The following is a 41,158-nucleotide window of genomic DNA, read 5'->3' as shown; positions in this document are numbered from 1 at the left end:
AGGGGTTTTTGATTCTATATTAAATCTAAGCCCTCAATTTTCAACCAATTACTAGCAGCTTCCTGAAAAACTTGATTGTTGTAAAAGAAGCGACATATAATCTTTACCTTTTTTGTACTTACAACTATGTTTTTAGGAACGCCAGGGTCAATGAAGGTTTTCGACAAAACCTTCATTTGGTTAAGATCTATTTTCTCAAGCAGATATTGCCCTGGATGCCTTTTGTTAATAAGACAGTCCCACAAGGGGCGAGGTAATCCTACAACTTTTATTTCTTTCTTATCATTAATATAGACCATGTAAGGCTTGATCTCCCGCGACCCTACATTGCCACTTTTGCTTACAAAAGGAAATTCTAACACTCGTCTTTGTTTGATTGCATCCCATGACCTTTCGATAAGATCTTTTATTATCTGAGTCACTTTTATTTTTTCCTCCATCCTTATATATTTTATGCAAAGGGGTAAGTGAAGTAGTAGAGAATAAATTTTCTCAAAATGTCTTCTAATTATTAAGAAAAACTATAAAACAAAAAAGTCCGGCAACAGCCAGACTTTACAGTTCTTTGAGTAACAGGATTAATAACGATTGTATCCGCCACCGCTACCGCCAGTGCTTCCACCGCTACCGCCACCGCGATTGCGATTAAAACCACCACCACCGCCGCTTCCACCACGGTTAAATCCACCGCCACCGCCGCTTTCGCCGCCGAAGCTTCTCTTTTTAAATCCACCACCACCAGAACCGTCTTTTGGACGTGGTTGTGATTCGTTAACAACGATTTTACGACCCATGATGTCGCTTTCGTTTAATTGGCTGATTGCAGTACGACCTGCTTCATCATCAGACATTTCTACGAAACCAAAACCTTTGCTACGGTTACCGTTAAACTTGTCAGTAACAATTTTTGAAGATACTACTTCACCGAATGGAGTGAATAAATCGGCTAAATCCTGCTCAGTCATTGTCCAACTGAGGTTTCCAACGTAAATGTTCATTTGTAAAAAATTAAGAAAATAAATAAAAAATCCATAATGAACACAGTGAACAATATACCAGAGAAACATTTACTTAAAACGTCCAGAGAAAAATTGTGAAACTGTAAAGATCATTAAGGCCGAAACGAAGATAGCTATTTTATTTATAAATCAAATAATTCTTGAAGATTAATATTAATGTGTGGATTTTTTGTAAAACTCTTCACTTTTCAAGGATTACTGGTGAGATCTATGAACAAGTTTCTCTCTTCCCAATTTCCTAACGGTAGATATTAGAGAGGCGGGTTATAAGCGAAATCTCAAGGTGTGCAATACAAAATCCAATACTAGAAGCAGATGTAAACTCTACAATAAAAACATTTCGATTTTTACCAGAAAAAGCAATAAAAAAGTCCGCCTGTAAGAGACGGACTTTAAGTACTTTATAGCTTTTATAACCCTTATTCAGCTACAACTTCAAATTCAACATCTGTAGAGTTACCGTTGCCGAAATCAATGTTCGCTTTGTAAGATCCCAGCTCTTTTACCTCGTCGGTAATTGAAATGCGTTTACGATCTATTTCATAACCTTTTTGGTCACGAATAGCACGGCTGATTTGGAGCGATGTAACACTTCCGAAAATCTTACCACTTGTGCCGGTTTTTGCACCAATTTTAAGAGGAGATTCTTTTAAAACAGCAATTACGCTGTTAATCTCAGAAAGCAATTTGGCTTCTTTCTTCGCCAACTGCTTTTGCTTTTCCTGCATTTGCTTTAGGTTAGAAGAATTTGCTTCAACAGCTTTTTTCTGAGGAATTAGAAAGTTACGTGCATAACCGTTTCTGACGTTGACTAACTCGTTAGTTCCGCCTAGGTTATCTACATCTTGTATTAATATTACTTGCATAGTTGCCTCCTACTTTAAAAGATCAGTTACGTAAGGTAATAAAGCCATTTGACGGGCTTTTTTGATTGCTACAGAAACCTTGCGCTGGTACTTTAACGAGTTACCGGTAAGGCGACGAGGTAACAACTTACCTTGTTCGTTTAAAAATTTCTTCAGGAACTCAGCGTCTTTGTAGTCGATGTACTTAATGCCATACTTTTCAAAACGGCTAAATTTCTTAGCGCGCTTCTCTTGTTTGATCGCCGTTAGGTACTTAATTTCATTTGCTTTTGCCATGATTTACGCCTCCACTGCTTTTTCGTTTCCTGTTGGTAAGCCACTTCTCTTTTTGTAGTTGTACTCGATGGCATATTTGTCGAGTCTTGTAACCATGTGACGAAGCACCTGTTCGTCTCTCAGGAGCTGAATTTTCAGCTTCTCATTGAAGTCGGATTGCCCTTTAAATTCCGCTACCCAGTAGATGGCCGTTGTCTTCTTCTGGATGGGATAGGCAAGTGATTTTAATCCCCATGGATTGGTGCTGACGACTTCACCACCATTGCTGGTGATCATGTCTAAAAATTTTGTCTGAGCGGCTTTGAAATCCTCTTCAGACAGCACCGGGGTAAAAATCACCATCAATTCATAATTGTTCATTAATCCCTGATTTGATTGTTAAAAAATAATTTGGGCTGCAAAGGTAAGGGTTAGAGGGTAGAAAAGGTCACTGATTTTAGAAAAGGATACAAACAAAGGTTACAGCTTGGTTAAAAAGTACTGTTTCTTAAACAGTAAAATCGCAACAGCCACATGATTGTTTAACAGCATGCTGTTAAGCTTTACCATTTGCTAGGATCTGTTCTCTGACAATTTCCGAATTAGTAGTGATTTAAATCTATTAAACAAAAAAGAGCTCCAATATTGGAGCTCTTGAAAGACGCTAAAGTGAAAGAATTATTGAACTATTAGTTTTTGAGTAATTACGGTTTGCTTGTTTATAACCTTCAAAAGATACAATCCTTTCGATAAGCCTTTTAATTCAAAAGAGACTTTAGTTTCGCTATTATTAACTGACTGCCGTTTTACAACTTTTCCGTTGACGTCAACAAGTTGTATTGAAACTACTTCTCCCACGTTTCTTAAAGCTATATTAACCACATCCTTTGCAGGGTTCGGGCTTAAGCTTACTGTAACTCCTACTTCAAAAGTTACGTACACGACTCTAGTCAACTCTTGCTTGTTATCCTTATCTACCTGCTTAAGACGATAATAATTGTAACCTGCAAGTGGTTTACTGTCTGTAAATAAATATTCTGCTTCGCTTGAAGAATTTCCTTTGGCTGCCACAGATCCTATTGCCTTAAACGTGATACCGTCTGCACTTCGCTCTACCACAAATTCTTTGCTATTTATTTCATGTGCAGTTTTCCACGATAGATCTACAGCCGTCGCTTTTTTTGCAGCATTAAATTCTACCAATTTGAGAGGAAGAATAGTCCCGTCAAAAGCATAACGAGTGAAGACAGGATAGTGGTCGGTCGTTGTAGAACCATAGCTTGCAATAAGGCTTGTAACATCGGTAAGTACGGTGGCAGAACCGTTCATATAGTAAGGTCTCATTTCATTTGACACGACTACTTGATCGATCATATCATTGAAGCTTACAGTAGACTTTTTACCGGCACGACTAAGCGGTAATGTAAGCGCAGGAAAGTTGATAGAGTCGTTTACAAAAGAGGAATAAGATGTTATACGAGGAGTTATTCCCGAGGTAATAGTTGAGTCGAGATCATCATTAAAGTCGCCAAGAATAACAATGTTGTCGGTAGGATAATTAGTAGTCAAAAGCTTGTATAAAGAGTCAGCCCCATCTCTTCTACGGTTATAGGAAGTAGTAGTTGGCGACGTGTTCGCCTTTGCATGTATTACGATGAATTTTACATTTTTAGTAATACCATTTAAAGTAACATCTGCATTCATCATAAATGGATAACGTCCACTTGACCAATTGTCGTAATTCTTACTTGCTGCATCAGCTGCTGTATTTGTTGCAAGATTGAGTAGTGGTGTAGTGGAAATGTTACTAAAGATAGAAGTCTTGTATACAAAACCTAATTTTTGAGCCTCAGATAAAGGACCATCTCCTGCAACGGTAGGATTGGTATGAGAACCATAGTTTGAAACAACATAACTATATCCTGGCATTGATCTTACTACACGTCCTAATCTTGACGTGTCCACGATTTCAACCAAAGCATATAAGTCTGCTCCAACGCTTTGAAATACTTTCTTCACATTTTGTTCCTGCAAACTATCGTTTGCGGGGCCGTTAACTGAACTTCCAAACCACTCAATATTCCAGTTAACTACTTCAAGCGTTTTGGCCAGGTCGATACTGGTTCCGGTAAGATTTACAGTTACAGTTAACCCTGAAGAAGTTACAGTTACTGTACCGTTATAGTTTTTGTCGTTTTCAGTAGGATTAAATTTTACATACACGGTGTCAGCTTTATTATTAGCTGCGGCTTGTGTAAAACTAATTGACGAACTAAAATCAGTACCATTTGCAGAAAGTAGAAAATTAGCACTAGAAGTAAGCGATATATCAGATGTTATATCATTTCCAGTAACGACTAAAGTCTTTGTAGCGCTACTTCCTGAGGCGGCATAACCAAATTGAATATCGGAGGTATTTGCTGTAAGATTAGCTGAAGGCGGAGTTGGAGAGTTGTCAACGCTTATATCGTCTAAGGTCCAACGAGCGCCTTCTTCATTAGTGGAATTATAGACAAAAGCAAAATACACGTTAGATTCCTTAAAAGCAGAAAGATTTATCTGCGACGAAATAGTCCAGGTATCAGAAGCCTGGGTAGGAAAGCGGCCGTTAATATCCGTCCAGCTAGCAAGCCTTGGATCACCTGAACCGGTATAGTTTGTAGATACTTTTAATTGAAGAGGCGAACCATTAAAAGCTGTTCTGCTATAAAAAGTTAGCAAAGGATAGGTGGTAGCGGTTAAGTTTAGTGCTGGTGAAATAAGCCAATCTTCGTTGGGCACATTTGTACCGCCACTAAAGCCGTTAATCTGAACCCCATTGGGAGCGCTTCCGGAAGGAGAGTTGTTGGCATCACGACCGAATGTAGTACAAACCCAGGTTTCGGCACCAGTAACGCTGTATTGAGTAAAACCATCGGTAAGAGATGAAGTACATGTACTAAACGAGGCGGAAAACAACAATGATCCCGTCGTAAATTTCCAACCTGTGGTGCCTGTTATCCCTGCGTAATTATTTCCTGCAATATCCTTGAAAGCCCCGTTAGTTATCTCGATGAAATAAGCTGTATTAGGTGATAACGATATAGGGAAAGAGACAGTATTACCCGATACAGTTACGCTAGGGGAAGTAACATCAGTCGATTGAACAATGCTCATATCTGCAGCTTTTTTCAACACAATAGTTCCGGTACCTTTTTGAATTGTCTCATCAAAAGTTAAGCTGGCCGAAGAAAGGGTGCTTACCACGTTGTTGGCGTTATTAGCGGGTGAAAAGCTTATGACGGATGGCGCTGTTACATCGCTTCCGCCCTGAGAATAATTAAGCTGAAAATCATCGATACCTGTAGTGGGTCTATTGCCCGCTCCTGTTGAAGGTGCGAGCGTAACTATCCGTATCCAAACATTGTCTGATTTATTGTCAAGAGCTGATCCAAAATTGACAGTAACTGTGTTGTTTGAAAAGGTACTATTGCCCGTCGTTAACACTGTGGGCTGAGTCGCAACCGCTGTAAAACTAGCAGGAGCAGCACCGACACCGTAATCTACTACCCAATTGACAGATCTGGCAGACGTGGCATCAAGGGATTGCAGTTTGAAGGTTAGGCTCAGACCTGTAATACCGTTTGTATTTGCCAGCTGTAATACGAAGGCTGCTCCGGGATCACCAAAAGCACCAGTCTGCCGAACTCCTAAAGCGCGATCTGTACTAGCGTTCTGATCTGCAGCTGTGCTGGCTGTAGTTAGGCCATCGGCAGAGGCGAAGTTTTTAAAAGCTCCGGTAGTGTTTGACCATACTGTTTTAGCCGTAGTAAGAGCCACTGCAGTACCCAGAGCAGAAGAAGTAGCGCCCGTTCTAACAGACCAACCGGTAGGTAAGGCTGTACCAATATTGTCAAAAGTTTCGACATAGCTGGTACCTGATAAATTTACCTGGCTGTTGGCTGTGAAGCTAATAATAAGTAGAAATGATAATAATTGAAAGTAGATTTTACGCATAGTGAAAGTGTTAAGACTGTCGAGGTGCTTTAGATTAGGAAAGTTTAAATAGGGAAAAGTAAAATTACAAAAAGCACTTTAGAAATGATTTTTGGTGGATACAGGAATTGTAGGTAATTAGGCTGCTTTGACAGAGTGTCAGAATTAGCAGGATGGCATCTGCTTTGTTAAAAAGTCGCTCAATAGAATTAACAATTGTTGCAGTGTGCGACGCAACGGCTGTTGAGTAATTTTCAAATGTTGACATCATAAAAATAAAAACACTATGGCTAAAGGAAGTATCAGAGTACAGACGGAAAACATTTTTCCGATTATTAAAAAGTTCTTGTACAGCGACCACGAAATTTTTGTTCGCGAATTAGTAAGTAATGCGGTTGATGCCTCACAAAAGTTAAAGACCCTCTCCTCTATTGGTGAAGCCAAGGGAGATATTGGAGATTTACGAATTGAGGTAGAATTAGATCCAAAGGAGAAAACGCTGAGTATTATAGATCGCGGCGTAGGTATGACGCAAGAAGAAGTAGATAAGTACCTGAACCAGGTTGCGTTTAGTGGTGCGGAAGAGTTTCTAAAGAAGTACAAAGGCCAGAATGAAGAGAATATTATAGGAAAATTTGGTCTGGGTTTCTATAGTGCCTTTATGGTGAGTGAGAGAGTGGAAGTGTATACAAAAAGTTTTAGAGATGAGCCTGCTACTTATTGGAGTTGCGATGGTAGCCCTGAATTTGAGTTGTACTCTATAGAAAAACCTGACAGAGGAACTAAAATTGTATTACATATAAACGAGGAAAGCAAAGAGTTTTTAGATGCAGACAGAGTCAAAGCGATTTTAACAAAGTTCTGTCGCTTCCTTCCTGTTCCTATTTATTTTATCGATAAAAGTGCTAAAGCTGAGGATAAGGATAAAGAGGAAAAAGAAGAGAAACCGATTAACAATACTACTCCTGCCTGGACGAAAAAACCGTCGGACTTAAGTAAAGAAGACTACGAAAATTTTTACAGAGAGTTATATCCTTTTGGAGAAACTCCTCTGTTTTGGATACATCTGAACGTCGATTATCCTTTTAATCTTACCGGTATTTTATACTTCCCTAAAATTAAACAGAGCTACGAAATTCAGAAGGATAAGATACAGTTGTACAGCAACCAGGTATTTGTGACTGATGAGGTTAAAGACATCGTTCCCGAATTCTTAATGCTGTTGCACGGTGTTATCGATAGCCCTGATATTCCATTGAACGTTAGCCGTAGTTATTTACAGGGTGATCCAAATGTGAAGAAGATAAATGCTCACATTACTAAGAAGGTTGCAGACAAACTTGAAGAAATATTCAAAAACGAAAGGCCGTCCTTCGAAGAAAAATGGGAGAGTCTTGGGTTATTCGTTAAATACGGAATGATGACGGATGATAAGTTTTTGGATAAGGCTAACAAGTTTTTAATAATGGAGGATGCCGCTGAGCAGGAAGGGAAGAAGAAGTTCTATACCCTGGATGAGTATAAGATGGAGGCTGAGACTTTGCAAAAGAATAAAGATGGTAAAGTTGTCATTTTATACACCACTGATCCAATTCAGCAAGATGCCTACATCCAGGCAGCGCAACGTAAGGGTTACAAGGTTATAAAAATGGAAACGCTGGTCGACGCGGCTTTTATCAACCAGATGGAAACAAAGTGGGAGAATGTACAGTTTACTCGTGTAGATGCTGACATTACCGAGAATCTCATTGATAAAAATGAAGAACAATCAAGTGTTCTAAGTAAAGAGGAAGAAGAGAAACTGAAAGGTTTATTTGGAATACAAATTCCGGAGTTACACGTGACAGTTGAAGTGAAGGGATTAAGCACTGATGCACCTCCTGTTGTAGCTACACGACCTGAATTTATGCGTCGTATGAAAGACATGGGCGCAATGGGTGGCGGAATGGCAAGCTGGTATGCGAACATGCCTGATGAAGTAACGCTTACAGTGAACGGCAATCATAAGATTTACCAGGGATTGCTGAAAGAGGACGATACTCAACTGCAGGAAAAACAGGTTAAAAACCTTGCAGATCTTGCTTTGCTTAGCCAAGGTCTTTTGAAAGGCAATGCATTGACTTCTTTTATAAATCGTAGTGTAGAGCTAATGCAGGGTGAAAAGGATCTGGTTGTGGAAGCGCAATAAGTTAAATAACATAATTTCCAGAAGGAGCCGTTCAATGTTTTGAACGGCTTTTTTATTTTTTGGCAAAAACTTCTTTGCTCCCGTTTTTGCTAGCAGCAGGCTTTAGGAAGTAGAATAGATAACTTTAAAAATTTAGGTTTAAATGAAAAAATGCACAAAAAGGTGTAAAGCTAAGAAACACAAAAAGCGAAAATGTCGCGATATATAGCTCAAAGGCAATTAACTTTCAGTAAGTCTGAAATCAATCACTTTTAGTTGCAAGGACTTTTGGCCGTTCCAATCATTTTCTTCAAGCGTGAATACAACATCTAAGGGAAGTTTATTTTCAATCAACGAAAACTTTTCTGCCATATTAAAGCCTATGCCTTTGAAGCTGCAATTATTTTGTTTTAGACAAAACCTGATATGCTGGTCTTTAACAAGCTTGGTATTACCAGAATCCATGACATTTTTCACAACAAAGACTGGCCGCAAGTTTTCTGGACCGTAGGGTTCCATTTGGTGGATAATATTATAGAAAGAAAGGGTTAGTTCGTTGAAAGTTACTTCAGCATCAATGACTATTTCAGGTATCAGTGAGTCCTGGTGAATAGTTTCGCTTACGACCTGTTCAAACTTGTTTGTAAAAGCTTCAATGTTTTCGGGCAAAAGAGTCATTCCTGCCGCAGCAAAATGGCCTCCGTAACCCAACAAGTGTTCCTTGCAAGCATGGATCGCCTCGTACAAATTAAACCCGGGAACACTTCTGGCGCTTCCTGCGGCTACTTCACCACTTCTGGTAAGCACAATGGTTGGTCTATAATACGTTTCTATCAATCGCGATGCAACTATACCAACTACGCCCTTGTGCCAATGCTCCTGGTATACAACAGTCGACTTGCGATTAGCCATCTCTGCGTTCTCTTCAATAAGAGCCAGTGCCTCCTCAGTAATTGTAGTGTCGGCAGTGCGCCTTTCTGTGTTGTCAATGTGAAGCATTTCAGCAAATTCTAATGCTTTGACACAATCCTTTTCTATAAAAAGTTGAACTGCTTTTCGGGCATCGTCCATTCTTCCTGCGGCATTAACCCTTGGTGCAATAATAAATACCAGGTTGGTAATGAACATTTCCTTCTGAACTCCCGCTAATTGCATTAAAGCTTTTATGCCATTACACGGGTTTTTATTTACCCTCTGCAATCCGAAGTAAGCCATCACCCTGTTCTCTCCTGTCATAGGAACAATATCTGCGGCAATGGCTGTGGCAAGAAGATCTAGATAGCATAAATAACTTTCTTCAGGTAAACCTAATGTCTCTGCGATTGCTGTCATAAGTTTGAATCCCACCCCGCAGCCGCACAGTTCTTTGTAAGGATATTCGCAGTCTTTCTGTTTAGGATTAAGTATAGCAATTGCAGGAGGTAATTCATTATCTGGAAGGTGATGATCGCAGACAATAAAATCAATTCCAAGTAATTGAGCGTATGAGATTAGGCCGGAAGATTTGATACCACAATCAAGTGAAATAATCAAGCTAAAGTTATTTTCTTTAGCATAATCGATTCCTGTTTTAGAAATGCCATAACCTTCTCGGTAGCGATGCGGTATATAGAAATCCACATTTTTATATAAACCTTTTAAAAACTGGTACATGCTCGCGACGGACGTCGTTCCATCCACATCGTAATCGCCGTACACCAGTATTTTTTCGCCTTTGCTTTTTGCTAATAAGATTCTATTCACTGCTTTATCCATGTCCTTCATAAGCCATGGATCCAGAAGTTGAGAAAGCTGCGGTCTGAAATAATTTTTGGCTTTTTCAAACGAGTCAAACCCTCTTTGAACAAGTATTTTGCAGATTGTTTGATTTACTTTTAGGGCATCCTGTAATGCAATTACTTTCTCCTGATCTGCCTTCAATATTTTCCACCTTTTTTGCATTCTTAATAGTTTCGATCAGTGGTATATCTAACCAGTTCTTCTAATCCTTTTCTTACTTCAGTGTCAGGGAAAGTGTATAACACTGCCAATGCCTCATCCCTGTAATGAAACATCTTTTGTTTCGCATATTCAATTCCGCCTGTTTTCTGAACTTCGTTGATTACAAACTTGACTTTCTCTTTGTTAGTATTCTCGTTTTTAACAATGTAAATCAGCTTCCTTCTTGTTAAAGAACTTGTGTTATTTAAAGTGTAGATTAAGGGAAGCGTGAGTTTTTTTTCTTTTATATCGTTACCGGTTGGTTTTCCAACGTCTTCATTGCCGTAATCAAATAGATCATCTTTTATTTGAAAGGCTATTCCGACCTTTTCCCCAAAAGTTCTCATTTTTTCTACCTCGGCTTCATCAGTAAAGGTGGTGGAAGCTCCTGCAGCACATGAAGAAGCTAACAGAGATGCAGTTTTGTTTTTGATTATCTCAAAGTAGACGTCTTCTTTTAAATTCAGGTTACGCGCTTTTTCGAGCTGCAATAGTTCCCCCTCGCTCATTAGCTTTATAGCATTAGAAAGTATTTGTAGCATCTGGAAGTCGCCATTGTCTAAGGATAGTAAGAGGCCTTTAGATAAAAGATAATCTCCAACCAGCACTGCTATTTTATTCTTCCATAAAGTATTGATAGAAAAAAAACCACGCCTTTCTAAGGACTCATCTACAACATCGTCATGCACTAAAGTCGCAGTATGAAGCAGTTCTACTAACGATGCTGCTCTATAAGATTTCTCATTTATTTGTCCTCCTAATTTTGCACTCAAGAGCACAAACATTGGCCTTAATTGTTTGCCCTTTCTTTTTACAATAAACTGCATGATTTTATCAAGTAGCGAAACATTGCTTTTTACAGCTTGTTTAAAGTGGCGCTCAAACTCTTTCAATTCCTCAAATATTATTTTTGCCGCTAGTTCCATTCTAATAGTTGCTCGCAAGTTAATTGTATTCCTATTAACAGTAAACCTCAATCAATTTGTTTAATCTATGGGAAAAATCTTCTACAGGAGAATTACAAAAATCTGTTATAAGAGTTGTATAATTAATTCATTTTAAGACTGGTATAGTTTTTTTATGAATTAAAAAGAAATTGTAATTATTTGTTTATTCATTCTCATCGCGTATTTTTGCCTGAGAATCTTAACAATATATTCTATTACAAAAAATATAAAACACTTCTATGGCAAGTAACAAGTACATTTTAATGCTAGGCTTAATCAGCCTATGTTCCTCTGCAGCCTTTGCACAGCAAAGCGATGCAGGGTATGATTGGAGAGATTCCTCTAAAATCGCTACGAAAAATCTCCCTCAGCAGAGTGAGTTTTTAAATAACCAATATCCTTATCCTGCTAAACCAAGAAGCATGTGGGAATTGGGCTTTGCGGCGGGTAATAACATGGTAGTAGGCGACATAAGGCCTAAAATGGATGTCGGAGGAGCTATAACTTTAAGAAAAGCAGTATCTCATACGTTTTCGTTTAGATTTGGCTATTTTGGTGGATATGCTCAAGGTTATCCAAATATCCCTCAAACTCAAACACAGCCTGCTGTTCGTGCCTTCCAGAACTGGAAGCATTCTGTAGCTGCAGATGTAATAGCATCATTAAATCCTAATAGCCACTACCGGGGGAATCCAAAGACTAACGTATACGTGTTAGGTGGACTTGACCTAATAGCAACGAAGGTTTTTGTGAGAGGTCTTGCTAATACGCAAATTGATGGCGCATACGGGACTTTTTACGGTGCAGGTTTCCGCAGCAATCAAACGGGTCTTTTGAGAACATTTGGAGGAAGAGAAGTAGGCGGAAGAAAAGGCTGGGCTCTAGCTCCAGGTGCAAGTGCGGGTCTTGGAATAGCGTTTAAGTTGAGCCCCAAGGTAAATATAGGGCTTGAGCAAAGGTTCACTTTTGTAAATTATGATTTCTTAGATGGCTATGAAGCACCCAATAGTAGAAATTTTGACATGTACAGCTTTACTAGTGCTAGATTAAATCTAAACCTTGGTAGTTCTGCTAAAAGAGTACAGCCTTTATGGTGGTCAAATGCTAATAATTTTGTGTATAATGAAATTAATCGCCCTCAACACATGAAATTACCAACTCCGGTACTTCCTGATGCAGACGGTGATGGTATAACTGATCAATTCGATATGGAGCCAAATACTCCAGCAGGGGCTCCTGTTGACGCCCGCGGAGTAGCGAAAGATACAGATGCAGATGGAGTTCCTGACTACAAAGACAAAGAACTTCTAACTCCTCAAAAATGTTTCCCTGTTGATGCTGACGGTGTTGGTAATTGCCCAGAACCTGCATGTTGCACAGAGTTAAGAGCTAGAATTGATAGTGGATTAGTAGGCGCTGCATGTAACATTGGAAACTTGCCAAGTATTCAATTTACCTCAAGTAGAGCAACACTTAGTAAAGATGCGATGACTTTGTTAGCAAGTGCTGCTACACAAATCAAAGCAACTCCTGATTGTAGAGTTAGAGTTATTGGACACGGTGCAAGCGATAAGCGTGCTCAACAGTTAAGTTGGGATCGAGTGAATAGTGTTATCAGATATTTAGTAGAAAAACAAGGTATAAGTGAGGATAGATTTATCTTCTCCTACGGTGAAGAAGGGGATCCAAACACAGTAGACCTAACAGGTACTAAAGAAACTGGACCAAATACAGTTCCTGCTCCTCATCCAAATTTGAAGCGTAGATAGTTTAATCCTATCACAATAATTTTGAAATACCCTTCGTTTACGAAGGGTATTTTTTTGTTGAAATCAAAATGATTTTAACATTAATGCAACTTTTTCAGTTTCTTTGTTCTTTTATACACAACACTTTACGAGCGAAAAAAAACTAAAAATTACCAACCTTTTTAAGTTTATGAGAAAAGTATTTACATTACTAACTGCTTTATTTTTTTTAACCTTCCACTCGTTTTCTCAATTGGGAGGAACCCACAATTATCTTGATACCTCCTATATTGCTCCCAGAAATCTTGCACAGCAATCTGATTTTTTAAATAATAACAGCAGTTTTCCTGCTAAGCCGAGAGACATGTGGCAGTTAGGGGTGTTTGTGGGGCTGCCCTATGTGGATGGCGACTGCCCAATGGCTTTTAAAGGTGCAGGCTCCGAATTAAGCAGCTATGCATGGGGTGGAGGTATTTCTATCAGAAAGGCTATGGGTTATGTTGTATCAATAAAAGCATCTCTTGCTTATTACAACATGCAGGGATTGGATTATCAAAGGAATAGAAATTTCAACAACCACCCATTTGTGCAGCAAAATTACCTTACACAAACAGGAGGCTATATTCACAATTTCCATACAACGGCAATTGTTCCTTCGTTAGAAGCATTAGTATCTCTAAACAATATTATGTTCCATAACAGGCAAGGCAGATGGAATACTTATCTACTAGCTGGTTACACTGCTTTCGCCTATGAAACCAAAATGGACGTCGTTGATGCAAATGGAGCTCCATATCCTTTTCAAACAATTAATTCCTCAGCACCAAGAACTGAAATCAGAGATCAGCTAAGAGCTATGCTTGATGGTAGTTATGAAACTGTGGCATTAACAAATGATAGAAGACCTTCTTTAGGTAACTACAATCTACGGCATTCATTCAGTGCAGGATTTGGTGCTGAATATAGAATTGCGAAGAAAACTTCTTTGGGACTGGAGTATAAACGCATCATGACTCGGGACGACTATGTTGACGGATGGTTTCGTCAAAGTGGAGATTTAGTTAATCCTGTTTTCACATCAGAGTGGGATAATATAGGCTTCCTTTCATTAAGTGTTAATCAAAATCTGGGTAACTCTAAAAGACGTATTCCACCATTGTGGTGGATGAACCCTCTAGAGTTTGCATATAGCGAGTTGAATAACCCGAAGCACATGAAGCTTCCTAAAGTAAAATTGGATGACGCTGATGGTGACGGGGTAACGGATCAGTTTGACCTTGAACCCAATACTCCTCCTGGTGCGCCTGTTGATACGCACGGTGTTTCTAAAGATACTGACGGTGACGGAGTGCCGGACTACAGGGATAAAGAACTGCTTACTCTTCAAAACTGTTTTCCCGTTGATGAGGATGGTGTAGGTAATTGTCCTGAGCCAGAATGCTGTAAAGAACTTAGGGAAATCATTAAAACAGGCGGTGGTCCAAGCGATTGTAAAATTACGGATCTTCCTAGCGTGCAGTTTAATGGAAGTAGCGTTAAACTAACAAGAGAAGCGCAATCAATCCTAAATGGTGTAGCTAGTCAATTGAAAGCTAACCCTACTTGTAAGGTTAAAGTTTCGGGTCATGGTGCTTCAAACAAAGCTGCACAGCAGTTAAGTTGGGATAGAGTAAGTGCAATCATTCGTTACCTCGTTGAAAGACAGGGAATATCAAACACTCGGATTATTTTTGAATACGGAACAGAGGGCGATCCCAACACAGTAGATCTAATGGGAACTACTGAGGAAGGTCCTAATACAGTTCCTGCACCGCATCCAAACCTTCAGAAGCTTAAATAGAACACTATTCCTTTTCATAATAGAAAGCACCTCAAATAAGGGGTGCTTTTTATTATAGAATTATTAACTAGACCTTTTATTGCTTTAAATCTCCGCTTAGCTAATTTGCTTGTTTTCGTTGTAATATTGTATAATTCTTATGGTTAAATTTAGTTACTTATTACTTTTTACGATCGTTTTTGCCTCATGTTCTAATAAGTTATCAAAGACGCTGAAGAGCACGGACAATGAATATAAATTGAAGATGGCTGAAAATTACTATGCTCAAAAGAAGTATAGTAATGCCCAAATTTTATTTGAAGACCTTTTCCCAGTTTTCAAGGGAACTGCACGTTTTGAGGATCTTTATTATAAGTACGCTTACTCAGCCTACTATTTAAAAGATTACACTACATCTGAAAATTTGTTTAAAACTTTTGTTGAGACTTTTCCCAATAGCCCTAAAGCTGAAGAGGCCGATTTCATGCGCGCTTATTGTTACTACAAGCAATCTCCCAAGCCTGAGTTAGATCAAACTAATACTACAAAAGCGATGGGACAAATGCAGGCTTTTATCAACACACATCCTCTTTCTGCCCGCATTCCTGAAGCAACTTCTATAATAGACGAAGCAAGAGCTAAACTTGAGGTAAAGGACTTTAAAAGTGCAGAGCTATATTACAATCTTGGTTTTTACAAAGCCGCGGCGATAGCCTTTAGCGCTTTAATTGACAATTATCCCGACACCGGAAAGGGTGATGAATATAAACTAATGGTAATAAAATCTTATTATCTTTATGCTAACAACAGTGTTGAAGAAAGGCAAGCTGAGAGGTACGATAAAGTAGTAGCTGAATGTACGGATTTCGTTGATAGATTTCCTGAAAGTAAGCTTGCAAAAACTGTGGACTATTACAAAACACAATCTTTAAATAATATAAATTCAAAAAATGAGCAAACTAAGAAGGCAGCTTAGTACAAATACAGCAAGTGTTGTTGAGACAAAAAGCCTGGTAGATATTAAAGGAAGGACAGGTAATTTATATGAGTCTATCGCCATAATATCAAAAAGAGCTAACCAGATAAACATAGCCTTAAAGGAAGAATTGCACAATAAACTTGAAGAATTTGCAACGCATACGGATAGTTTGGAGGAAATTCACGAGAATAAAGAACAAATCGAAATTTCGAGAGCGTACGAAAAAATGCCAAATCCTGCTATTCTTGCAACACACGAATTCATGGATAACAAGATTTATTATCGTAAGAGCGACACTGATCTATTTAGTTAATATAGTTAATGATTTTAGTGAAAAACGGCAGTTATTGAACTGTCGTTTTTTATTACAGCAAGTATGCTACAGGGAAAAAAAATACTTCTGGGAATAACAGGCAGTATTGCTGCATATAAATCTGTGTTGATTGTTCGGCTGTTGGTTATTGCGGGTGCTGAGGTAAAAGTTATTATAACACCTGCCGCAAAAGACTTTGTTTCATCTTTAACCCTGGCTACCCTAAGCAGGAATAAAGTTCTACATGAGATGGCGGATGAGGATACATGGTCAAATCATGTTATGCTGGGACGTTGGGCAGATGTTATGCTAATAGCACCTGTTAGTTGTAACACTTTATCAAAGATGGCAAATGGGATTTGTGATAACTTATTACTCGCTGCATATCTTTCTGCTACATGCCCCGTAATTGTCGCTCCTGCTATGGATGAAGATATGTGGCACCATCCCGCTACAAAGAGTAATATTAAAACTTTGGAAGGTTTTGGAAACGCTGTTATCTCTGTCGGAAAAGGTGAACTGGCAAGCGGGTTATATGGCGAGGGAAGAATGGCCGAACCAGAGGATATTGTAAAGTATTTATACGAGAAATTTTTTAGGGGTGACATTTTAAAAGGTAAAAAAGTTGTTGTTACTGCCGGACCAACATACGAAGCTATTGACCCGGTTAGATTTGTTGGAAATCATTCCAGTGGTAAAATGGGAATAGCCCTTGCAGAAGCGTTTTATGAAAGGGGTGCAGACGTTCAGTTGGTTTGTGGACCTGTAAATGTTGAGGTTGCTTATAACGGTATAGAACTTAAAAGGGTTACCTCTGCACTAGAGATGTATACGCAAGTTGAAGCGCTCTTCCCAACATCCCATGTAGCAGTGATGGCGGCGGCTGTGGCAGATTATGCACCAACAACTGTGGCGGGGGAGAAGATTAAAAAAAGCCACGAACTGTTAACTCTCAAGTTGACTAAGACGAAAGACATTCTCAAATCGATGGGTGCTCTTAAAAGCAACAAGCAGTTTCTTGTAGGCTTTGCGCTGGAGACAGAGAACGAGCAGGAGAATGCTTTGAAAAAACTATCGTCTAAAAACGCAGATTTAATTGTATTAAATAGCTTAAAAGACACCTCTGCCGGTTTCGGAAAAGATACTAACAAAGTAACTATTTTTGATAGGGAAGGACAGGCATTTGATTTCGAACCCAAAAGCAAAAAATTGGTGGCCAACGATATTGTAGACTTAATTATAAAAAAGCTAAATGAAAAAGCATAGTTTTTTGATGTTGCTGTTTATAGCTGTCTTGCATGTTACAAACTATGGACAGGAACTACAGGCAAAAGTAACCGTTATAGCTAGCCGTGTACCGAATACAGTAGACAAAAAAATATTTCAAACGCTTCAGTCTCAACTGACAAATTTCATAAACAATCGTAAATGGACTTCGGAAGTTGTTCAACCGCAAGAGCGAATCGAGTGCAGCTTTTTATTAAATATTGAAAGTGTCGTTGAGACAAACGTTTATAAAGCGAGTCTTACCATACAGGCTGCTCGACCTGTTTATAATTCTTCCTACTCCACTGCTCTTATCAATTTTCAAGATGCGGATGTGACTTTTAGATATGTCGAATATCAGCCGGTGGAGTTTAACGAAAATCGTGTGCAGGGTTCAGATGCTTTGGCAAGCAACCTCACAGCCACCTTTGCTTATTATGTCAATATTATTCTGGGGCTCGATTACGATTCATTTGGACCGAAAGGAGGGGATTTATATTTTCAAAAAGCGCAGAATATAGTTAACAACGCACCCGAAAACAGAAACATCAGCGGCTGGAAGGCTTTTGATGGTTCAAGAAACAGGTACTGGCTTGCAGAGAATTTATTAAACACAAGATTTAACCTTGTTCACGACGTCATTTATAGTTACTACCGCCAGGGGCTGGATTTTATGTACGATAACCAGGTGGAAGGCAGAACTAAAATACTTAACTCATTAGCCCAACTGCAAACCCTTAACCAGGAAAATCCAAACTCGATGATTGTACAGTTTTTTATGATTGGAAAATCGCAGGAGCTTATTCAGATTTTTAAGAAAGCAACCTCACAAGATAAGGTAAGGGCGATAGAAGCTTTACAAAAACTGGATGTAGCAAATGCTTCAAAGTATCAACAGGAACTAAAATGAGAAATCTGGTAATAGTTTCTCTTTTGATCATTTCTATCGGTTGCGCTTCAAGCCCTGTCCCTAAGAATATACTTCCTCCCGAAAGAATGCAGAAAGTAGTCTATGATCTTATTCGCATAGATGAGTTTGTAAATAATTTTGTAATTAAAGACTCGACGGTTGACATAAAAAAGAAGCGGAGTATTTTATATGAGCAGGTTTTCAAGGTAAACCAAACATCGAGGAAAGAGTTCTATCAGAGCTATAAATACTATCAGCAGCATCCTGATGTTCAGAAAGGTTTATATGATTCTTTATATGAAAAGATGAATCGGCAAAAGATAGAAGAAGCCAAACCTAAACCGGAAAAGACTGCCAAATAGAAAACGACAGCATTTTCAAACTACTAGCCGACGGTAAGCTTTCAACCTTTTAGGGCACGGCTTCAATAAAGAGAAAATGTACAAGTGTGCGACGCAACAGGAGTTGGGAGGAGAGTTACTGCTGGGAACAAAAATGTTCCCTTTTTAGTTTTTCAGTATAAATTGTATGTATGAATAAAGTAGTTAAAAATGCTGAAGCGGCAATTGATGACGTGCTTGATGGGAATACAATAATGTTAGGAGGATTTGGCTTATGTGGAATACCGGAAAATTGTATAACAGCACTCGTAAATAAGAATGTAAAAGAGTTGACATGCATTTCGAATAACGCCGGCATTGATAATTTTGGTCTTGGCAGGCTTCTGCAAACAAGGCAGATTAAGAAAATGATGAGTAGTTATGTTGGAGAAAATGCAGAATTCGAAAGACAACTTTTAAGCGGAGAGCTCGAGGTAGAATTGATTCCACAGGGAACCTTGGCTACACGCATTCAAATGGCGGCAATGGGAATACCAGCTTTCTTTACGCCTGCAGGGTATGGAACCGAAATAGCTGAAGGTAAAGAGTGTAGGGAGTTTAATGGAAAAATGCATTTAATGGAGCATGCTTTGCCTGCTGACTTTGCAATGGTAAAAGCCTGGAAGGGGGATACATTAGGCAACCTTGTGTTTAGAAAAACTACCCGCAATTTTTCTACATCAATGGCAAAAGCGGGAAACATTACAATAGCGGAGGTAGAGCATTTGGTTACACCTGGAGAATTGGATCCCGATGAAATACATGTTGCGGGAATTTATGTGCACCGTATTTTCGAGGGAGTAGATTATGAAAAACGGATAGAGCGGAGGACGGTTCGATTAACTAATCAACAGTAAGATCAAATGTTTATATCTACAAAGTACCTGGTATCAAAGTACGGGATTGACGAGACAATAGCGCGGTTTTTTGTTGATAGAGAACCTCCTGTCGACAACTTGTATTGGCATGAGAAACTCCTTTATCTACGACCAGCCCCGGGTTATTTGTTTATTCCACTTATTGTTGATTTATTGTTCAAACTAGGGATTGACAAGGAGAAGTTGTTTTCAGAAAAGTTCATTGGTACAATGGAAAGAATAGGCCATATTAGTGCACTTGAGGAGATTAAAAAGATATCAGCTCAAGAAGCAATTGAACAATGCAACGATCTCGTAGAAAAAGTCTCAGTAAATACTGCATGGCTTACTGATGTGAAAGAATATTTGAATGGTAGGCAAGGCAGCTTGTTGGGTAAACTAGTTACTCCATTTAAATCTTTGCACAGAGGCGATGTCTTTTTATTGTCTTTGTCCATGCTTGAGTTTTCCTCTTCATTATTTGAAGCTATCGGGCAGCAATGGTTTGCACTTATCAGTGCATTGCTTTTGCTGGACGATGCAGAAGATATTGAAAGTGACCGGGAAACCGGCGATGAAAATGCTTACCTCGAAAGCGGCCTAAACGCTAAGGGTCTCCATCGCATAGCTGAACTGGTGCAACATGATGTGGAAACAATAGCTTCAGTTAACCCAGTTATGGCAGTTGAACTAGAAAGGCAGCACACAGCTTTAGTGGAAAAGCACACCTTCTTACACTATTAAATCAGCAAACGTGAGTTTAGATAAATTTGGCATTGCCCGGCGAATAGCACAAGAGTTGCGGGACGGGATGTACGTAAATCTCGGCATAGGCATTCCTACACTTGTGAGCAATTATATACCGGCAGGGATGACTGTAATATTTCAAAGTGAGAATGGAATTTTAGGAATGGGGCCGTACCCGGTTGAAGAAGAAATCGATGCTGATCTTATTAACGCAGGAAAGGAAACGGTAACAGTTATACCGGGCGGAGCTTTTTTTGACAGCGCAGAGAGCTTTGGAATGATCAGGGCAGGAAAAGTTGACTTAACTGTATTGGGTGCTATGGAAGTAAGTGAAACAGGTGACATCGCCAATTGGAAAATTCCTGGTAAGATGGTAAAAGGAATGGGTGGGGCAATGGACCTGGTCGCCAGTGCAAAGAATATCATTGTTGCTATGCAGCATACCAATCCTAAAGGTGAAAGTAAGTTGTTACCCAAGTGCACACTTCCTCTCACAGGGGTTAATTGTGTAAAAAAGATTGTAACTGAGCTGGCTGTGATGAATGTGACCGCAGAAGGATTTGTATTACTTGAAAGAGCGCCAGGGGTATCTGTTGATGAGATAGTTGTTAAAACAAAAGGAACGTTGATCGTTCCTGATCACGTTCCTGAAATGAGTTTATAATATTTCTAAAGTACGGTTTATAAAGCCAGGTAACCGGTCCAAAATTCAAAGGACCTTCCTTTACGTTCATCAGGTAGAAAAAATCCTGCAATCGACATAGTCTTGTAGCTGATAAAGCTATTCTTGTCAGCATGTCCCTGGAAGTGTACAGATCTCCACGTACCGGTATTCAAATAAATTTTACTTCTTTTTTCTTTACTGCTATCTATGTAAGAGTTCATTGGAACAACTTCAGCATAATGAGTATGGCCCATAACAAAGAAGTCTTTTTCTTCGTCTTTCGAAATGTCTATGGCATATTGCTTATAGGATTCGAATTGATCTTTGTTGAAGCCTAAATGACTTATTACGTTACCTAATGTTTCGATACTAAAAATGTCGGCAACTATTTCTGCCAGTTTCATCTTGAAACTTAACCAATGATTTTCTGAGATTATTTCGTTGTGTCTGAAGCCCTCTATCACCAACTCGAGTGCGTCACTTATTGCTTTGTTAACTACTTCGCTGTCAAGTTTTGTCTCTTTTAATACCTGTGTTATCCAGGCAGGTGCGAGGCTGTAAGGGCGTAAATTGTCAATTTCACGAATCTGTTTAATAAAGGTCTTTATCTCCTCTTCAGTGCCCGCGCTTTTAGGACTCCTTCTAATACATTCTTCTATTTTCTTAGGAATTTCATTAAGCATCTTAATGACGACGACGTCTCCTACCGAAGACGCATCGCGATGGGGTGTTTGATAATTGGTTTTATCAAACCGATCGCCATGCTCAGCAAAAACCTTGTGCGCCTCTTGTATTTCCTGTATCACTTTGCTGTCATTATAAGCGTAAGGGAAAGGTTGGTCCTTTTCGTTTGCTAGACCTAATTCATCGATTACCCTGTTACGAATTTTATTGATCCGCTTATCCTTTATATAAAAGAACCAATCGTGGTTACCAATCATGTAATAGATATTTACCTTTATAGACACCTTTTCTTCACTTGCTTTATACTTTATCTTTCTTGTTGCTTTTTCCTCTTCATTCGCACGCCTCATCTCTTTCGGAATTAATAAATCGCCTTCAGCAATGCCTTTTAGTATGCTGAAAGAAGAGGCATTGAAATCTAAAATTCCGGAAGCTATTTTTTCGATGTTTTCGAAGAAGTCATCTTGTCTTTCTTTTGTCCATGGCATTAGTGTGTCTAAAGCTTCGTTCCATTGCTCGGATCTTATCATATCCAGAATGTCTCCCAGTAATATGATGTCCATCTGCTCAACAGGCTTATAATATTCCTGGTTGTTTTCATCACATCTCCATGAAGCATCGTAAGCCATATCGCTTATCCTGTTTCTAAATAAACGAAATGCAGAGTCGCTAATTACTTCCCCGGAACTTCCGTCGGTAAGATGTATGTCACTGATTATTACAAGCATAGTACGAGTTGGGTTTGAAAATAAATATTAGTAGTGGCGTAGAAAAATATACAAATACCTGTAGAAAACTAAATTTTAGCGAAGTAGTTTTCATTTATTCTCAATAGACAACTGTAATAAACCAAAGGCTACAATAGGTGATTTTCATATTTACGCAGTTGGCCGAAGTATTCAGCCGACTGAAATGTTTTGGTGAGTACCTATAGCTGTAACGATTTGCAGATGAAAGAGATAATAAAAAATTAAGTCGCTGTTGAATTCTTAATCCTTTTCGCGTTTAAAATATAAACAACCGAAATGTTTATATATTTTTGTATCCCCCTAAACTTCGTAAAATGACAATGGACACATCAGCAAAAAACATTGTTTTGTATGCAGATGATGATATAGATGATATTCAACTTGTACGAGATGCATTTTCAGAATACTCACAAAATGTTAAACTAGTAACAGTCGAGGATGGTTTGGAAGCACTGTCTTTTCTAAAAAATCTCTCCTCAGATGATCCCGCACCTTGTTTGATTATACTTGACATTAACATGCCAAGAATGGATGGCAAAGAGGCCTTGGTAAAAATCAGGCAAATGAAGCGGTTCGAAGACATTCCCTCTATCTTATTTACCACATCTTCACAAAAGCGCGACAAGGATTTCGCTGAAAAATACAACGCCGGTTTTCTAACAAAGCCTATTGATTTTACTCAAATGGATATTATCGCGCGCAAGTTTATCGAGCATTGTTCAGATGATATTAAAAAGAATATCACAAGAGAATTTAACTGACAATAATTCTCCTTCCTGTATAGTTTCAAGGTTTAAAGCTTTGTAGGTCGCAATTACTTTTTTTGGAAAAGCCAGCTTTTTGATAGATGATTTCCTTTTAATATTTGTATGGTAGCTTTTTTGCAGTAATGCTGCAAAGAGCGATTATGAGGAAAAAAATCACTGCTAAGGGATTATTCGAAGTATTAAAAAACGCATTTACTGGTTTTGGAGACGATAAAGTGACCAAACTTAGTGGTTCACTTGCGTATTACACCATTTTTTCAATGGGTCCTTTGTTGGTTGTTATCATCTCTTTGTGCGGTCTTTTCCTGGGGCGCGAAGCTGTTGAAGGGAAAATATATAACACGCTTACAGGTTTTGTTGGTGCCGATACTGCCGGCCAGTTACAGGAAATAATTAAAAACGCCTCCCTTGCAGGTAAAAGTAAGATAGCTGCTATTATCGGGGCTATTACTCTTATTGTTGGGGCAACTACTGTGTTTGCAGAAATTCAAGATTCTATTAATGGAATCTGGGGGCTAAAGCCTAAACCGAAAAGAGGGTGGCTTAAGATGTTACAAAATCGTTTTCTTTCGTTTTCTGTAATTGTAAGTCTCGGATTTTTGTTACTGGTATCATTAGGAATTACTGCTATTATTGACGGTTTTAGCGAACGGCTGCGAAGTCATTTCCCTGATGTTACGGTTGTGGTATTTTATATTGTAAACGTAGCTATCACTCTTGCAGTCACTACCTTGATTTTTGGGGTGATATTTAAAGTTTTACCTGACGCTAAAATTAAATGGAAGGATGTTATAGCCGGCGCTATTGCAACTTCATTGTTGTTTATGCTTGGCAAGTTTGCAATCTCATTTTATATCAGCAAAAGCGACATTGGTACTACATATGGTACCGCTGGCTCTATGGTTGTTTTATTGCTCTGGATCTATTATTCCTCTATCATCCTATATTTTGGGGCAGAATTTACAAAGGCATATGCTATCAAATTTGGATCAGAAATACATCCAAATCATTACGCCGTTACAACTAAAGTAGTAGAAGTTGAAACAGGTGGTCAGTCCGTTCAAAAGGCTGAGGCAACAGATGTAAAGACAGTACCGAAAGTACCGGAAAAGAAGTAGTGATACTTGGCCGTAAGGTTTTAATGTTTTAGTGGTCTTTTTTACTTTTCTCAACATCGTTGTGTCACTCACTTGTACGACAAATCTTTGTTTACCTTTCACTATTCGTGACCTCAATAAAAAATCCAAACATAAATAATCGTGCAGATGCCGTGGGTACTATTAATTCTTGGGGGGCTTTTTGAAACAGCATTTGCAACTTGCCTTGGAAAGGCTAAAGAATCTACAGGAACAACCGCAACTATGTGGATTGTCGGGTTTTTTATAAGCTTATCTATAAGTATGTTCTTATTGTATAAAGCAACTCAAACGCTTCCTATCGGAACTGCTTATGCAGTTTGGACAGGAATTGGTGCAGTGGGGACTGTCATTGTCGGAATTATATTCTTTAAAGAGCCGGCAGAATTTTGGCGTTTATTTTTTATCTCCACTTTAGTCGCTTCTATTATCGGTCTTAGATATGTTTCGGAATAATTGAAATCTCTTTGAAATCCATCCAAAGTAAGAAACCGCTTCAACAAAAATTTCCCGCTAGACTAAGAATGGTTGATATTTGTTCAAACACTTGAATGAAAAAAATTATCGTTTTACTACTAATAATTTTTACACTTTTTGCTGCGTATTCATCTAAACCCGACGACAAGACTTGCATAATAGAGGCTGTAAAATCGGTATGGGGTCCACTAACTCCAACTACCGAAAGGCCGGTTTACTATGAACAATTTATGGACTTAACAAGCAAGTTGGTAGAGATAGACGACTGGATTTTCTTGAAGCGTATCAAGTACAAGTTTACCAGCGAGAAGAAGACAGTGGCTTTCGGAGCTTTTAAAAAAGTCTTTACGTTTAATCGGACTTCAAAAAAATAGCAGAGCGTTTACTGCTTTCAATCAAATTTTTCTCCGTGTCCTTTCAGCCGCTTTATACAATTCGATAGTGACCTGTAATGGTGATAGGTAGCTTTCCATATGTGACCCTTTAAAGCAGTTTGTTTTTCAGGCTGTTTATCGAGACCAGCCTCGTACCAGTCCCCATACTTGTGATCTATCAGGTAGGTTTGAGTGTATTGCCAAAGCTTTTTGAATTTGTCGAAATAATGCATTGGGTCATTTGGAAATTGGTCTGACATCAGTAGCAACGTATTTAATCCTTCTGCTTGTGCCCACCAGTTTTTTGTGTCTAATATAATTTTTATGTTTTGTTGGTCTTTAAAGTAATAGCCTTCATCGTAAAAGCCACCTACATTGCTGTCCCAGCCATTTCTTAAGGCGTGGTCTACCATTCTTTTAGCAACTGTCATCGTACTTTGATCATTCTTCCAGCCCAAGGCATGCGATGCCTCTAGCATTAAAAAAGCTGTTTCCACGTCGTGCCCAAACGATACATGATCAAGATTTCGATGCCTTAAAATGGACGTTTCAGAAGAGTCTCTAAAGGAAACCGGTGTCCAGTCGGGCTGAAAGAAGAGAACGAGATTCCCTCTATTAGTAGTTATTACATCCCTTACAAGTAAAAGCATTTCTTGCAACCGCTCCCTCACCAACTTGTCTGGCCAAACGCTATATAATTCAGTAAAAGCTTCCAGCAAATGAATTGAAGTGTTTTGATCTTTATAACCTAAGTCTGAAGTTGAAGGCACCGTATTATCTCTCACCACCGGTGTTCCGTCTCTTTGCAAATGCTGGTAATAACCTTTGTAGATCGGATCATGACTATGCTGTTCCATCCACAGAAAGGCTTTTTTTACAAGATTGAGGGCACCGGTATCATGCGACATCTTGTAGTAAGCAGCGAGTGCATAAATGCCGAATGAATTGCCATAGGCTTCTTTTGGCTTTCGCTTATCGCTTTTATCGTTTCCCTGCCGATCGACTAAGTTATAGAACCCGCCATATGTCTTATCCCACATGACGTCTCTTAAAAATTTAAACCCATGCTTAGCGCCTGCTTTATAAAAAGGAACACTGGGATAAAATTCCGCTGCCTTTGCATTAGTCCAGGTATGACGAGCCTGGGTAACAATCATTTTGTCCTGGTTGCCAGTTGGCTTAAAATCGTAGGTATATGAGGTGATGAAACCACCATAAAGGCTGTCTTCGGATTGCGGATACCATTTGTTTAGCAGTTCGGTTCTTATTGACTTATCCATTTCAGCTGCTATCTTCAGCCGTTCAGGGGAAGAGATGTTTGTTTTTTTTTGTTGCGCAGATAAAGCTGAAGTAAATAGCAATAAGATTGCAAAAGCGGTTTTAATCATACTTTAAATGGCGTTTGTCATAAAAATACGGTAATAAAATTTAGGCTAAAAAAGTTGCAGGATGCTAAAGCATACAAGAGTGCGACGCCACAAAAGTGAAATAGTAGTAATATTGCCGGGACTATAATGATCGTTACGGGCGATCATCTTTTTACAAATACAATGAAAGACTTTACGAAATATTACATCATTCCCGCTCAGCCGGCAGAGATCTATATCGCGCTTACCAATCCAGCTACAATACAATTGTGGACCGGGCAAAAGGCCGATATGTCAACTGTTCCAGGTTCTGAGTTTTCTTTATGGAACGATAGTATTGCTGGACGAAATATAGAGTTTGAAGACGGGAAAAAAATTGTGCAGGAATGGTACTTTGGAGACCAGGAAGAGGAGTCTATCGTAACTATAAAACTGCATCCACATAAAAGTGGAACATCTGTTGAATTAAGGCATACAAATATTCCGGACAGTGAATTTGAAGATATTGTAGAAGGTTGGGATGAGGTTTATTTTGGTTCGTTGCTGGAATTTTATGACGAAGAATAAAGACACTTCTATACAAAGAACAAGTGAGCGAATCCTGCTCTTACAATATTAGACACTGTAATGGAAGAACCCCAAACGAATCCTGAAATACTTCTGCAATTACTAACGATGAAGATGCCTTTCGGTAAATACAAAGATATATTCATATATCTATTACCGGTCTCATACTTGGAATGGTTTCAACGAAAAGGATTTCCGAAAGGCAAGTTGGGAGTCCTGTTAGCGACGATGTATGAAATTAAAATAAATGGTTTGGAGTATTTATTAGAGCCATTGAAGAAAAGGTAGCCCGTTCTCACTTCAAAAAGACAATGTCGACTTTAATCCGCCTGCAAAGCCTAAGTAGTTAAAGCTAAGTTTAAACAATACATAAGTAAAACAATCTTAGTTCCTAGGCGTTGTTTCACCTGTCTGTCGCTTATCATAACACCTTTTCGAAATTATTTTTTAATTAAGTTTTTCATTCTACTTTTGGACCGTTTTTATCAAATAGTCGAAAATGCTGGAACAGGTTGCAAAAGATGAGTTTATGGTCAGGGAAATACTTTCCACTGCCAAAACTTTGTTTGCACAACATGGTTTGAAGAAAACGACAATGGAAGATATTGCGAACTCTCTCGGTAAAGGAAAGAGTAGTTTGTATTATTATTTCCAGGGAAAAACAGAAATCTTTGAGGCCGTTGTTGAAGAAGAATTAAAGAACCTTTTACGACTGACACGGCAAGCTGTTAATATGGCTATAACGGCAAAAGATAAACTGAAAGCGTATTCGAGAACGCGCGCGAGGGTGATGGAAAAGTTTCATAATCTAAGTTCAGTAGTGTACGAAGATATTTTTAATCATATTGGAGTGGTTTTAAAACTGAAACAAAAACACGATGAAACGCAAATTGATTTGATAAGAGAAATTCTTAAAGTTGGTGTGCAAACGGGAGAATTTAAAAAGTTGGCAGAAAGAGATATAGAGCTATTCTCATTTACACTTGTAGCAGCATTTAGGGGTATTGAATTGCCGCTGTCTGCATCAAGGTTTGTACGTAATTGTGAGAACGGACCCGACGTACTTGTAGATATAATGGTTGATGGAATTAAAGGATAAAGTGTGGATAGAGTGAAAATAACTTAAAGTTTGAAAAGGTTAAAAAAACACTTATAATCATTATTTTTAAGTTTCATACACTTGCTTTATGAAAGACAACAATCTTTCATCCTTTAAATGAAATTGGTAAACTATGGCTGATAATATACTTTAATAGAAAAATGTGCAAGGCTTCTTAAATATTGGATAATGCAGAAAAAACTACATAAGAAGATAGAGCAGTTTAAAGATGCTGCTTTAATTAAACAACAAGGTATCTACCCCTATTTTAGAGTGATACAATGTGGGCAGGATACTGAGGTAGTACTTAACGGTAAAAGGGTACTAATGTTTGGTTCGAACTCATATTTGGGTTTAACCAATCATCCGAAAATAGAAGAAGCCGCAAAAAAAGCCATCGACAAATATGGAACAGGTTGTGCCGGTTCACGTTTTTTAAACGGCACTTTAGATATACATATTGAACTTGAGCAGAAGTTGGCTAAATATGTAAATAAAGAATCCGCGCTCCTTTTTAGTACAGGTTTCCAGGTAAATCTTGGCGTGTTGTCTTGCGTCACCGGAAGAACAGACTATCTAATTTTAGATGAGTATGACCACGCTTCTATCATTGATGGGTGCAGGCTTTCTTTTTCAAGAACGATTAAGTATCGCCACAACGATATGGGTGATCTTGAACAGAAGTTAGCTGCTTTGCCGTCCGAAGCTATAAAACTGATTGTAGTAGACGGCATATTTAGTATGGAAGGTGACTTTGTGAAACTGCCTGAAATAGTAGATATCGCAGAAAAGTACGGGGCAAACATTATGGTAGACGATGCTCATAGCCTTGGTGTAATTGGCGAGGCTGGTGCCGGCACTGCATCGCATTTTGGGTTAACTGATAAAGTAGATCTTATCGGTGGCACATTTAGTAAGTCACTTGCTTCACTTGGTGGTTTCGTTGCTGGTGATGAAGTGATTATAGATTATTTGAAGCACAAGGCACGTTCTTTAATTTTTAGTGCTAGTATGACGCCGGCTTCAGTAGCAAGTGTTTTAGCAGCATTAGAAATTATACAGAGTGAGCCAGAACGTATAGAGCAACTGTGGGCCAATACCCGCTATGCGAAGCAACTATTGTTGGAGGAAGGGTTTGAGTTGGGACCAACTGAAAGCCCCATTATTCCTGTATATGTAAGAGATAATCACAAAACTTTTATGCTCACGAAGATGTTGCAGGAAGATGGAATATTTGTAAATCCTGTTGTTTCTCCTGCTGTTCCATCTGATGCTTCGCTCATTCGCTTTTCCCTGATGGCAACACATACATTCTCTCAAATTGAAGAGGCCGTAGAAAAATTAACTAAAGTTGCTGCTCATCTGGAAATACCAAGAATGAAGCAAAAGTTTGAATTATGATAAAAATTGAGCCGGTAACGTCAAAAAAGCAGCTTGCTGCTTTTATTGATTTTCCTCATGATCTCTATGCAAATGATCCAAACTATGTTCCAGAACTTTTCATTGCACAAAGAGATATTTTAACGCCGGGTAAGCATCCCTTTCACGAACACTCATCTCTCCAGTGCTTTTTAGCTGTAAATGAAAATAAAAAGGTGAAGGGAAGAATTGCTGCAATTTTAAATAATAACCACAATAAATTCAACAAGACCAACGACGGCTTTTTTGGTTTCTTCGATTGTGTCGATGATAATACTATAGCCAAAGCATTATTTGAAGAAGCGGAGAAATGGTTGAAGGAAAAGGGCGTTGCTACTATGATTGGTCCTGTTAATCCGTCGACAAACGAAACAGTAGGTGTTTTAATTGACGGTTTCGACAAGCCCCCTGTGGCTATGATGACCTACAACCAGCCTTACTACATCAAACTTTACGAGCAAAACGGGTTGCACAAGCAGGTTGATTTGTTTGCGTACGATTTGCAGACAAATACAGTTAGCGAACGTGCTGTTAAGTTGCAGGAAGCGCTAATGAAAAGACTTGAACAGCGAGGGATTACCATCAGGAAGATTAATGTAAAGGATTTCAAAAATGAGGTAGCAAAAGTCAGGGAAATTTATAACTCAGCGTGGGACAGTAATCTTGGATTTGTACCTGCAACAGAAAACGAGTTTAATTACCTGGCAAAGGATTTAAAGATGATTTTAGATCCTGACTTCTGCCTGGTGGCAGAGCATGGGTCTAAAATGGTTGGGTTCGCTTTGGCTGTACCTGACGTTAATCAAATTCAGAAAAAAATAAAAAAAGGAAGATTATTTCCAACGGGAATTTTCAAACTTTTATTAGGACTGAAAAAGGTCGATTACGTACGAATAATTACACTTGGAGTAATTGAGGAATACAGGAAAATGGGAATTGAAGCTTGCTTTTATGCGCAAATAATAAAAAAGGCCGGCGAGAAAAAAATAAAGGGCGGTGAAGCTTCGTGGATATTGGAAACAAACGAGATGATGAATAAGGCAATGCAGAACATCAACGGTAAAGTTTATAAGAAGTACCGTGTTTACGAAAAAGTAATATGAAGCAAAAGGTCTTGATAACTGGTGCAAGTGGTTTTGTTGGTTTTCATCTAATTGAAGCTGCTCTTGCAAAAGGACTAGATGTATATGCAGCCGTTAGAAAGACAAGTGATATTAAGCATCTAGCCTCCCATAAAATTAATTATACCTATCTCAATTTTACCTCTGCTGAAAGTCTCGAAAAAGAACTTAGGGAGAGAGAATATGACTTTATCATTCATGCGGCCGGTACAACCAAAGCAAAGAACCAGGAAGAATACAATACTGTTAACGCTTTGTACACTATCAATCTCGCTAAAGCATCTGCAAACAATCCCCACCTAAAGAAAATTGTTTTTATCAGCAGCCTGGCTGCTTTAGGTCCACTGGATCAAACAGAGAGGTTAATAACTGAGCAAACAAACCCGCGTCCTGTTACCGCTTATGGCCAAAGCAAACTACTGGCTGAAAAGCAGTTGAAAGGCTTGAAGCTCCCTCTAATCGTTTTGCGACCCACTGCTGTCTACGGGTCACGGGATAAAGACATTTTCATAATTCTAAAAACGTTTAGTAAAGGCTTCGAACCTTACATCGGGCACATACCACAGCAATTAAGTTTTGTGTATGTGAAAGATTTGGCTGCTGCATCAGTCAATTCTTTGTTTACCTCAGATGAAGCAAATGGAGCATACAACATTACAGACGGCAACTGCTACAATCGTTACGAAATGGCCAACATAACGAAGAGTGTATTGAATAAAAAAACGATTAAAGTTCATCTGCCGTTGCCCGTCGTAAAGGGTTTTGCGCTGGTTTTGGAAAAGGCGTTTGGAATGTTTGGAAAAACGCCTGCAGTAAATCTTGAAAAGTTGAACGAACTGACGGCAATAAACTGGTGTTGCGATATAGAAAAGGCAAGGAAAAATTTAGGTTATAGTCCATCATACAACTTGCAACGAGGGCTTAAAGAAACACTGGAATGGTACAAACAGAATGCGTGGTTGTAAATTTTAAAGGCTTGAAAATTTTACAAAGCCTGCCTTAAAGAGGTGAGGCTTTTTTTATATAGTATGATTGAAATCCATAAACTGGTAGCCACGTTTTTCGGCCTGGGATATATAGGCAAAGGTGGCGGAACGCTTGCTGCAGTTGCTCTTTGTATTATCTGGCTGTTGATACCAACCCAAGACTTCACAATCTTGGTTCAAATTCTTTCGTTAATAGTAGTATGTGTAGCAGGAGTTTGGTCTGGAAACGTAGTGGATAGAATTTGGGGTAAAGACAGCAGCAAGGTCGTCATCGACGAGGTGGCAGGCATGATGATAACTTTGATCTTTTTACCAATTACCCTTAAATATGTTTTAACCGGCCTGGTACTTTTTAGGTTTTTTGACATCGCTAAGCCCCTGCTTATAAAAAGAATGGAGTTGCTTCCAAAAGGATGGGGCGTTATGGCAGACGATGTATTAGCGGGTTTGTACGCTCATATTTTATTGATGGTAATAGTACACTTTAAACTTTTCTAATAGTTTTTTCTGAATTCAGCGAAATTGCTATCTCTAACTTTTGTTGCGTCGCACTCTTGTACCGTTTATTCATTTTTTGCAACAGATGCTTGCATCAATAGTCTTGTTTGCAGTAAAGAACAATTAAACCTTTAAGACTGTTATTAGACCGTTTAAAACCTTTGCATGCCTTTATGAAAATACAAGCCATTAGTTTTGTTTTAAAAAGCTTTACGTATTGTTTGAAATGCTAATCTTTTTTTTAAATTTTACACGCTGTCTTATTTAGATAAAGTGGGAAAAGGTTTTTAGGTGTGCAACCAAAAGAAGCTGTATAATTTTTTAAAAAAGCTGCCAATAGTACTACAGGCAAACGGAGCGTCGCAACTATGACGCCTTTTAAACAAAGGCTGGTATTTAACTAAAAGTAATTTCTTAAAAGCTTTTGACAGAAGGCGCAACGTTGTTATAAAAATGCTTACTTTTCTTAAGGCGAATATATCCTCTTCGATTGCTTCATTTTTTGATTACCTAATCACCATTTTTCTTGTAAATCTCTTTCGGATCGATGTAGTTATTGCAAGCACATCGGGAACCGTTTGCGGTGGAGTGCTTAATTTTTTTATCGGCAGAACGTGGGTTTTTGAATCAAGAAAAAGGAAAGTGCATCAGCAGGCTTTCAGGTACGGAATAGTTTGGACGGGCAACCTCATATTAAATACAGGCGGTATGTACATTATGACAAAACTGCTAAAAGTACATTATGTGTTCGCAAAACTTTTTGTATCGCTGATCGTAGGTTTCTGTTATAACTATGTGCTACAGAAAAAGTATGTTTTCAAAAATAATTGATTGAATAATGAAAAAGATATTCAGCAAAATTATTTTAGTCCTGTTGTTAATGACCACCTTCGTATCGGTCAATTCCCAAACTATTGTTCGCGGTGTAATACGGGATGCAGTATCTCAACAGCCACTACAATCTGTAAGTATCTATTTCAAAGGAGGCAAGGGCGTCACCAGCTCAAGCGACGGAAGCTACATGCTTGCTACAGAAAATACCAGGCTAACCGTAGTGCAGTTTTCTTATGTCGGATACAAAACAGTCTCAAAAACACTTATACCTAACAAGGAACAGGTAATAGATATATTGTTGGAGGTGTCAGACGCAAAGAGCAATGTGGTGGTAAAGACAAATAAAAGAGGAAAGTACTCAAATAAGAACAACCCGGCAGTTGAGCTGATAAGGCAGGTAATTGATAATAAAGATAAAAATAGAATTTCAGCTTACGACTACGTGTCTTACGAGCAGTATGAGAAAATGGAAGTGTTGCTTACAAAGACTCCTGAAAAGTTATTGAACAACAAGTTTCTCAAGAATTTTAAATTCGTGTTCCAAAACAATGATACCACCAAAATACAGGGAAGAGCAATGCTTCCTGTTTATATAAACGAAATTTCATCTCAGAAATACTATCGTAAAAATCCCGAAAAAAAGACGACCTACATAATAGCCGAGAAGGAAGTGAATTTCGGTGAGTACCTCGACGTGAAAGGGATTAATTCATACCTCGAGCGGATGTATGAAGACGTTGACGTTTACCAGAACAACATTTCGTTGTTGTCTAATCAGTTTCTTAGTCCCATTGCTGATATGGCTCCTACTTTCTACAGATTTTATATTGCTGATACTACAGAGGTAGATGGAGTTGAATTAGTACGTTTAAATTTTGCTCCCAGGAACCTAAATGACCTACTTTTTAAAGGAACTCTTTTTGTTACACTTGACGGGAATTATTCTGTTCAAAAATTGGTCATGAGTATTAGCAAGCACGCTAACTTAAACTTTGTTAGAGAATTACATGTAAACCAGGATTTTGAAAAAGGCCAGGACGGACGATTTCATCTTGCTTTGAGTAATACCATTGTTGAGTTTGCTTTAGCAGAGTCGGCAAAAACGGGCATTGTGGGAGAAAGAACAGTTTCATTTAAAAGCTTTACAATTAATCAACCTCAGGCTGATAGTATTTATAAAGGTGATGCTGTTGTTAGGATAGGATCACAAAATGCAGCTTCAGATACTTTCTGGCAGGCACATAGATCTCCTCCTTTGTCTGAGGCTGAAGTAAAAGTTTATTCAAACATTGATAGCCTGACTCATTTGAAATCTTTCAAAACTTTTATGGATGTAGCTACGTTACTAATGGCTGGATATAAAAGCTTTGGAGGGTACGAGGTTGGACCGGTTAATTCGTTTTACAGCTTTAACCCGGTTGAAGGTTTACGAACAAGGATAGGAGGAAGAACTACTCCCAGGTTCAATCGGAATATATACCTTGAAAACTACGTGGCTTACGGGTTTAAAGATCAGAAGTGGAAGTACTATGGCGCTGTGGCTTACTCATTTAACCATTCCTCTATATACGCTTATCCGCTCAATTACCTTAAACTCGGTTATCAAAGAGACACCAAAATTCCCGGGCAGGAACTGCAGTTTGTTGTAGAGGATAATTTTTTGTTGTCTTTCAAGCGTGGTAATAATGATCGATGGCTTTACAACTCTATTTTTAAAACTGAGTATGTAAGGGAATTTGGAAAAGACTTTGGATATACTCTTGGTTTCAAAAATTGGAAACAAACACCTGCCGGTATAATATCTTATTTAAAGCCAGATGGATCTAGCCTTGTTAATGTTCCAAACCTTACTACTACTGAACTGTCCGCAGAGTTTACATGGGCGCCCCATCGACAGTTCTACCAGGGAAAGAGATTTCGCATCCCCATTATCAATAAGTACCCAATTTTTAAATTCAGATTCATCACGGGCATAAAGGGTCTCGTAAAGGGTGAGTACAATTATCAAAACTTAAATCTTACGATAGACAAAAGGTTAATGTTATCGCAACTAGGGTTCGCCGACGTCAAGCTTGAGGGCGGAAACATTTTTGGAAAAGTTCCTTACCCGTTAATGACTGTTCACCGTGCAAATCAAACTTATTCTTACCAATTGGAATCTTACAATCTCATGAATTTCCTTGAATTTGTAAGTGACCATTACGCTGCTTTCAGCATTGATCAGCATTTTAATGGTTTCTTCCTAAATAAAATACCTTTGCTGAAAAAATTAAAGTGGCGGGAGGTTGCCTCTGCTAAAGTTTTATATGGTGGGGTGCGTGATGAAAATAATCCGGACCTCAATTTATCAACCATAAAATTTCCTGTAGACAAGCAAACGGGCTTACCGACAACATACAGTTTAAATAAATCACCCTATATTGAAGTTAGCGTGGGTGTTTCTAATATTTTAAAGCTTTTGAGGATAGATTTTGTAAAAAGGCTAACGTACTTAGATCATCCGGAAGTAACAGAATGGGGAATTAGAACAAGGGTAAAATTCGATTTCTAGAAAATATGGCAAAACAAGCGTTAAGGGATACACTTCAAAAGACGATTTATACAATAATTGACCCTTTGGTTCGACGGTTAATAAAACTAGGCCTTACACCCAACGCTGTCACAACGATAGGATTGCTTTTAAATATAGGGGTGGCGGTAATTTTTATCTCAGGCGCAGAAGAAGGTGGCCGTGCTGATTTAAGATACGTAGGTTGGGCCGGTGCGCTCGTTCTTTTTGCCGGTTTGTTTGACATGCTCGATGGCCAGGTAGCCCGGTTAGGTAATATGAGTTCCACCTTCGGAGCACTATTTGACTCCGTCCTGGACAGATATAGCGAATTAATAATGTTTTTAGGTATTTGTTATTATCTTGTTGCGCATCATTATTTCATCAGTTCTTTATTTGCATTTATAGCCCTTATCGGTTCAATGATGGTCAGTTATACGCGTGCAAGAAGTGAGGGCTTAGGTATTCAAAACAAAGGTGGCCTAATGCAACGCCCCGAGCGTGTTGTTTTAATTGGCGTTTCCGCAATAGCCTGCGGATTAACTGCTCATTTTATTGGCGGTAATTACAAATTATATGTTCCCGGAATACCGTTTCACGTTTTTGAGACCATGACTGTTTTCACGTTGCCTATAACTGTAATGGCTGTTCTTACAAACATTACTGCTTTTAAGAGACTATATGCTGCAAAGAAGGCACTGGATTTAAAAGATAAAATTAAAAATGAACAGGGTGATTTATAAGAGGGGAGCTATTCTTTTTTTTCTGGGTTGGTTTACTACTCTCGCCGTTATTGCACAGGATAAGTTTCCGGTGCCAGTCGTTGGTCCTAATCAACTATTTTACCTGCAAAGAACAGCTAATACAAACACCATTATTTGTGAGTTGAATTACAATAACAATGTTCTTGACATGGAGGAACCGGTACATGTTTATTGGATAAGATATACGGATAAAGGCCAAAAAGAAGAGCTGAATTTTGTACAGAAGAAGTTTGCATACGGCATAAAAAGTACCCCAATTTCGAAAGACAAGTACGAGCTGAATTTCGTTTCTTATAAAAAATTCCCGATGTTGTTGATGAAGGGGGCAAACAACAAGTACAACGTGTATGGAACAATTAATCAAAAACAAGCTATCATCAATCGTATCTTTGTAAAAATAAATGGAGGGTCTTTTTGGTCGCCGAATGTTGAATATGTTGAGATAAAGGGAGTAGATCCATCAAGCGGTAAGGAAGTTATAGAGAGAAGGAAAATATAAGTTTATTAAGCTTTTTTTATATGAAGAAGAATTATGTCTCTAATTCAAGAGAGTCTGTGAGGATGTTTAAAAATGATTTTTTGGAGGGTCTTTCTAAAATTCATTTTTCAGTGCCATTATTCATTTTTGGGCCTGCTATCGTTTTTTTTATTTATAAAGCAATTTCACACAACATTTCACCAGCAGCTTTTATCGGGTTTTTTATTTTAGGAATTTTTGTTTGGACCGCCACTGAATACGTGCTGCATCGCTACCTGTTTCATTTTGTACCGAAATCAGAATGGGGATTAAGATTGCATTTTATTTTCCATGGTGTTCATCACGATTATCCAAGGGATTCTAAAAGATTGGTAATGGTTCCCTCTGTAAGTATTCCATTGGCTGCACTTTTTTACTTTCTGTTTTCCTTGTTCCTGTCGGATGTGAACTTATATGCTTTTTTCCCCGGCTTTATCCTGGGTTATCTCGTGTATGATATGACACATTACGCCATTCATCATGCAAATTTTAAAAGTTCTTTTTGGAAAAAAATCAAGCAACATCACATGCTCCATCATTACGACGACCCAACCAAAGGTTACGGGGTCAGTTCTGTTTTGTGGGACAAAATTTTAGACTCCGATTTTCCAAAGAAGAAATAATGTATCAACCAGCCAAGGTGGCAACATATACAGGGTTATTTGCTAAAAAAGATATACTTCTAACTTCAATAATATCTTTATCGTATCTCCTTTTATCGAAAGTATTAATTGGATATAAACCGGAACAGTTGGTGCTGGTTGTAATTTTTAACCTGTTATACTACATCTCATTTTCAACTCGTAAGTTTATAACAGGCTTTTCTGTATTTATGATATTCTGGATCATCTTCGATTATATGAAGGCGTTTCCGAATTATCTCTACAATACAGTTCACATCCAGAGTCTTTACAATGCTGAAAAGAGATTATTTGGTATTCATGTAAATGGGCAAATTCTTACTCCTAACGAGTTTTGGCAACACAATACTTACACTGTACTTGATATTTTAAGTGGTGTTTTTTACCTGTGTTGGGTTCCCGTTCCATTGGTATTTGCAGGGTATCTTTTCTTTACCAAAAGACGTGAACAGTTCATGTATTTTGCCTTAACCTTTTTGTTAGTCAACCTCATTGGCTTTGTTGGTTATTATGTTTACCCTGCAGCTCCGCCCTGGTACGTTCAGCTTTATGGATTTAACTTCAATCCTCATACTCCCGGTAATACTGCCGGCCTGCACCGGTTCGATGACTTTTTTAACGCAGGTATTTTTAATGCATTGTATGCTAAAAGCTCAAACGTGTTTGCCGCCATGCCTTCACTTCATTCAGCGTATAACCTAATCGTATTGTATTATGGAATTAAAAACAGGCTTGGCCTCATCAACATTTTCTTTGGCGTAGTGGTTGTCGGTATTTGGTTTGCCGCAGTATATAGCAATCACCATTATATTCTCGATGTATTAGGTGGTATCAGTTGTGCTATTATTGGCATTTTTGCCTTTAAAAGGTTCATAGTACCGAACCGTTGGTTTCAATCAATGATTGTCGAAAAGTTTGTGCAAGACTAACCTCCTTACCTCAATTTTGTTTTATTCCCTCTGTGACTATCGGTTGACAGCCTCCTAATTTGTAGTTGTGAAGAGCAATAAAATTTACTTTTCTGTCTGCAAGCGCATTCACTGTTGCCAATGTTTCAGGAGAATTATAAACCCTGTTAATATAGTTGCTTGAACTAATTGCAGACGACAGTCCTGAGTGTTTGTAGCCGAGATTATAGAAAATTACGTTAGAGATATTTTGGGTAGATAAGCCTCTAGGCTTTATGATTTCGCTTTTCTTTTTGATGAGCGGAGCAACAAAACACAGGGAGTTATTTTGTTGTTTATTTAGGTACTTATCAAGCAGTTTATTTTTTCTCGTAAGTATTGTTGCGTCAGTTATTACGAAAATAATTTTTCCTTTAAGCTCTTCTGTAGATGGCCAGTTACACCCTTGCACTGAATTTCGTAAGCTTTTATTTTCCTGTAAAACTTCTTTAGGCGAGTAAATACTTGTTGCAGGAAAAATTGAGGAAATCAGGTCATCTAAATCTTGCGGTTTTCTAGCAGATTTTTTACTTCCCCAATCTTCCTTTTTGTCTATATAAATTGTAAGCACTTCATGCTCGGGATTTTTTCTTGTCCATTGCTCTATCTCTATAAGGCATTTACGAAGAGATCCACCTGCACAATTTTTATTGCCTTTCTGAAAAAGGCTGTGTTTTACAAACCAATCAGTACCCGAGCATTTTTTCTTACCCAGGAAATATTGAGAATCCCAAATGTCTAGTTCTAAAGTCGATGTATAGGCCAACGCTTCTTCAAGGCTGGAGGAATATTTTTTTTGATAACAGTTGTGGCATGCAACAGAATATTTATTGTTGTACAACAACGTATCGCCGGCTTTGACCTTTTTAGGTGCGCAAAAAATAAAAGCAATCAATAGAAAACCTACCAGGAATATATTCACTTCATATGGTTTGAACGAGAGAATTAAAACTAAGGTTAAAACGAAAAACAGAATTTAATATTTCCTTAAATAGTCTTTAAATAACTTAAACTTGTTCAATATTCGGGATTTTTTACGATCCGGCAATTTTTTACAACGCGGCTTTTAAATACAGTTAAACGTCTTATTGCTAATGTTCCTTAAATGCTCAGTAGCAGGTGCAAAAGGAAGTATGGAGTTAACGGAATCCAAGCGATAATCTAACTATAATTTTTGCCTAATTTAGGAGTAAACAAGAGGTTAAATTGTGAGCATGTTAATTGGGAGATTAGTTAAAGAATGCTCATGTAATTAGTTATGCGAGGTGGACACTAGGTCCAACGACAGCTTTAACAGAGACTTAGAACATTCTTGGTTGTAGAAAAAATCTTCCACCATACTTTAAGCGTAAATAGCATTAAAACAGATTATACATGAAAACTCTATTTCAACTATTCGCTATTATATTTTTCGCCACCTCTTGTTCTAGCGCACAATCAAAGAAATTTCCCGTTACAAAAACAGACGCAGAGTGGAAAAAACAATTGACCGATGAACAATACCGGGTGGCACGAAAGGAAGGGACGGAGTCTCCTTTTCACAATGCTTATCATGATAATCATGAGAAAGGCATTTACAATTGTATAGGGTGCGGCCAAACATTGTTTACCAGCGATACCAAGTTTGAGAGCGGCACGGGATGGCCAAGCTTTTATCAGCCAATAAGTAAAAAAGTAGTTGAAGAAAATCGCGACAAGACTTTTGGGATGGTTCGCAGAGAAGTGCATTGCAGCAATTGTGGTAGTCATCTAGGACATGTATTTGGGGATGGACCTAAGCCAACAGGGTTAAGGTATTGTATGAACTCTGCTTCACTTCGGTTTGTAAAAAAGTAATCTTTCGTTTTGTTTAATAGTTTTTAGTACCAATACACGATAGGGTTGCGATTAAGTAAAACACTCCTCCGGGTAAAATTCCTCTCATAAATGAAAGCGATTCTTTACAAGCATCCACTAGCTATTCGCTGGTTTCACTGGGTAAATTTTCCTGTACTTGTTTGTATGATCTGGAGCGGTTTATTAATCTATTGGGCAAATGGAGTCTATAAGATTAGCTGGGGCAATAAAGTATTTGTGAAGTTTTTTTCTACAGGATTTTATAAAGCATTAAATGTTCCGTTTCATCTCGCGGAGGGTATGAGTTGGCACTTTGCCTTTATGTGGCTATTCACGATCAATGGGCTACTATATGTTTTGTTTACCTTTTTTTCGGGTCAGTGGAAATTCTTATTGCCGAATAGAAATTCTTTCAAAGAGGCATGGCTTGTGTTGTTGCACGACCTGCATATAAGGAAATACGAACCGCCTCAAATAAAATACAACGCAGCACAGCGTATCGCTTATACAGCTATTATGATTATGGGGATTGGTTCGTTAATCACAGGACTTGCGATTTATAAGCCCGTTCAGTTCAGCTTTTTTTCATGGATTTGTGGAGGATATGCAGCCGCACGTTTAGAACACTTTATTCTTACTCTGGGTTATGTTCTTTTCTTCCTTATACATGTGATACAGGTAGTTAAATCGGGATGGAATAACTTTCAAGCTATGATTACAGGATTTGAAGTAATAAAGGATGCGCCTAAAAAAGTACCTCATGAATGATCGATCTTCTTTGCCTGTTAAAACCGTCGCCAACAGAACGTTTGGAAGAAATAGTATTCTTTCATTCGTGTTATTTGGATTGTTCCTTGTTGGAGCCTGGGCTACTTTTAAATGGATCAAAAGACAGCCGCAGGATGCGGGAGCATTAAGACCTTTACGAAAAACAC

The 41,158-nt window shown here is 38.4% G+C and carries 42 protein-coding genes (1 of these 42 only partly in view); 31 read left to right on the top strand and 11 right to left on the bottom strand.

Annotation, left to right across the window (positions count from 1 at the left end; all coding sequences use genetic code 11):
* Positions 1–14 precede the first annotated feature (14 nt).
* The 6 genes from SAE01_RS14660 to SAE01_RS14635 all read right to left on the bottom strand — a co-directional run bounded on the left by SAE01_RS14660 (position 15) and on the right by SAE01_RS14635 (position 6,136).
* Positions 15–440, bottom strand: coding sequence for a hypothetical protein (locus tag SAE01_RS14660; protein ID WP_147204533.1), 426 nt, complete (start codon positions 438–440; stop codon positions 15–17).
* Between the two features lie 138 nt (positions 441–578).
* Entirely contained in the window at positions 579–998 is a 420-nt protein-coding gene (gene rbp / locus SAE01_RS14655) for an RNA-binding regulator (protein ID WP_147204532.1), read from the bottom strand.
* 440 nt (positions 999–1,438) lie between these two features.
* Positions 1,439–1,885 (bottom strand): 50S ribosomal protein L9, encoded by a 447-nt coding sequence (gene rplI, locus SAE01_RS14650; RefSeq protein WP_147204531.1) that lies wholly within the window; start codon positions 1,883–1,885, stop codon positions 1,439–1,441.
* Positions 1,886–1,894: 9 nt separating this feature from the next.
* Positions 1,895–2,161: a 30S ribosomal protein S18 gene (gene rpsR, locus SAE01_RS14645; protein ID WP_147204530.1), complete on the bottom strand. Its 267-nt coding sequence runs from the start codon at positions 2,159–2,161 to the stop codon at positions 1,895–1,897.
* A gap of 3 nt (positions 2,162–2,164) precedes the next feature.
* Positions 2,165–2,521 (bottom strand): 30S ribosomal protein S6, encoded by a 357-nt coding sequence (gene rpsF, locus SAE01_RS14640; RefSeq protein WP_147204529.1) that lies wholly within the window; start codon positions 2,519–2,521, stop codon positions 2,165–2,167.
* 297 nt (positions 2,522–2,818) lie between these two features.
* Positions 2,819–6,136: a T9SS-dependent choice-of-anchor J family protein gene (locus SAE01_RS14635; RefSeq protein ID WP_147204528.1), complete on the bottom strand. Its 3,318-nt coding sequence runs from the start codon at positions 6,134–6,136 to the stop codon at positions 2,819–2,821.
* A 265-nt stretch (positions 6,137–6,401) separates the two neighbouring features.
* Here SAE01_RS14635 and htpG point away from each other — a divergent pair, with 265 nt between their 5' ends.
* Entirely contained in the window at positions 6,402–8,303 is a 1,902-nt protein-coding gene (gene htpG / locus SAE01_RS14630) for a molecular chaperone HtpG (protein ID WP_147204527.1), read from the top strand.
* 219 nt (positions 8,304–8,522) lie between these two features.
* Here the strand turns inward: htpG and recJ are convergent, their stop codons facing one another.
* Positions 8,523–10,223 (bottom strand): single-stranded-DNA-specific exonuclease RecJ, encoded by a 1,701-nt coding sequence (gene recJ / locus SAE01_RS14625; RefSeq protein WP_147204526.1) that lies wholly within the window; start codon positions 10,221–10,223, stop codon positions 8,523–8,525.
* Between the two features lie 2 nt (positions 10,224–10,225).
* Positions 10,226–11,188 carry a polyprenyl synthetase family protein gene (locus SAE01_RS14620; RefSeq protein WP_147204525.1) on the bottom strand — a complete coding sequence of 321 codons (963 nt, stop codon included), beginning with the start codon at positions 11,186–11,188 and terminating at the stop codon, positions 10,226–10,228.
* Between the two features lie 260 nt (positions 11,189–11,448).
* Here SAE01_RS14620 and SAE01_RS14615 point away from each other — a divergent pair, with 260 nt between their 5' ends.
* From SAE01_RS14615 to SAE01_RS14570, 10 genes are all read left to right on the top strand, one after another.
* Positions 11,449–12,978 (top strand): OmpA family protein, encoded by a 1,530-nt coding sequence (locus SAE01_RS14615; protein ID WP_147204524.1) that lies wholly within the window; start codon positions 11,449–11,451, stop codon positions 12,976–12,978.
* Positions 12,979–13,147: 169 nt separating this feature from the next.
* A complete protein-coding gene (locus SAE01_RS14610; RefSeq protein ID WP_147204523.1) occupies positions 13,148–14,797 on the top strand; it encodes an OmpA family protein in 1,650 nt (549 codons plus the stop codon).
* Between the two features lie 139 nt (positions 14,798–14,936).
* A complete protein-coding gene (locus tag SAE01_RS14605) occupies positions 14,937–15,752 on the top strand; it encodes an outer membrane protein assembly factor BamD (RefSeq protein WP_147204522.1) in 816 nt (271 codons plus the stop codon).
* On the top strand, positions 15,727–16,068 hold the full coding sequence (locus tag SAE01_RS14600) for a DNA-directed RNA polymerase subunit omega (protein WP_147204521.1): 342 nt from the start codon (positions 15,727–15,729) through the stop codon (positions 16,066–16,068). The genes SAE01_RS14605 and SAE01_RS14600 overlap by 26 nt, the downstream gene beginning before the upstream one ends.
* Positions 16,069–16,131: 63 nt before the next feature.
* Positions 16,132–17,334, top strand: coding sequence for a bifunctional phosphopantothenoylcysteine decarboxylase/phosphopantothenate--cysteine ligase CoaBC (coaBC, locus tag SAE01_RS14595; RefSeq protein WP_147204520.1), 1,203 nt, complete (start codon positions 16,132–16,134; stop codon positions 17,332–17,334).
* Positions 17,321–18,244 carry a type IX secretion system protein PorD gene (gene porD / locus SAE01_RS14590; RefSeq protein WP_147204519.1) on the top strand — a complete coding sequence of 308 codons (924 nt, stop codon included), beginning with the start codon at positions 17,321–17,323 and terminating at the stop codon, positions 18,242–18,244. The genes coaBC and porD overlap by 14 nt, the downstream gene beginning before the upstream one ends.
* A complete protein-coding gene (locus tag SAE01_RS14585; protein ID WP_147204518.1) occupies positions 18,241–18,606 on the top strand; it encodes a DUF4296 domain-containing protein in 366 nt (121 codons plus the stop codon). The genes porD and SAE01_RS14585 overlap by 4 nt, the downstream gene beginning before the upstream one ends.
* 170 nt (positions 18,607–18,776) lie before the next feature.
* The gene (locus SAE01_RS14580; RefSeq protein WP_147204517.1) at positions 18,777–19,481 is read left to right on the top strand and encodes a CoA transferase subunit A; all 705 of its coding nucleotides are present in this window, start codon (positions 18,777–18,779) and stop codon (positions 19,479–19,481) included.
* Positions 19,482–19,487: 6 nt separating this feature from the next.
* Positions 19,488–20,225 carry a hypothetical protein gene (locus tag SAE01_RS14575; protein ID WP_147204516.1) on the top strand — a complete coding sequence of 246 codons (738 nt, stop codon included), beginning with the start codon at positions 19,488–19,490 and terminating at the stop codon, positions 20,223–20,225.
* A 10-nt stretch (positions 20,226–20,235) separates the two neighbouring features.
* Positions 20,236–20,892: a 3-oxoacid CoA-transferase subunit B gene (locus SAE01_RS14570; protein WP_147204515.1), complete on the top strand. Its 657-nt coding sequence runs from the start codon at positions 20,236–20,238 to the stop codon at positions 20,890–20,892.
* 17 nt (positions 20,893–20,909) lie between these two features.
* Here SAE01_RS14570 and SAE01_RS14565 read toward each other — a convergent pair whose 3' ends face one another.
* The gene (locus SAE01_RS14565; protein WP_147204514.1) at positions 20,910–22,304 is read right to left on the bottom strand and encodes a hypothetical protein; all 1,395 of its coding nucleotides are present in this window, start codon (positions 22,302–22,304) and stop codon (positions 20,910–20,912) included.
* Between the two features lie 341 nt (positions 22,305–22,645).
* On the opposite strand from SAE01_RS14565, the gene SAE01_RS14560 reads away from it, so the two are divergent.
* The 4 genes from SAE01_RS14560 to SAE01_RS14545 all read left to right on the top strand — a co-directional run bounded on the left by SAE01_RS14560 (position 22,646) and on the right by SAE01_RS14545 (position 25,079).
* Positions 22,646–23,086, top strand: coding sequence for a response regulator (locus tag SAE01_RS14560; protein WP_170234166.1), 441 nt, complete (start codon positions 22,646–22,648; stop codon positions 23,084–23,086).
* A 146-nt stretch (positions 23,087–23,232) separates the two neighbouring features.
* Positions 23,233–24,210 (top strand): YihY/virulence factor BrkB family protein, encoded by a 978-nt coding sequence (locus SAE01_RS14555; protein WP_147204512.1) that lies wholly within the window; start codon positions 23,233–23,235, stop codon positions 24,208–24,210.
* Between the two features lie 147 nt (positions 24,211–24,357).
* The gene (locus SAE01_RS14550; RefSeq protein WP_147204511.1) at positions 24,358–24,684 is read left to right on the top strand and encodes a DMT family transporter; all 327 of its coding nucleotides are present in this window, start codon (positions 24,358–24,360) and stop codon (positions 24,682–24,684) included.
* A gap of 95 nt (positions 24,685–24,779) precedes the next feature.
* Positions 24,780–25,079 (top strand): hypothetical protein, encoded by a 300-nt coding sequence (locus SAE01_RS14545; RefSeq protein WP_147204510.1) that lies wholly within the window; start codon positions 24,780–24,782, stop codon positions 25,077–25,079.
* A gap of 17 nt (positions 25,080–25,096) precedes the next feature.
* Here SAE01_RS14545 and SAE01_RS14540 read toward each other — a convergent pair whose 3' ends face one another.
* The gene (locus SAE01_RS14540) at positions 25,097–26,467 is read right to left on the bottom strand and encodes an AGE family epimerase/isomerase (protein ID WP_147204509.1); all 1,371 of its coding nucleotides are present in this window, start codon (positions 26,465–26,467) and stop codon (positions 25,097–25,099) included.
* A gap of 126 nt (positions 26,468–26,593) precedes the next feature.
* Here SAE01_RS14540 and SAE01_RS14535 point away from each other — a divergent pair, with 126 nt between their 5' ends.
* From SAE01_RS14535 to SAE01_RS14475, 13 genes are all read left to right on the top strand, one after another.
* Positions 26,594–27,013: an SRPBCC domain-containing protein gene (locus tag SAE01_RS14535; RefSeq protein WP_218029162.1), complete on the top strand. Its 420-nt coding sequence runs from the start codon at positions 26,594–26,596 to the stop codon at positions 27,011–27,013.
* 60 nt (positions 27,014–27,073) lie between these two features.
* The gene (locus SAE01_RS14530) at positions 27,074–27,301 is read left to right on the top strand and encodes a DUF3820 family protein (RefSeq protein ID WP_147204508.1); all 228 of its coding nucleotides are present in this window, start codon (positions 27,074–27,076) and stop codon (positions 27,299–27,301) included.
* 211 nt (positions 27,302–27,512) lie between these two features.
* Entirely contained in the window at positions 27,513–28,112 is a 600-nt protein-coding gene (locus SAE01_RS14525; protein WP_147204507.1) for a TetR/AcrR family transcriptional regulator, read from the top strand.
* Between the two features lie 189 nt (positions 28,113–28,301).
* Positions 28,302–29,513 (top strand): serine palmitoyltransferase, encoded by a 1,212-nt coding sequence (gene spt / locus SAE01_RS14520; RefSeq protein ID WP_147204506.1) that lies wholly within the window; start codon positions 28,302–28,304, stop codon positions 29,511–29,513.
* Entirely contained in the window at positions 29,510–30,634 is a 1,125-nt protein-coding gene (locus SAE01_RS14515) for a hypothetical protein (protein WP_147204505.1), read from the top strand. Before spt ends, SAE01_RS14515 begins: the two co-directional genes overlap by 4 nt.
* The gene (locus SAE01_RS14510) at positions 30,631–31,617 is read left to right on the top strand and encodes an NAD-dependent epimerase/dehydratase family protein (protein WP_147204504.1); all 987 of its coding nucleotides are present in this window, start codon (positions 30,631–30,633) and stop codon (positions 31,615–31,617) included. The genes SAE01_RS14515 and SAE01_RS14510 overlap by 4 nt, the downstream gene beginning before the upstream one ends.
* 63 nt (positions 31,618–31,680) lie before the next feature.
* Positions 31,681–32,136 (top strand): phosphatidylglycerophosphatase A family protein, encoded by a 456-nt coding sequence (locus tag SAE01_RS14505; protein ID WP_147204503.1) that lies wholly within the window; start codon positions 31,681–31,683, stop codon positions 32,134–32,136.
* Positions 32,137–32,589: 453 nt separating this feature from the next.
* Positions 32,590–32,967 carry a GtrA family protein gene (locus SAE01_RS14500; protein ID WP_147204502.1) on the top strand — a complete coding sequence of 126 codons (378 nt, stop codon included), beginning with the start codon at positions 32,590–32,592 and terminating at the stop codon, positions 32,965–32,967.
* 7 nt (positions 32,968–32,974) lie between these two features.
* Entirely contained in the window at positions 32,975–35,521 is a 2,547-nt protein-coding gene (locus SAE01_RS14495) for a DUF5686 family protein (RefSeq protein WP_147204501.1), read from the top strand.
* Between the two features lie 5 nt (positions 35,522–35,526).
* Positions 35,527–36,261, top strand: a complete 735-nt coding sequence (locus SAE01_RS14490) for a CDP-alcohol phosphatidyltransferase family protein (protein ID WP_147204500.1) — start codon at positions 35,527–35,529, stop codon at positions 36,259–36,261.
* The gene (locus SAE01_RS14485; protein WP_147204499.1) at positions 36,242–36,781 is read left to right on the top strand and encodes a DUF4833 domain-containing protein; all 540 of its coding nucleotides are present in this window, start codon (positions 36,242–36,244) and stop codon (positions 36,779–36,781) included. The genes SAE01_RS14490 and SAE01_RS14485 overlap by 20 nt, the downstream gene beginning before the upstream one ends.
* Before the next feature lie 20 nt (positions 36,782–36,801).
* The gene (locus SAE01_RS14480) at positions 36,802–37,422 is read left to right on the top strand and encodes a sterol desaturase family protein (RefSeq protein WP_147204498.1); all 621 of its coding nucleotides are present in this window, start codon (positions 36,802–36,804) and stop codon (positions 37,420–37,422) included.
* Positions 37,422–38,369: a phosphatase PAP2 family protein gene (locus tag SAE01_RS14475; protein ID WP_147204497.1), complete on the top strand. Its 948-nt coding sequence runs from the start codon at positions 37,422–37,424 to the stop codon at positions 38,367–38,369. Before SAE01_RS14480 ends, SAE01_RS14475 begins: the two co-directional genes overlap by 1 nt.
* A gap of 10 nt (positions 38,370–38,379) precedes the next feature.
* Here the strand turns inward: SAE01_RS14475 and SAE01_RS14470 are convergent, their stop codons facing one another.
* A complete protein-coding gene (locus tag SAE01_RS14470) occupies positions 38,380–39,309 on the bottom strand; it encodes a Ca2+-dependent phosphoinositide-specific phospholipase C (protein WP_170234165.1) in 930 nt (309 codons plus the stop codon).
* A gap of 452 nt (positions 39,310–39,761) precedes the next feature.
* Here SAE01_RS14470 and msrB point away from each other — a divergent pair, with 452 nt between their 5' ends.
* The 3 genes from msrB to SAE01_RS14455 form a co-directional block, all read left to right on the top strand.
* Positions 39,762–40,223, top strand: a complete 462-nt coding sequence (gene msrB, locus SAE01_RS14465) for a peptide-methionine (R)-S-oxide reductase MsrB (RefSeq protein ID WP_147204495.1) — start codon at positions 39,762–39,764, stop codon at positions 40,221–40,223.
* Positions 40,224–40,313: 90 nt separating this feature from the next.
* Positions 40,314–40,991, top strand: a complete 678-nt coding sequence (locus SAE01_RS14460; RefSeq protein ID WP_147204494.1) for a cytochrome b/b6 domain-containing protein — start codon at positions 40,314–40,316, stop codon at positions 40,989–40,991.
* Positions 40,984–41,158, top strand: partial view of a molybdopterin-dependent oxidoreductase gene (locus tag SAE01_RS14455; protein WP_147204493.1) — the start only. 590 nt of this gene lie beyond the right edge of the window; only the first 175 of its 765 coding nucleotides appear in the window; it begins with the start codon at positions 40,984–40,986; the stop codon falls past the right edge of the window. Before SAE01_RS14460 ends, SAE01_RS14455 begins: the two co-directional genes overlap by 8 nt.

It is taken from the genome of Segetibacter aerophilus (assembly GCF_007991655.1).
Lineage (GTDB): Bacteria > Bacteroidota > Bacteroidia > Chitinophagales > Chitinophagaceae > Segetibacter > Segetibacter aerophilus.
This window is presented reverse-complemented; position numbering and strand designations above follow the sequence as displayed.

Coding starts and splice junctions, on each gene's coding strand:
- SAE01_RS14660 (WP_147204533.1), bottom strand. CDS start 440: ATGGAGGAAAAAATAAAAGTGACTCAGATAATAAAAGATCTTATCGAA.
- rbp (WP_147204532.1), bottom strand. CDS start 998: ATGAACATTTACGTTGGAAACCTCAGTTGGACAATGACTGAGCAGGAT.
- rplI (WP_147204531.1), bottom strand. CDS start 1,885: ATGCAAGTAATATTAATACAAGATGTAGATAACCTAGGCGGAACTAAC.
- rpsR (WP_147204530.1), bottom strand. CDS start 2,161: ATGGCAAAAGCAAATGAAATTAAGTACCTAACGGCGATCAAACAAGAG.
- rpsF (WP_147204529.1), bottom strand. CDS start 2,521: ATGAACAATTATGAATTGATGGTGATTTTTACCCCGGTGCTGTCTGAA.
- SAE01_RS14635 (WP_147204528.1), bottom strand. CDS start 6,136: ATGCGTAAAATCTACTTTCAATTATTATCATTTCTACTTATTATTAGC.
- htpG (WP_147204527.1), top strand. CDS start 6,402: ATGGCTAAAGGAAGTATCAGAGTACAGACGGAAAACATTTTTCCGATT.
- recJ (WP_147204526.1), bottom strand. CDS start 10,223: ATGCAAAAAAGGTGGAAAATATTGAAGGCAGATCAGGAGAAAGTAATT.
- SAE01_RS14620 (WP_147204525.1), bottom strand. CDS start 11,188: ATGGAACTAGCGGCAAAAATAATATTTGAGGAATTGAAAGAGTTTGAG.
- SAE01_RS14615 (WP_147204524.1), top strand. CDS start 11,449: ATGGCAAGTAACAAGTACATTTTAATGCTAGGCTTAATCAGCCTATGT.
- SAE01_RS14610 (WP_147204523.1), top strand. CDS start 13,148: ATGAGAAAAGTATTTACATTACTAACTGCTTTATTTTTTTTAACCTTC.
- SAE01_RS14605 (WP_147204522.1), top strand. CDS start 14,937: ATGGTTAAATTTAGTTACTTATTACTTTTTACGATCGTTTTTGCCTCA.
- SAE01_RS14600 (WP_147204521.1), top strand. CDS start 15,727: ATGAGCAAACTAAGAAGGCAGCTTAGTACAAATACAGCAAGTGTTGTT.
- coaBC (WP_147204520.1), top strand. CDS start 16,132: ATGCTACAGGGAAAAAAAATACTTCTGGGAATAACAGGCAGTATTGCT.
- porD (WP_147204519.1), top strand. CDS start 17,321: ATGAAAAAGCATAGTTTTTTGATGTTGCTGTTTATAGCTGTCTTGCAT.
- SAE01_RS14585 (WP_147204518.1), top strand. CDS start 18,241: ATGAGAAATCTGGTAATAGTTTCTCTTTTGATCATTTCTATCGGTTGC.
- SAE01_RS14580 (WP_147204517.1), top strand. CDS start 18,777: ATGAATAAAGTAGTTAAAAATGCTGAAGCGGCAATTGATGACGTGCTT.
- SAE01_RS14575 (WP_147204516.1), top strand. CDS start 19,488: ATGTTTATATCTACAAAGTACCTGGTATCAAAGTACGGGATTGACGAG.
- SAE01_RS14565 (WP_147204514.1), bottom strand. CDS start 22,304: ATGCTTGTAATAATCAGTGACATACATCTTACCGACGGAAGTTCCGGG.
- SAE01_RS14560 (WP_170234166.1), top strand. CDS start 22,646: ATGGACACATCAGCAAAAAACATTGTTTTGTATGCAGATGATGATATA.
- SAE01_RS14555 (WP_147204512.1), top strand. CDS start 23,233: ATGAGGAAAAAAATCACTGCTAAGGGATTATTCGAAGTATTAAAAAAC.
- SAE01_RS14550 (WP_147204511.1), top strand. CDS start 24,358: ATGCCGTGGGTACTATTAATTCTTGGGGGGCTTTTTGAAACAGCATTT.
- SAE01_RS14545 (WP_147204510.1), top strand. CDS start 24,780: ATGAAAAAAATTATCGTTTTACTACTAATAATTTTTACACTTTTTGCT.
- SAE01_RS14540 (WP_147204509.1), bottom strand. CDS start 26,467: ATGATTAAAACCGCTTTTGCAATCTTATTGCTATTTACTTCAGCTTTA.
- SAE01_RS14535 (WP_218029162.1), top strand. CDS start 26,594: ATGATCGTTACGGGCGATCATCTTTTTACAAATACAATGAAAGACTTT.
- SAE01_RS14530 (WP_147204508.1), top strand. CDS start 27,074: ATGGAAGAACCCCAAACGAATCCTGAAATACTTCTGCAATTACTAACG.
- SAE01_RS14525 (WP_147204507.1), top strand. CDS start 27,513: ATGCTGGAACAGGTTGCAAAAGATGAGTTTATGGTCAGGGAAATACTT.
- spt (WP_147204506.1), top strand. CDS start 28,302: ATGCAGAAAAAACTACATAAGAAGATAGAGCAGTTTAAAGATGCTGCT.
- SAE01_RS14515 (WP_147204505.1), top strand. CDS start 29,510: ATGATAAAAATTGAGCCGGTAACGTCAAAAAAGCAGCTTGCTGCTTTT.
- SAE01_RS14510 (WP_147204504.1), top strand. CDS start 30,631: ATGAAGCAAAAGGTCTTGATAACTGGTGCAAGTGGTTTTGTTGGTTTT.
- SAE01_RS14505 (WP_147204503.1), top strand. CDS start 31,681: ATGATTGAAATCCATAAACTGGTAGCCACGTTTTTCGGCCTGGGATAT.
- SAE01_RS14500 (WP_147204502.1), top strand. CDS start 32,590: ATGCTTACTTTTCTTAAGGCGAATATATCCTCTTCGATTGCTTCATTT.
- SAE01_RS14495 (WP_147204501.1), top strand. CDS start 32,975: ATGAAAAAGATATTCAGCAAAATTATTTTAGTCCTGTTGTTAATGACC.
- SAE01_RS14490 (WP_147204500.1), top strand. CDS start 35,527: ATGGCAAAACAAGCGTTAAGGGATACACTTCAAAAGACGATTTATACA.
- SAE01_RS14485 (WP_147204499.1), top strand. CDS start 36,242: ATGAACAGGGTGATTTATAAGAGGGGAGCTATTCTTTTTTTTCTGGGT.
- SAE01_RS14480 (WP_147204498.1), top strand. CDS start 36,802: ATGAAGAAGAATTATGTCTCTAATTCAAGAGAGTCTGTGAGGATGTTT.
- SAE01_RS14475 (WP_147204497.1), top strand. CDS start 37,422: ATGTATCAACCAGCCAAGGTGGCAACATATACAGGGTTATTTGCTAAA.
- msrB (WP_147204495.1), top strand. CDS start 39,762: ATGAAAACTCTATTTCAACTATTCGCTATTATATTTTTCGCCACCTCT.
- SAE01_RS14460 (WP_147204494.1), top strand. CDS start 40,314: ATGAAAGCGATTCTTTACAAGCATCCACTAGCTATTCGCTGGTTTCAC.